Source organism: Enterobacter cloacae complex sp. 2024EL-00227 (assembly GCF_043945315.1).
GTDB lineage: Bacteria > Pseudomonadota > Gammaproteobacteria > Enterobacterales > Enterobacteriaceae > Enterobacter > Enterobacter roggenkampii.
The window spans coordinates 164,269-220,889 of sequence record NZ_JBIMQP010000004.1 but is presented as its reverse complement, the minus strand read 5'-3'; the positions used below and the strand labels follow the sequence as shown (position 1 = coordinate 220,889).

Below are 56,621 nucleotides of genomic sequence, written 5' to 3'. Positions count from 1 at the left end.
CGCCTTCTCGTGGGCCTACGTCATCGGGCAAATTCCTGGCGGCTGGCTGCTCGACCGCTTTGGCTCGAAACGGGTCTACTTCTGGTCCATCTTCATCTGGTCTGCCTTTACTCTGCTGCAGGGCTTCGTCGATATCTTCAGCGGCTTCGGCATTATCGTCGCGCTCTTCACGCTGCGCTTCCTGGTGGGCTTAGCGGAAGCGCCTTCCTTCCCGGGCAACAGCCGCATTGTGGCGGCCTGGTTCCCGGCTCAGGAGAGGGGAACGGCGGTGGCGATTTTCAACTCCGCACAGTACTTCGCGACGGTGATCTTTGCGCCCATTATGGGCTGGCTAACCCATGAGGTGGGCTGGTCGCACGTGTTCTTCTTTATGGGCGGACTCGGGATCGTCATTAGCTTTATCTGGCTGAAAGTGATCCACGAACCCAACCAGCACCCTGGCGTAAACAAAAAAGAGCTGGAGTACATCGCTGAAGGCGGCGCGCTGATCAACATGGATCAGAAATCCTCGACGGCGAAAGTCCCGTTCAGCCAGAAATGGGCGCAGATCAGGCAGCTTGTCGGATCGCGCATGATGATCGGGATCTATCTGGGCCAGTACTGTATCAACGCCTTGACCTACTTTTTCATCACCTGGTTCCCGGTGTACCTCGTGCAGGCACGCGGCATGTCGATTCTGAAAGCGGGGTTTGTTGCCTCGGTCCCGGCCATCTGTGGCTTCGTGGGGGGCGTGCTCGGCGGGGTGATTTCCGACTGGCTGATGCGCCGCACGGGTTCACTGAACATCGCGCGTAAAACGCCCATCGTGCTCGGCATGCTGCTCTCCATGACCATGGTGTTCTGTAACTACGTCAATGCCGAGTGGATGATTATCGGCTTTATGGCGATGGCCTTCTTCGGCAAAGGCATTGGCGCGCTGGGCTGGGCGGTGATGGCGGATACGGCCCCGAAAGAGATCAGCGGCCTGAGCGGCGGTCTGTTCAACATGTTCGGCAACATCTCCGGGATTGTGACGCCCATCGCTATCGGCTACATCGTCGGCACCACCGGATCGTTTAACGGTGCGCTAATCTACGTGGGTGTGCATGCGCTGGTGGCGGTGCTGAGTTACCTGGTGCTGGTGGGGGATATCAAACGCGTCGAACTTAAACCTGTTGCGGAGCGTGGCTGATGACAACGCAATCGAGCCCAACCATCACTGAGATGAAGGTCATCCCGGTGGCCGGGCAGGACAGCATGCTGCTCAATATTGGCGGTGCGCATAACGCCTGGTTTACCCGTAATATCGTCGTGCTGAAAGACAGCGCAGGAAATACCGGCGTGGGCGAGGCGCCAGGCGGAGAGGTGATTTACCAGACGCTGGTCGATGCCATTCCGCAGGTCGTGGGGCAGGAGATTGCCCGCCTGAACAAGGTGGTTCAGCGGGTGCATAAGGGCAATCAGTCGGCAGACTTTGAGACATTCGGAAAAGGTGCCTGGACGTTTGAACTGCGCGTCAACGCGGTCGCTGCCCTGGAAGCGGCTCTGCTTGATTTACTGGGGAAGGCGCTCAATGTCCCGGTCTGCGAACTGCTGGGGCCCGGCAAACAGCGCGATGCAGTCACCGTGCTGGGCTATCTGTTCTACGTTGGCGATCGCAATAAAACCGATCTCCCCTATCTGGCCCGAACCGCGGGCGACCACGACTGGTATCAGTTACGCCACCAGGAAGCGCTCTCCAGCGACGCGGTGGTGCGGCTGGCCGAGGCGGCGCAGGATCGCTACGGCTTTAAGGATTTCAAGCTGAAGGGCGGCGTGCTGCCCGGCGAGCAGGAGATTGAAACGGTCCGGGCGCTGAAAAAACGCTTTGCGGATGCTCGGATCACCGTCGATCCCAACGGCGCATGGCTGCTGGATGAAGCGATTAGCCTGTGCAAAGGGCTGGGCGATGTCCTGACCTATGCGGAAGACCCCTGCGGCGCGGAACAGGGCTTTTCGGGCCGCGAAGTGATGGCCGAGTTCCGTCGTGCTACCGGACTGCCGGTGGCGACCAATATGATCGCCACCAACTGGCGCGAAATGGGCCATGCGGTGATGCTCAACGCCGTCGACATTCCGCTGGCGGACCCGCACTTCTGGACGCTCTCAGGCGCGGTCCGCGTGGCGCAGCTGTGCGATGACTGGGGACTCACCTGGGGCTGTCATTCGAACAATCACTTTGATATTTCGCTGGCGATGTTTACCCACGTTGGCGCCGCTGCGCCGGGTAACCCGACCGCCATCGACACGCACTGGATTTGGCAGGAAGGCGAAGCCCGCCTGACGAAAAATCCGCTGGAAATCATCAATGGCAAGATTGCCGTACCGGATGCGCCGGGCCTGGGCGTGGAGCTGGACTGGGATCGGATCCATAAAGCCCATGAGGCGTATAAAAAATTGCCGGGCGGCGCGCGTAACGATGCGGGCCCGATGCAGTACCTTATTCCCGGCTGGACATTTGACCGTAAGCGCCCTGTTTTCGGACGTCACTGATAAAAGGATTACACGATGAGTACTTTTACGACCCCTGTCGTCACCGCCATGCAGATCGTTCCGGTTGCGGGCCATGACAGCATGCTGATGAATCTGAGCGGCGCGCACGCGCCGTTCTTCACGCGCAACATTGTCATTATCAAAGACAATGCCGGCCATACCGGCGTGGGTGAAATTCCGGGCGGGGAGAAGATCCGCAAAACGCTGGAGGACGCCATTCCGCTGGTGGTGGGCAAAACGCTGGGTGAGTACAAAAATGTCCTTAACACCGTGCGTAACACCTTTGCCGATCGCGATGCCGGGGGCCGGGGTCTGCAGACCTTCGATCTGCGCACCACTATCCACGTGGTGACAGGCATTGAAGCCGCGATGCTGGATCTGCTGGGCCAGCATCTGGGCGTTAACGTTGCGTCGCTGCTGGGCGAGGGGCAGCAGCGCAGCGAAGTGGAAATGCTGGGCTATCTGTTCTTTGTCGGCGACCGCAAGCTGACGCCACTGCCGTATCAGAGCCAGCCGGATGAACAATGCGACTGGTACCGGCTTCGCCACGACGAGGCAATGACCCCGGATGCGGTGGTGCGCCTGGCAGAAGCGGCATACGAAAAATATGGCTTCAACGATTTCAAACTGAAGGGCGGCGTGCTGGCCGGGGAAGAAGAGGCGGAAGCCGTCACCGCGCTGGCAAAACGTTTCCCGCAGGCGCGCGTGACGCTCGATCCGAACGGGGCCTGGTCCCTTGATGAAGCGATTGCGATCGGCAAGCAGCTGAAAGGCGTGCTGGCCTACGCGGAGGACCCGTGCGGGGCTGAGCAAGGCTTCTCTGGCCGTGAAGTGATGGCGGAATTCCGTCGCGCTACGGGGCTGCCGACCGCGACCAATATGATTGCGACCGACTGGCGTCAGATGGGACACACCTTATCCCTCCAGTCAGTCGATATTCCGCTGGCCGACCCGCACTTCTGGACGATGCAGGGTTCGGTGCGCGTGGCGCAGATGTGCCATGAGTTTGGCCTGACCTGGGGTTCGCACTCCAACAACCACTTCGATATCTCGCTGGCGATGTTCACGCACGTCGCCGCCGCTGCGCCGGGCTCGATCACTGCTATCGACACCCACTGGATCTGGCAGGAAGGTAATCAGCGTCTTACTAAGCAGCCGTTTGAGATCAAAGGTGGCATGGTGCAGGTGCCTTCCACGCCGGGGCTGGGGGTTGAGCTGGATATGGATCAGGTCATGAAGGCCCATGAGCTGTATCAGAAACACGGTCTGGGCGCGCGCGACGATGCGATGGCGATGCAGTATCTCATCCCTGACTGGACATTCGACAATAAACGCCCGTGCATGGTACGATAAACGCATTGGGACCGCTCCCATGAGCGGTCTTTTACGTGGTGTATGCTTAACGTAACGACTATGCGTAAGGATGGCTTATGAAAATTGTTATCGCACCGGACTCGTATAAGGAAAGTTTGAGTGCGCTTGAGGTTGCGACAGCGATAGAACGTGGTTTTCGCGAGATCTTTCCCGAGGCGGTTTACGTGAAGCTGCCGGTCGCGGACGGTGGCGAAGGGACGGTTGAGGCGATGATCGCGGCAACGCAGGGAAGCATGGTACATGTTCCGGTGACCGGCCCGCTGGGCGAGCGCGTGGAGGGGTTTTATGGCTTGTCCGGTGATAAGCAGAGCGCCTTTATTGAAATGGCGGCGGCAAGCGGCCTGGAGCGGGTTGCGCCTTCGCAGCGTAATCCGCTGAAAACCACCTCCTGGGGCACGGGCGAACTGATTCGTCACGCGCTGGATGCGGGCGTTAAGCATATTATTATTGGCATTGGCGGCAGCGCTACCAATGACGGCGGTGCAGGGATGGTGCAGGCGCTGGGGGCGAAGCTGCTGGACGACAATGAACAGCCTCTTGGGCAGGGCGGGGGCGAGCTGAGAAAACTCGCGCGTATCGACCTGAGCGGGCTGGACAAGCGTCTGGTGGAATGCCGGATTGAGGTGGCCTGCGATGTAACCAATCCGCTTACCGGGAAGGACGGCGCGTCAGCGGTATTCGGCCCGCAGAAGGGCGCCACACCCGAGATGATCGTCACCCTGGACAACGCGCTTGCGCACTATGCAAGCGTGATTGCCCGGGACCTGGATATCGACGTGCTGAACCTTGCTGGCGGCGGCGCGGCGGGGGGCATGGGCGCGGCGCTCTACGCCTTTTGCGGCGCGCAGCTGCGCCAGGGCATTGAGATCGTGACCGATGCGCTACACCTGGCCGATCAGGTGGCCGATGCGGATCTGGTGATCACGGGGGAAGGCCGCATTGACAGCCAGACGATCCACGGCAAAGTCCCGGTGGGGGTGGCGAAGGTGGCGAAACGCTTTAACAAACCCGTTATTGGCATTGCAGGCAGCCTGACGGCGGACGTTGGCGTGGTACACGATCACGGCATTGATGCCGTGTTTAGCGTGATCTACACCATCTGCACGCTGGAAGACGCGCTGGAAAATGCCGGCGAGAACGTCAGGATGGCCGCAAGGAATATCGCGGCGGTGCTGAAAGTGGGGCAGGCATTTTAACTGTGATTGCCGGGTGGCGGCTTCGCCTTACCCGGCCTACGTTAGTGCACCTGTAGGCCCGGCAAGCGGAGCGCCACCGGGCTTTTACCTCAGCTCCCCAACACCTTCATCGCTTCGCGCGTCACGTTATCCATTTCATCCAGCAGCTCCAGGAACTCCGGTTCAAGCTCCGATTCCGGCGTGCCCGCACGCAACTGCTGCTCCAGCAACTGGCAGAGGTTTTTCAGCCGCGGTACGCCGCTGTACCCGCAGCTGCCGTGCAGCTTGTGGATTGCGTCCAGCAGATCTTCCGGGTTTTCACCCACCAGTTGCTCTTCCACCTTGTTGCGAATTTCCGGCAGAAACGCGACCAGCATTTGCAGCATGTCGCGGGCCAAATCGGGTTTACCTGCCGCCTGGCGCAGCGCGAGCTGCCAGTCAAAGGTCGCGTTTTGATTGATGCTGATTTCAACCGGTTCGCTGGAAACCGTGTACGTTCCGCCAATATGACCCGGCTTGTAGCGCAACAGCAGGCTATGAAGTTTCTCTTCATCGATGGGCTTTGCCAGATAGTCATTCATCCCGGCGCTCAGCAGCTTCTCCTTCTGGCCCGCCATCGCGTGCGCGGTGACAGCAATAACCGGCGTTTGCTGCTGATGCGGCAGCTGGTGGATCAGCTCGCACGCCCGGATGCCGTCCATGCCCGGCATCTGAATATCCATCAGGATTAAATCGAACTGCATCTGCTTAGCCTGTTCAACCGCCTGCGCGCCGCTGGTGCACAGCTCCACATGCTGAACCTGGTCCTCAAGCAATGCGCCAATGAGCTTCAGGTTGGCCGGATTATCATCCACTGCCATCACGCTCATCGGCAATTTTTGCTCATCGTTAATCAGCGGAAGGGCATGCTGGCTAAGACGGCAATATTCCGTGAGGGCTGGCAGCAAACGGGTTGCGGTCAGTGGTTTCAAAAGGCACGCGGCCGCGCCGTCGTTTTTCAGTTCTTCCGCGTTGAGCTGCCCATGGCACGGCAGCGCCAGCAGCAGGTAGTCGGTCATCGACGCGGCTTTCGCCAGGCGCTCCTGCTGCATGGTCAACTCGCCGGTGAAGGTGACCGGAATGCCCATCAGCAGAATATCGTAATGCTCTACGGCAAGCGCCGAGAAGGTGGGGCTGTAGACCACCTCCAGCGGCGTGGTGCTTAAGATGTCGAGCGTACACTGCGCCGCCGCAGCGTTAGGCTCAACGTAGGCCAGACGCTTGCCTTTCAGGCAGTCCGTCACCGGGCCATCGGTCAGCACGTTCGGATTAAGGTCCAGATTAATGTGGAACCAGAAGGTTGAACCGCGGTTTGGCTGGCTGTGGAAAGAGATATCGCCGCCCATCTCGTTCACCAGGCGCTGGGTGATCACCAGCCCCAGACCGGTACCGCCATGACGGCGGGAGATGCTGGCGTCCGCCTGACGGAACGCCTGGAACAGACGCGACTGGTCGCGCTCCGGAATACCGATGCCGGTATCGCGGATCTGGACTTCAATCTGGACCTTATTGCTGCTGATCGAGCGTTTCTCTACCAGGATGTCGATATTACCGCTTTCGGTGAACTTAATGGCATTCCCGACAAGGTTGGTTATGACCTGCTGCAGGCGCAGCGGATCGCCAATAACGTTATCCGGCACGTCGTTTTTAATGTTAAGCGTCAGCTCCAGGCCTTTGTCGTGCGACGAGTGCGCGAGCAGCGTCACCACTTCATCCAGCGTGCTGCGCAGCGGGAAGGGGATACTCTCGAGGATCAGCTTGCCCGCCTCCAGCTTGGAGAAGTCCAACACGTCGTTAATGATCGCCAGCAGGTTGTTGGCCGAGCGTTCAATGGTATGCAGGTGATCCCGCTGAGTGGGGTTGAGCTCGCTTTTCAGGGTCAGACGGGTAAAGCCGATCACGCCATTGAGCGGCGTGCGCAGCTCGTGCGACATATTGGCAAGGAATTCCGATTTAATACGCGCCGCTTCCTGAGCGCGCTTTTTCGCCAGATCCAGCTCAACGTTCTGGATCTCCATCTGCTCCAGCGTTTCGCGCAGGTCGGACGTCGCCTGGTCAACGTTGTGCTGCATCTCTTCGTGATAGGCCGCCAGCGACATCGCCATCGAGTTGATGCCGTTTTTCAGCATGTCCAGCTCGCCCAGCATAAACCCTTCCACACGGCTGTCGAGCTGTCCCCGGCGGATGCGGTCAACCGTGTTAACCATGTTGCGGATGGGACCCGTCACGTCGCGCATCAGGCGCCAGCCGAAGATCAGCGCAATGCCGATGCAGAACAGCATCATCACGCCGGAAATGAAGATCTCTTTGTACTGCTGTAGCCGGACCGACTTGAGATCCAGCTCCAGCGCCACATATCCCAGCATATTATTGCTGGATTTGGCGTCGGACTGCGCAGACTCATCGGGGGAATAGCTTTCCGACACGATCGGCGTGCGCAGGATCATGATATCGCCGCGCCGCAATACGGTGAGGTGGCGCGGGAACGGCGTACCGTCCGGGATCTTCAGTGCTGCCGGATCGAGATGAAAGTTTGAGGTCACAAACAGGCGGTTATGTTCGTCGTAAACGGAAATGGCGCGTACGATATCCGAGTGACGACGGTGGAGTACGCTGATTAACTGCCCAATGGATTCGCGGTTTTGCAGGTTCATGCCGTACTCGCTGGAGACGGCAAGCGGTTCGATAATACTGGCACCTGCATCTTCCAGCTGTCGCTGCAAATCGTTATAGCGGTGCACCACAAAGAAGATACTCAGCAGCAAACCGATGAGAACGGTGGGGGCGAGGATCAAAATCATCATGCGCGCGCGCAGGCTGTAGTTGGTCATGGCGTTCCGTTATGGGACAATTAAGATAATTATGGTTATGTGAGAAAAATCTCGGCGATGGCGCAATTCTACTCTGCAAAGCGACGCGTGACGACGCGTCAAATCATCACTGTTGAGGCCACGGAACTCGATCCGTTTGGCCAGGGAGTGGCACGCCACAATGGTAAGGCTCTGTTTATAACAGGTTTACTGCCAGCAGAACGAGCAGAAATTACGCTAACCGAAGATAAACGCCAGTTTGCGCGCGGGCAGGTTAAGCGTCGCCTCAACGATAGCCCGGAGCGTGTGGCACCCCGCTGTCCCCATTTTGGCGTGTGCGGCGGCTGCCAGCAACAGCATGCGAGCACAGAATTACAGCAAAAAAGCAAAAGCAACGCGCTGGCGCGTCTGCTTAAACATGACGTTAACGAAATTGTTGCCGATGAGCCCTGGGGCTATCGTCGTCGCGCGCGCCTGAGCCTCAGCTATCAGCCAAAAACGGAGCGGCTGGAGATGGGGTTTCGCAAGGCCGGCTCCAGCGACATCGTTGACGTGAAGCAGTGCCCCATTTTGGTGCCCCATCTTGAGGTGTTGCTTCCGGAAGTGCGCATCTGCCTCTCCGGGCTGGACGGCGTACGCCATCTTGGGCACGTCGAACTGGTCATGGCAAACAATGGCCCGCTGATGGTGCTGCGCCATACCGCGCCGTTGTCGAAGAAAGATCGCGAAAAACTGGAACGCTTTTCGCATTCCCACGACCTGGCGCTTTTCCTTGCACCACAAAGCGAGATACTTGAACAGGTTACCGGTGAGGCGCCCTGGTATGCGTCAAACGGGCTACGCTTAACGTTCAGCCCGCGGGATTTCATTCAGGTTAATGATGGCGTTAATCAGCAGATGGTGGCGAAAGCGCTGGCGTGGCTGGACGTTCAGAAAAGCGACCGGGTGCTCGATCTGTTCTGCGGAATGGGCAACTTCACGCTGCCGCTGGCGCGAGAAGCGGCCAGCGTCGTCGGTGTGGAAGGCGTTGAGGCGCTGGTGGCGAAAGGGCAGGAGAACGCGCGGCAGAACGGCTTGCAAAATGTGACATTCTTTCATCAAAATCTTGAGGACGATGTCACCCAACAGCCGTGGGCAAAGCAGGGCTTCGATAAAATTTTGCTCGACCCGGCACGTGCCGGTGCCCCGGGCGTGATGGCACATATTATTAAACTCGCGCCAAAGCGTGTGGTCTATGTTTCCTGTAACCCGGCAACGCTTGCCCGGGACAGCGAGGCACTGCTCAGCGCGGGTTACCAGATTCAGCGTCTGGCAATGCTGGACATGTTCCCGCACACTGGGCATCTGGAATCGATGGTGTTGTTCGAGCACATCTAATTTGTTTGGCTTGTCGACTTCGACAGGCCCTGGTCCCTAAAGGAGAGGACAATGGTTGCGGTAAGAAGTGCACATCTCAATAAAGCTGGGGAGTTTGACCCACAAAAATGGATCGCAAGTCTGGGAATTTCCAGCCAGCAGTCGTGTGAACGCTTAACCGAAACCTGGGCCTATTGTCTGCGCACCACGCAGGGGCATCCCGACGCCGATCTTCTCCTGTGGCGCGGCGTGGAGATGGTTGAAATCCTGTCCATGCTGAACATGGACATCGAAACGCTGCAGGCCGCGCTGCTCTTCCCCCTCGCGGATGCGGACGTGGTCAGCGAAGACGTGCTGCGCGACAGCGTCGGAAAATCCGTCGTCGCGCTGATCCACGGCGTGCGCGATATGGCAGCCATTCGTCAGCTCAAAGCCGCGCATACGGATTCCGTCTCCTCAGAGCAGGTCGATAACGTTCGCCGGATGCTGCTGGCCATGGTGGATGATTTCCGCTGCGTGGTCATCAAGCTGGCCGAGCGTATTGCCCATCTGCGAGAGGTGAAGGATGCGCCGGAAGACGAGCGCGTGCTGGCTGCCAAAGAGTGTACAAACATCTATGCGCCGCTGGCGAACCGGCTGGGGATTGGTCAGCTGAAGTGGGAGCTGGAAGATTACTGCTTCCGCTATCTGCACCCGGCGGAATACAAACGGATTGCCAAACTCCTGCACGAGCGCCGTATCGACCGCGAGCACTATATCGAGGAGTTTGTCGGCGGCCTGCGCCAGGCGATGAAAGAAGAGAACGTACGCGCTGAAGTCTACGGTCGACCAAAGCACATCTACAGCATCTGGCGCAAAATGCAGAAGAAACACCTCGCCTTTGACGAGCTGTTTGACGTGCGCGCCGTGCGTATCGTGGCGGAGCGTCTGCAGGACTGCTACGCCGCGCTGGGGATAGTGCACACGCACTTCCGTCATCTGCCCGATGAGTTCGACGACTATGTCGCCAACCCCAAACCGAACGGCTATCAGTCAATCCATACCGTGGTGCTTGGCCCTGGCGGTAAAACGGTCGAGATTCAGATCCGCACCAAACAGATGCACGAGGACGCCGAGCTGGGCGTTGCCGCGCACTGGAAATACAAAGAAGGCACGTCCGGCGGGGCGCGTTCAGGCCACGAAGACCGCATTGCCTGGCTGCGTAAGCTGATTGCGTGGCAGGAAGAGATGGCCGATTCCGGCGAGATGCTCGACGAAGTGCGCAGCCAGGTCTTTGACGATCGCGTCTACGTCTTTACCCCGAAAGGGGACGTTGTCGACCTGCCGGCCGGCTCTACGCCGCTCGATTTTGCCTACCACATCCATAGCGATGTGGGGCACCGCTGCATCGGGGCGAAAATTGGCGGGCGTATCGTACCGTTCACCTATCAGCTGCAGATGGGCGACCAGATTGAAATCATTACCCAGAAGCAGCCGAACCCGAGCCGGGACTGGCTTAACCCGAACCTGGGGTATGTCACCACCAGCCGCGGGCGCTCGAAGATTCACGCCTGGTTCCGTAAACAGGATCGAGACAAGAATATCCTTGCCGGTCGCCAGATCCTTGACGACGAGCTGGAGCATATCGGGATCAGCCTGAAAGAGGCGGAGAAATTCCTGCTGCCGCGCTACAACTTCAACGAGCTTGATGAGCTGTTAGCGGCGATTGGCGGCGGTGATATTCGTCTGAATCAGATGGTGAACTTCCTGCAGGCGCAGTTCAATAAGCCAAGCGCGGAAGAGCAGGACGCGGCGGCGCTGAAGCAGCTGCAGCAGAAAACCTACGCGCCGCAGCAGCGCAGCAAAGACAACGGCCGCGTGGTGGTCGAAGGTGTCGGTAACCTGATGCACCACATTGCCCGCTGCTGTCAGCCAATTCCAGGCGACGATATCGTCGGCTTTATCACTCAGGGGCGCGGAATTTCGATTCACCGTTCCGACTGCGACCAGCTTGCCGAGCTGCAGTCCCATGCGCCGGAGCGCATCGTGGAAGCGGTCTGGGGCGAGAGCTACTCCGCCGGCTACTCGCTGGTGGTGCGCGTCACTGCCAACGACCGCAGCGGCCTGCTGCGCGACATCACGACCATTCTCGCCAACGAGAAGGTCAACGTGCTGGGCGTCGCCAGCCGCAGCGATACCCGCGAGCAGCTTGCCACCATCGATATGACCATTGAAATCTATAACCTGCAGGTGCTGGGCCGCGTGCTTGGCAAGCTGAACCAGGTGCCGGATGTGATTGACGCGCGTCGTCTGCACGGCGGCTAAACATCCTCTTCCGTAGGCCGGGTAAGGCAACGCCGCCACCCGGCATTTTTTCATCAGGACAGTATTATGACTCAAATCGACCGCCTGCTCGGCATCATGAAACGCCTGCGCGACCCGGAAAACGGCTGCCCGTGGGACAAAGAGCAGACTTTCGCCACCATCGCCCCGTACACCCTTGAAGAGACCTACGAGGTGCTGGACGCGATTTCCCGTGAAGATTTTGACGACCTGCGCGGCGAGCTGGGCGATCTGCTTTTCCAGGTTGTGTTCTACGCGCAGATGGCGCAGGAAGAGGGGCGCTTTAACTTTGACGATATCTGCGCTGCCATCAGCGACAAGCTTGAGCGCCGTCATCCCCATATTTTCGGTGACGCTACCGCAGGAACCAGCACCGAAGTCCTGGCCCGCTGGGAGCAGATCAAAAGCGCCGAGCGGGCAGAAAAATCCCAGCACTCCGCGCTGGACGACATTCCGCTGAGCCTGCCCGCGCTGATGCGCGCGCACAAAATCCAGAAACGCTGCTCCGCCGTGGGGTTTGACTGGACCTCCCTCGGCCCGGTGCTGGATAAAGTGCACGAAGAGATTGACGAGGTGATGCACGAAGCGCAGCAGGCGGTGGTGGATGAAGCAAAGCTTGAGGAAGAGATGGGCGATCTGCTGTTTGCGACCGTCAACCTTTCTCGCCACCTGGGTGTAAAAGCGGAAACGGCGCTGCAAAAAGCCAACCTTAAGTTCGAACGCCGCTTTCGCGAAGTGGAGCGGATTGTCGCCTCGCGAGGCCTGGAAATGAGCGGTATTGACCTCGACGCGATGGAAGAAGTCTGGCAGGAAGTAAAGCGCCAGGAATCTGATCTCTAACGAAATTTTGCGATCAAGCGCAATTTGTGTGATTTTTTAAATGACAAGCGCTTGATTTGCGTCAAAAACATTTACCCAAAAGGGGCTATTTTCTCACTCCTTATGTTTGTCATGGCCTGGAATGGAGACGGAGAATGAAAGTTTGTGGCGCTCGCCGTGTTCGGGTATACTACTTTCCCGTCCTGGTTATTCCATCGTTTCACCCTAACTTCTCAGGTTCAGCATGACAACGAACTATATTTTTGTGACCGGCGGGGTCGTATCCTCTCTGGGTAAAGGCATTGCCGCAGCCTCCCTCGCAGCCATTCTTGAAGCCCGTGGCCTCAATGTGACCATGATGAAACTGGATCCGTATATCAACGTCGATCCTGGCACCATGAGCCCAACCCAACACGGGGAAGTGTTCGTTACTGAAGACGGCGCTGAAACCGATCTGGATCTTGGCCACTACGAGCGTTTCATTCGTACCAAAATGACCCGTCGTAATAACTTCACGACTGGCCGCATCTACTCTGACGTTCTGCGTAAAGAGCGCCGTGGTGACTATCTGGGCGCGACCGTGCAGGTTATCCCACATATCACTAACGCCATCAAAGAGCGTGTCCTTGCCGGTGGCGAAGGGCATGACGTTGTGCTGGTTGAAATCGGCGGTACCGTGGGTGATATCGAATCCCTGCCGTTCCTCGAAGCGATTCGTCAGCTGGCGGTAGACATTGGTCGTGAACACGCGCTGTTCATGCACCTGACGCTGGTGCCTTACATGGCGGCGGCAGGTGAAGTGAAAACCAAACCGACCCAGCACTCTGTTAAAGAGCTGCTCTCTATCGGTATTCAGCCTGACATCCTGGTTTGCCGTTCCGATCGCGCCATTCCGGCGAACGAACGTGCGAAAATTGCATTGTTCTGTAACGTGCCTGAAAAAGCCGTTATTTCAATGAAAGATGTCGATTCCATTTATAAAATCCCGGGCCTGTTGAAATCACAGGGTCTCGACGATTATATTTGTAAACGATTCAGCTTGAACTGTCCGGAAGCTAACCTGTCTGAATGGGAACAGGTTATTTACGAAGAAGCCAACCCGGCAGGCGAAGTGACTATCGGTATGGTCGGCAAGTACATTGAGCTGCCGGATGCCTATAAGTCCGTGATCGAAGCGCTGAAACACGGTGGTCTGAAGAACCGTGTCTCCGTGAACATCAAGCTGATTGATTCGCAGGATGTTGAAACGCGTGGCGTTGAAATCCTGAAAGATCTGGATGCTATCCTTATCCCTGGCGGCTTCGGCTACCGTGGTGTAGAAGGCAAGATCGCCACCGCGCGTTATGCGCGTGAAAACAATATTCCATACCTCGGCATCTGTCTGGGTATGCAGGTTGCGCTGATCGAATTTGCGCGCAACGTAGCGGGAATGGAAAACGCGAACTCTACGGAATTTGTGCCAGACTGTAAGTACCCTGTTGTGGCGCTTATCACTGAATGGCGTGATGAAGACGGTAACGTCGAAGTCCGTACCGAGAAGAGCGATCTGGGTGGCACTATGCGTCTTGGCGCACAGGCCTGCCAGCTGACTGACGATAGCGTGGTTCGCAAGCTGTACGGCGAGCCGGTCATCACCGAGCGCCATCGTCACCGCTATGAAGTCAACAACATGCTGTTGAAACAAATTGAAGCTGCGGGTCTGCGTGTTGCGGGCCGCTCCGGGGATGATCAGTTAGTCGAGATCATCGAAGTGCCAAACCATCCGTGGTTTGTCGCCTGCCAGTTCCACCCGGAATTTACTTCAACGCCACGTGACGGGCATCCGCTGTTTGCAGGCTTTGTGAAGGCCGCCAGCGACTACCAGAAGCGTCAGGCGAAGTAAAAAAAGTTAGAACGGCAACGCGTACCTTTGGTACGCGTTGTTTGTCTGGAGTTTTAGTTTAACTTGTACTGAGGAAAATCTAATGTCCAAAATCGTTAAAGTCATCGGTCGTGAAATCATCGACTCCCGTGGTAACCCGACCGTTGAAGCCGAAGTTCATCTGGAAGGTGGTTTCGTCGGTATGGCAGCTGCTCCATCAGGTGCTTCTACCGGTTCCCGCGAAGCGCTGGAACTGCGTGATGGCGACAAATCCCGTTTCATGGGCAAAGGCGTACTGAAAGCGGTTGGCGCTGTTAACGGTCCTATTGCTCAGGCTATCGTTGGCAAAGATGCCAAAGATCAGGCTGGCATCGACAAGATCATGATCGATCTGGACGGTACTGAAAACAAATCTAACTTCGGTGCGAACGCAATCCTGGCCGTTTCCCTGGCGAACGCCAAAGCGGCTGCGGCGGCTAAAGGTATGCCACTGTTCGAGCACATCGCTGAACTGAACGGCACCCCAGGCAAATACTCCATGCCTGTACCAATGATGAACATCATCAACGGTGGTGAGCACGCAGACAACAACGTTGATATTCAGGAATTCATGATTCAGCCAGTTGGCGCGAAATCCCTGAAAGAAGCAGTACGTATGGGTTCTGAAGTGTTCCACAACCTGGCTAAAGTTCTGAAAGCTAAAGGTATGAACACGGCTGTGGGTGACGAAGGTGGCTACGCGCCAAACCTGGGTTCTAACGCAGAAGCACTGGCTGTTATCGCTGAAGCGGTTAAAGCAGCAGGCTACGAGCTGGGCAAAGACATCACCCTGGCGATGGACTGTGCAGCATCTGAATTCTACAAAGACGGTAAATACGTTCTGGCTGGCGAAGGCAACAAAGCGTTCACCTCCGAAGAGTTCACTCACTTCCTGGAAGACCTGACCAAACAGTACCCAATCGTGTCTATCGAAGACGGTCTGGACGAGTCTGACTGGGCTGGCTTCGCATACCAGACTAAAGTACTGGGCGACAAAATCCAGCTGGTGGGTGACGACCTGTTCGTAACCAACACCAAGATCCTGAAAGAAGGTATCGAGAAAGGCATCGTTAACTCCATCCTGATCAAATTCAACCAGATCGGTTCCCTGACCGAAACGCTGGCTGCGATCAAAATGGCGAAAGACGCTGGCTACACCGCGGTTATCTCTCACCGTTCTGGCGAAACTGAAGACGCGACCATTGCTGACCTGGCTGTGGGTACCGCTGCTGGCCAGATCAAAACGGGTTCTATGAGCCGTTCTGACCGTGTTGCTAAATACAACCAGCTGATTCGTATCGAAGAAGCGCTGGGCGAAAAAGCACCATACAACGGTCGTAAAGAGATCAAAGGCCAGGCATAATCGCTTAAGCCTTAACATGAAAATGCCAGTCGAATGACTGGCATTTTTTTTGGCTATTTAAAATCGACCGCCATTTGCTCCGGAATGGTCAGCCCCCGGGTGGTTTGCACGCAGCGGGCAATATAATCCGTAAACCGGGGTGGCTTCGGCATCCCCATGCTCAGCAGCTTATCGTTGCTGAATCGCACGTTAAGCGTGGCAAACGCACCGTATAACCGCATGGCCCTCAGCATCAGACGTTCGTTGCACGGGCCAAAAATCGTTTTCAGTTCACGGCGCATTCTGACCAGCGTTTCGTAGCTGACCTGCGCGTACTTATCGCCGACGGGTGCTTTCTCCAGCGCCTGCGCCATCGCATTATCAATATCCGCAAAGCGAACGCTGTTCTCTTCTCCGGCCGAAATGTGTACCACTTCCCCCGGACGCGCGTTGCTGTTGAGCAGCATTAACAGCGCGTCGGCACAATAATCCACCGGGACAACGTCGATCCGGTCCTCCATCGAGCACATAAACTTCTGCAGCATCAGGCCCATGCTGAAGACCCAGAAAATACTGCTCGAGGGCGTGCAGCCGTGGCGGGTATGGCCGACAACGATGGATGGACGCGCGATGAGCAGCGGCAGGTTCGGACATTCCTGGCGCATCAGCTGTTCGATGGTTGACTTCGAAAACGTGTATTCCACCAGGTGTTCAGCATTCTCTCTGAATTCGGCGCTTTCGGCGACCAGGGAATCCTGCTCCGGCGTACATGACATTGCCGTGCCCACGTGGAGGAAGCGTTGTAGCGTTGAAACCTGCTCCATGCGGCGCGCCAGTGCCAGCGTTCCTTCCACGTTGACCTTCCAGATGAGCGGGTTGTTACCAAATGAGGCAACAGCTGCACAGTTCACGACATGCGTGACCTGGTCCAGACGCGGATCGTTCAGGAAGGCTTCAGGCTGGCTGAGATCGCCAATGAGGATATTGTCCACGCTCAGAGTGGCCAGTTTGTTCTCAGGAACGTTGAACTTGCGCATGTTCTCCAGCACGCGCTCCAGCCCGCTCTGCGGATCGCTGGCACGCGCGAGCAAAAGCAGTTTTACGGATTGATCGCTGGTCAGAATTTTTTCCAGTACTGCACCGCCCAGAAACCCCGTCACGCCTGTAATCATTAACATCTTCATTAATACCGTCTCATTATGATTGATGAGGCGGATTGTAGGCGTGCAAAAGTAAACGGCATTTAAATAATAAAACGCCGAAATAGACAGCATCTTAAGCTTATTTTAAGGAAAGGAATTCAGGTGGAGATATTGGACATTACAGGCAGGGTGAAAATTCAATTTATTAAAATGAATATTTCAACATTATGATTTTAAAGTCATTTTGTGGTGCTTATCGGATGGTGAACTTAATTCGAAATGTAATAAATATAATACTTTGTTACACCAAACATTTACCGGATAAATGATTTAAACACCACTTAACTTAAATCAGGCGACATCAAGCGCAGGCTATTTTATTTAGCCTGCGAAGGGTTTTTAGAGTAACAGAGGAAGCGTGGCGCTGGCCGTTTGCTGGCTAACGTCGCTGTAACGGCCATCCAGCGCAATCATGGACGTGGTCAGCAGTTCGACCAGCAGCATGACCCCAACTTTGGCATTGAGCGCGCCCGCGCTAAGCGGCCCCTCTGGCTTGGCGGCCACCAGCTGCATGTCGCTCAGGGACGCCAGCGGGCTGCGGGGCGTATTGCTGAGTGCCAGAACCTTAGCGCCGCGCTTGCGGGCAAGCTTCACCACGTGGAGTAGATCTCGCGTTGAGCCGGAACTGGAGATTGCCACCACCAGGGTTTCTGACGAAAGCGTTGTCGCATTCATTGCCGCGCGGTGCATATCGCTAAACAGCTGTGCGGGTTTGCCCAGACGCAACAGCTTGTAGTGCAGATACTCCCCGAGGATCGCGCTGGCCGCAACGCCATAAATCTGCACCGACTGCGCCTGATGCAGCGCCAGCGCGGCCTTTTCAAGCAGCGTGCGGTCAAGGAGCCTGGCGGTGTCCTGCAAAGCCTGCACCGACTCATCCACGACGTTATCAATCTCATCCCCCGCCTGACGCGCGGGCTGGCCCTGCTGAATATCCAGTGCAAGCGCCATTTTAAATTCGTTATAGCCCTTGCAGCCCAGCGTGCGGCAAAGACGCGTCACGCTGGCCTCGCTGGTGTGGCTCTCGCGCGCCAGTTCGGTGATCGTCAGGTAGAGCACCCGGGCAGGATCGCTGAGAACAAACTCACCGAGTTTTTGTTGTGTTGGGCTGTACCCGGAAGCCTCCTGGCGTAGCTTCAGCAGCAGGTTTTCATGGTCTGACATGCTCGATCCTTAATGCGTTTCTCTGCGACTAGTGTGGCGGAAAGCGGGGGAAGGATGCCAGTCATTTCGAAAAAGTATGATCGTTGTCCTGGTTTTTGATGATAATTTTCACTATCTAAAATTAATATGGTAAAAATTTTCATCTATTAATGGGGGGATGAAAAAATGATGCAAATATTCAGTGGGGCTTCTTCAGGGGGATGGTTTGAAAAAGCGCAGCGCTTTGGCAAATCCTTTATGTTGCCGATTGCCGTGCTGCCTGCGGCAGGTCTGCTGCTGGGGATAGGCGGCGCGCTATCCAATCCCAACACGCTGGCGGCCTATCCGTTTTTAGACGTGAGCTGGCTGCAGGCCATTTTCACCATCATGAGCAGCGCAGGATCCATCGTGTTTGCGAACCTCTCGGTGCTGTTTGCGGTTGGGGTCGCCGTCGGGCTGGCAAAAAGCGATAAGGGCACGGCGGGGCTGGCGGCGCTTCTCGCGTTTCTGGTGATGAATGCCACCATCAACGCGCTGCTGATCCTCACCGGCAAACTGGCGCATGAGAACCCGGGCGCGGTGGGGCAGGGCATGACGCTGGGTATTCAGACGCTGGAAACCGGCGTCTTTGGCGGCGTGGTGATTGGGCTGGTAACCTGCGCGCTCCATCATCGGTTTAACAAGATTGCACTTCCGCAGTTCCTGGGCTTTTTTGGCGGCTCGCGCTTTGTTCCTATCATCAGCTCGCTGGCGGCGATACTCGTCGGTGCGCTCATGACCGTGGTCTGGCCGCATTTCCAGAAGCTGATTTTTGGTCTCGGCGGGCTGGTGGATGCGACCGGCTATCTGGGTACTTTGCTGTACGGCTTCATTTTACGCATGCTGGGCCCGTTCGGTCTGCACCACATCTTCTATCTGCCTTTCTGGACCACCGCGCTTGGCGGGAGTGAAATCGTCAACGGACACCTCGTGGAAGGCACGCAGCGGATCTTCTTCGCTCAGCTGGCTGACCCGAACACGCAACATTTCTATGAGGGCACGTCACGCTTCATGTCCGGGCGTTTTATCACGATGATGTTTGGCCTGCTCGGGGCGTGCCTGGCGATGTACCACACGGCAAAACCCGAGAACAAAAAACGCGTTGCCGGGCTGCTGCTTTCTGCGGCGTTAACCTCGTTCCTGACCGGGGTTACCGAGCCTATCGAATTCTCGTTCCTGTTTATTGCGCCGGTGCTCTACATCATCCATGCGCTGTTTGACGGGCTGGCATTCATGCTCGCGCACATGCTGCATATCACCATCGGGCAAACCTTCTCCGGCGGTTTCATCGACTTCGTGCTGTTCGGCATTTTGCAGGGAGAAGCCAAAACCAACTGGATGTTCGTTCCGCTGGTCGGCGTACCGTGGTTCTTCCTTTACTACTTTACCTTCCGCTATCTGATTAACCGCTTTGATTTCGCGACGCCAGGTCGGGAAAAGGAGGCGATGGCTGATGAGGTCAGTTTGCCGCAAAACGAACGCGCAGCCGCGGTGATCGCCGGATTAGGCGGAAAAGAGAATCTGGACGAGGTGGACTGCTGCGCCACGCGTCTTCGCGTCACGGTTAAAGACGGCAGCAAAGTGAATGAGTCGGCACTGAAAGCCACCGGGGCGCGCGGCGTTATCGTGCGCGGCAACGGCGTTCAGGTCATTTATGGCCCGCACGTCACGATTATCAAAAACGAAGTGGAAGAGATCTTATCGTAATGAAAACTGTACTGGATAACCTGAAGGGAAAACTGGTCGTCTCCTGTCAGGCGCTGGAAAATGAACCGCTGCACAGCCCGTTTATTATGTCGCGCATGGCGCTGGCTGCGGCACAGGGCGGGGCTGCAGCCATTCGCGCCAACAGCGTGGTGGATATCGAGGCCATCAGGCAGCAGGTGTCTTTGCCGGTCATCGGCATCATCAAACGGGATTATCCCGAAAGCGAGGTGTTTATCACCGCGACAATGAAAGAAGTGGATGAGCTCATGAGCGTCTCGCCGGACATCATTGCGCTTGATGCGACGGCGCGGTCACGTCCCGGCGGAGAATCTCTGGAAACGCTGGTCTCGCGCATCCGCGCACGTTATCCCGCGGTGCTGCTGATGGCGGATATCTCCTCCGTGGACGAAGCCGTGACGGCGCAGGCGCTGGGCTTTGACTGCGTCGGCACCACGCTTTACGGCTACACGGCGGAAACGGCGGGCCATTCACTTCCGGAAAACGACTGCGCGTTCCTGAAGGCGGTGCTGGCGGCCGTGACGGTGCCCGTGGTTGCCGAAGGCAACGTGGATACCCCCGAGCGTGCGGCCAGGTGTCTGGCGCTGGGCGCGCATACGGTGGTGGTCGGCGGCGCGATCACCCGTCCGCAGCAAATTACCGAACGGTTTATGGCGGCGATTGACGCGCAAAGCACCGATGGAGCATGACCATCCGGCGGGGATCTGCGATACTTATCGTTTATCCCCTTTACTGAGATGACTATGCAGTACCCGATTAACGAGATGTTCCAGACCCTGCAAGGCGAGGGTTACTTTACCGGCGTTCCCGCTATTTTCATTCGTTTACAGGGATGCCCGGTTGGCTGTGCCTGGTGTGATACCAAACATACGTGGGATAAGCTCGCAGATCGGGAAGTGTCGCTGTTTAGCATTCTGGCGAAAACCAAAGAGAGCGATAAGTGGGGCGCGGGCAGTGCCGAAGATCTGCTCGCCATCATTGGTCGTCAGGGCTGGACGGCGCGTCACGTGGTGATCACCGGCGGTGAACCCTGCATCCACGATCTGACGCCGCTGACCGAGCTGCTCGAAAAGAACGGCTACAGCTGCCAGATCGAGACCAGCGGCACCCATGAAGTGCGCTGCTCGCACACCACCTGGGTGACGGTATCGCCAAAAGTGAATATGCGCGGCGGGTATGACGTGCTGTCTCAGGCGCTGGAGCGCGCGGATGAGATTAAGCACCCGGTAGGACGCGTGCGTGATATCGAAGCGCTGGATGAACTGCTGGCCACGCTGACGGACGAAAAGCAGCGGGTCATTGCCCTGCAGCCTATCAGCCAGAAAGACGATGCAACGCGCCTGTGCATTGAAACCTGTATTGCGCGCAACTGGCGCCTGTCGATGCAGACGCACAAGTATCTGAATATCGCCTGAAAAAAAGCCCGGTGGCGCGAGCGCTTACCGGGCCTACGGTTCCAGGCGATTGTAGGCCGGGTAAGGCGAAGCCGCCACCCGGCAAGCATCACTCGCCGCGATACACGCAGCCTGCCGTACAGGTCTCTTTGATCATCACCGCGCTCAGCAGCGGTACCCGCGGTTTCATCTGATCCCAAATCCATTTTGCCAGCACTTCGCTGGTCGGGTTTTCAAGGCCCGGGATCTCATTCAGGTAGTAGTGATCCAGACGATCGTAGGTCGGCTTAAACGCCGCCTTCAGCTCGGCAAAATCCATGATCCAACCGGTATGCGGATCAACTTCACCGGTGATCTCAAGACGCACCATGAACGAATGCCCGTGCAGACGGCCACATTTATGCCCTTCAGGGACATGCGGAAGGTGGTGGGCGGCTTCGAAGGTGAAATCTTTAAACAGTGTGGTGGACATGATCGCTCTCAGTAATGCGGAAAAAACCGCCGCATAGTACCGGAAAGCACAATTTTTAGCATTAACTAAAACGGCTCTGAGCGGTAACCGCCTCGTATACGGGGTGTTTTTCGCTATTTGTTCTTATATTTCAAATAATTATTTAATCGGTTTTATCGCTAAGCATGACAACCAAAACAGGTTAGTCCATTTGGTTATTTATTATTTCCATCCCTTCTTTAATTGTTATTATCCTCGCCGTTAACCTTATCTTCAGTTTGGATTTATTCGCTTAAAGTCCGCTTGGCTACTGGAACATAACGACGCATGACAACACAGGCCCCACCTTCAAACTTGCTTCCCCTGAACCCGGAGCAGCTGGCGCGCCTTCAGGCTGCCACCTCTGATTTTTCTCCCACTCAGCTTGCCTGGGTCTCCGGTTATTTCTGGGGAATGCTTAATCAGCAGCCTGGCGCTGTGGCGGGTGCACCGGCCACGGCCGTAGAAATTCCGGCCATTACCCTGATTTCCGCCTCGCAGACGGGTAACGCCCGCCGCGTGGCCGAAGCGCTGCGTGACGACCTGCTGGCCGCCAGGCTGAACGTGAACCTGGTCAACGCCGGGGATTATAAATTTAAGCAAATCGCGTCAGAAAAACTGCTGGTGGTGGTGGCTTCTACGCAGGGTGAAGGTGAACCCGCAGAAGAAGCGGTGGCGCTGCATAAGTTCCTGTTCTCGAAAAAGGCGCCGAAGCTGGATGGCACGGCGTTTGCCGTCTTTGGCCTGGGCGATACCTCCTATGAATTCTTCTGCCAGTCCGGCAAAGACTTCGACAGCAGGCTGGCGGAGCTGGGCGCAGAGCGCCTGCTGGACCGCGTTGACGCAGATGTCGAATACCAGACCGCCGCCGCTGAATGGCGTGCCCGCATCGTCGATGTGCTAAAAGCGCGCGTGCCGAAAGAGACGTCAGCCCAGGCCGCGTTCACCGCGACGGGTGCTGTTAACGACATCCACACCAGCCCGTACACCAAAGAGGCGCCGCTGGCGGCGAGCCTGTCGGTGAACCAGAAAATTACCGGCCGCGATTCCGAAAAAGACGTTCGCCATATCGAAATCGATCTCGGCGACTCGGGCCTGCGCTATCAGCCTGGCGATGCGTTGGGCGTCTGGTATCAGAACGATCCGGCGCTGGTGAAAGAGCTGGTTGAGCTGCTGTGGCTGAAAGGCGACGAGCCCGTCACCGTTGACGGCAAAACGCAGCCGCTTTCTGAAGCGTTGCAGTGGCATTTTGAGCTGACGGTGAATACCCCGAATATCGTCGAAAATTATGCCACCTTAACGCGCAGCGAATCCCTGCTGCCGCTGGTGGGCGACAAGGCGAAGCTGCAGCATTACGCCGCGACGACGCCGATTGTCGATATGGTGCGCTTCTCTCCGGCTCAGCTGGATGCCGATGCGCTGATCGGCCTGCTGCGTCCGCTGACCCCACGCCTGTACTCCATTGCCTCGTCTCAGGCCGAGGTGGAGAGCGAAGTGCATATCACCGTCGGCGTGGTGCGCTACGACATCGAAGGTCGCGCCCGTACGGGTGGGGCATCGGGCTTCCTGGCAGACCGCGTGGAAGAAGAGGGCGAAGTGCGCGTCTTTATCGAGCACAACGATAACTTCCGCCTGCCGGCAAACCCGGAAACGCCGGTCATTATGATTGGCCCGGGCACCGGCATTGCGCCGTTCCGCGCCTTCATGCAGCAGCGCGCGGCAGACGGCGCGCCGGGTAAAAACTGGTTGTTCTTCGGCAATCCGCACTTTACCGAAGATTTCCTCTACCAGGTGGAGTGGCAGCGCTATGTGAAAGAAGGCGTACTGACCCGCATCGATCTGGCCTGGTCCCGCGACCAGAAAGAAAAAGTATACGTACAAGACAAACTGCGCGAACAGGGCGCAGAGCTGTGGCGCTGGATCAATGACGGTGCCCACATTTATGTCTGCGGCGACGCCAATCGCATGGCGAAAGACGTTGAGCAGACTTTGCTGGAAGTGATTGCCGAATTCGGCGGTATGGATGCCGAAGCGGCGGACGAATTTTTAAGTGAGCTGCGCGTTGAGCGCCGTTATCAGCGAGATGTCTACTAATGAGCGAAAAACATCCAGGGCCACTGGTGGTCGAAGGTAAACTGACAGACGCCGAGCGCATGAAGCTGGAAAGCAACTATCTGCGTGGCACCATTGCTGAAGATCTGAATGACGGTCTCACCGGCGGTTTCAAAGGCGACAACTTCCTGCTGATCCGTTTCCACGGCATGTACCAGCAGGACGACCGCGACATCCGCGCCGAGCGTGCAGAGCAGAAGCTGGAGCCGCGTCACGCGATGCTGCTGCGCTGCCGTCTGCCGGGTGGGGTGATTACCACCAAACAGTGGCAGGCGATCGACAAGTTTGCCGGTGAAAACACGATCTACGGCAGCATCCGTCTGACCAACCGTCAGACCTTCCAGTTCCACGGCATTCTGAAGAAGAACGTCAAGCCGGTGCACCAGATGCTGCACTCCGTTGGGCTGGACGCGCTGGCGACCGCCAACGACATGAACCGTAACGTGCTCTGCACCTCGAACCCGTATGAGTCCGAGCTGCACGCCGAAGCGTACGAGTGGGCGAAGAAGATCTCCGAGCACCTGCTGCCGCGCACGCGCGCCTATGCGGAGATCTGGCTCGATCAGGAAAAAGTCGCGACCACCGATGAAGAGCCGATCCTCGGCCAGACCTACCTGCCGCGTAAGTTTAAAACCACGGTAGTGATCCCGCCGCAGAACGATATCGACCTGCACGCCAACGACATGAACTTCGTGGCGATTGCCGAAAACGGCAAGCTGGTGGGCTTTAACCTGCTGGTGGGCGGCGGCCTGTCCATTGAGCACGGTAACAAGAAAACCTATGCCCGCACCGCGAGCGAGTTCGGCTTCCTGCCGCTGGAGCACACGCTGGCCGTGGCGGAAGCGGTGGTGACGACCCAGCGCGACTGGGGTAACCGTACCGACCGTAAAAACGCGAAAACCAAATACACCCTGGAGCGCGTGGGCGTCGAGACGTTCAAAGCGGAAGTGGAGCGTCGCGCGGGCATCAAGTTTGAGCCGATCCGCCCTTACGAATTCACCGGTCGCGGCGATCGCATTGGCTGGGTTAAGGGTATCGACAATAAATGGCACCTGACGCTGTTTATCGAAAACGGCCGTATTCTGGATTATCCGGGGCGTCCGCTGAAAACCGGTCTGCTGGAAATTGCGAAGATCCATAAGGGCGAGTTCCGCATCACCGCTAACCAGAACCTGATCATTGCCGGCGTGCCGGAAAGCCAGAAGGCGAAGATCGAGAAGCTGGCGCGCGAACATGGGTTGATGGATGCGGTGAAGCCGCAGCGTGAAAACTCAATGGCCTGCGTGTCGTTCCCGACCTGCCCGCTGGCGATGGCCGAAGCGGAACGTTTCCTGCCGTCATTCACTGACAAGGTAGAAGCGATTCTGGAAAAACACGGCATTCCGGACGAGCATATTGTTATGCGCGTGACGGGCTGCCCGAACGGTTGCGGTCGCGCGATGCTGGCCGAACTGGGGCTGGTGGGGAAAGCGCCGGGTCGCTACAACCTGCACCTGGGCGGTAACCGTATCGGCACGCGCATTCCGCGTATGTTCCGCGAGAACATCACCGAGCCGGAAATTCTTGATTCCATCGACGAGCTTGTCGGGCGCTGGGCGAAAGAGCGCGAAGCGGGTGAAGGCTTCGGCGACTTTACGGTGCGTGCGGGCATCATTCGCCCGGTGCTCGATCCCGCCAGGGATTTCTGGGAGTAACCACGAGAGGTAACTATGTCCGAACTCGATCTAAACGCCCTTAATGACCTGCCAAAAGTCGAACGCATTCTGGCGCTGGCAGAAACCAATGCCCACCTTGAAAAGCTGGACGCCGAAGGGCGCGTGGCGTGGGCCCTGGAAAACCTGCCGGGAGAGTATGTGCTCTCGTCGAGCTTTGGTATTCAGGCGGCGGTCAGCCTGCATCTGGTGAATCAGATCCGTCCGGACATTCCGGTGATCCTCACCGACACCGGCTACCTGTTCCCGGAGACCTACCAGTTCATTGACGATCTGACGGACAAGCTCAGGCTGAACCTCAAGGTTTACCGCGCGACGGAAAGCGCGGCCTGGCAGGAGGCGCGCTACGGCAAGCTGTGGGAGCAGGGCGTTGAGGGCATTGAGAAATACAATGAGATCAACAAGGTCGAGCCGATGAACCGGGCGCTGAAAGAGCTTAATGCCCAGACGTGGTTCGCGGGCCTGCGCCGTGAGCAGTCCGGCAGCCGGGCAACCTTACCGGTGCTGGCGGTGCAGCGCGGGGTGTTTAAAGTGCTGCCGATTATCGACTGGGATAACCGGACGGTGTACCAGTACCTGCAAAAGCACGGGCTGAAATACCATCCGCTGTGGGACCAGGGCTATCTGTCGGTGGGCGATACCCACACCACGCGTAAGTGGGAACCGGGCATGGCGGAAGAAGAGACGCGATTCTTCGGGCTGAAGCGCGAGTGCGGGTTGCACGAAGGGTGATAACCTTTTTGCCCGGTGGCGCTGCGCTTACCGGGCCTACAAAGGCTCGTTCCATATGTAGGCCCGGTAAGGCGTAGCCGCCACCGGGCTTAACGGCCTCAGGCTTTACCCGCTTTCGCCAGCTCCTTCACCAGCGGCAGCATCACCTTCACCACATCACGACTGCGGTGCTCAATCCGCTGCGGCAGCGCGCGATCGATGTGCTGCTGATTGTCCAGCATCACGTTGTGCCAGCTCGTCCCGTCCGGGAAGGCCTTCGATTTAGCCCGCTGCTGGTAGCCATCTTTTTTGCCCAGTGCCCAGTTTGTCGCTTCCACGTACAGCACCGGAATGCCCGCCTTATCGAACACTTCCCCGTCGTTGCAGCAGCCTGTGCCTCGCGGATAATCCGGGTTACCGCCGGGATTGCTGGTGGCATAAACACCATGGCTGCGGGCTATCGCCAGCGCCCGGTCGCGCGTCAGTTTCCGCACGGTACCCGGCGTACTCTGCCCACTGTTGAAATAGAGCTTATCGCCGACGATCAGGTTGTCGAGGTTGATCACCAGCAGCGTATTTTTCTTCTCCTCAGCGCTCATACGCTTAAGGAGATTCTCAGCGCCGAGTTTGCCCTCTTCCTCACCGCTGGTGGCAACAAAACGAATGCCATATTGGGTCGGAATATCTTTCATCCGCTCGGCCAGTTCGAGCATCACGCCCAGGCCTGCGGCATTGTCGTCCATGCCCTGCAGCGTCAGCCCGCCAAGATTGTTATCCGTATCGGCGTCACTCATCGGGGCGTAGGTATCAAGGTGCGCCATAATGATAATTTGCTCTTTTGCGCTGCCTTCGTGGGCCGCAATCACCGTACTGCCGGTCACGTTATGCCAGTTTTTCGTTTTATTGCGTGAGGTATAGACGTAGCGGCTGTGAAACGATCGGATATCGCTCTGGTAACCCATGTCGGCAAACTGCTGACGAAGATAGTCCGCGGAGAGCATTTCCGCAGGCGATCCGGTCATGCGGCCAGGGAAAACGGTGGCGATATGTCGCGCCTGCATAGTGGCGATTTCACCATAAGTTTGGTTTTTTGCCTGGGCAGGAAGAATAAAGCAAACGCCGAGCGCCAGGGCAGCAATACGGTGGCGCGTTGCGGAAAACATAGTGAGTCCTTAAAAACAGAGCAAAATAATAACCCGCCTAGTATGAAACTGTGATCGTCCATACACAATTTGAATCGTTCTTAAATGCCCGAAATTTCGCGCGTTAAGCACTTTTTGGTATTAGCTTTTTCACAGCGTTATTCCATTGAGTAACTACTCATTCCAATTCGTAATTTCATTCGGTCTAAGCCGCCCCCTATAGTCCCTCTATTCCTCGTTGTTAGTGAGTTGTTGCCTGTGGACTATCTGCCCTTATTTGCTGCGATTAAAGAGAAACCGGTGCTGGTGGTTGGCACGGGTGAAATCGCCGATCGCAAAATCGCGTTTCTGCAGCGCGCAGGGGCCCAGGTGAAAGTCATTGAAGAGGCGGATTTCGACGAGTCACAAATCGACAGCGTCGTGCTGGTAATTGCGGCGACCGAAGATCGTGAACTGAACCAGCGGATCTCCGACGCCGCTCAGGCCCGTTACCGCCTGGTGAACGTGGTGGACGACCAGCCTTTATGCTCGTTTATTTTCCCGTCGATCGTTGACCGCTCGCCGCTGCTGGTGGCGATCTCCTCCGGCGGTACCGCACCGGTGCTGGCGCGCGTGCTGCGGGAAAAAATCGAAGCGCTGCTGCCGACCAGCCTCGGGCGCATGGCGGAGAAAGCCAGCTACTGGCGCAACCATCTGAAAACCCGCCTGACCAGCGTGACGGAACGCCGTCGCTTCTGGGAACGCGTGTTTCGCGGCCGCTTTGCCAGCCTGATGCATGCCGGTAATGAGACAGCGGCGCAGAAAATCCTCGAGGACGAACTGGATAACCCCGGCAGTACGGGCGGGGAGATCATTCTGGTGGGCGCGGGGCCGGGCGATGCCGGGCTCCTGACGCTGCGCGGCCTGCAGGTGCTGCAGGATGCGGACGTGGTGTTCTACGACCACCTGGTCACCGACGGCGTGCGCGAGCTGATCCGTCGCGACGCGGAGCAAATCTGCGTCGGCAAACGGGCGGGCGAACACTCGGTGCCGCAGCACGACACCAACCAGATGCTAATTGACGCCGCGAAAGCGGGCAAAACCGTGGTGCGCCTGAAGGGGGGCGATCCGTTCATTTTCGGTCGCGGCGGCGAAGAGCTGCAGGCGGCAGCCGAAGCGGGCGTTCCGTTCCAGGTGGTGCCCGGCATCACGGCGGCTTCTGCGGTAACGGCCTACGCCGGTATCCCGTTGACCCACCGCGATTACGCCCAGAGCGTCACCTTTGTGACCGGCCACTACAAGGCGGACAGCACGCCGTTCGACTGGTCGCATCTCGCCCAGAGCCGCCAGACGCTGGCGATATACATGGGCACGATGAAAGCGGCGGACATCAGCGAACAGCTTATTCAGCACGGTCGCGAGGCGACGACCCCCGTCGCCGTCATTTCTCGCGGCACGCGCGTCGATCAGCATGTTGCTGTCGGCACACTTCAAGACCTTGCAACCCTGGCGAAAGACGCCCCGATGCCCGCCCTGATCGTGGTGGGGGAAGTGGTGCAGCTGCACAGCACGCTCGCCTGGTTTCAGCACACAACCGATACAGAAGGCTTTGGTTCTTCTGTTGTAAATTTGGCTTAAGGAACGGTTATGGACCAAAAACGTCTTACACACCTGCGGCAGCTCGAAGCGGAAAGTATCCATATTATCCGCGAAGTGGCCGCCGAGTTTTCTAACCCGGTGATGATGTACTCCATCGGTAAAGATTCCAGCGTCATGCTGCATCTGGCGCGTAAAGCGTTTTATCCGGGCACGCTGCCGTTCCCGCTGCTGCACGTGGACACCGGCTGGAAATTCCGCGAGATGTACGAGTTCCGCGACCGTACCGCGAAAGCCTACGGCTGCGAGCTGCTGGTGCATAAAAACCCGGAAGGGGTGGCGATGGGCATTAACCCGTTCGTGCACGGCAGCGCCAAACACACCGATATCATGAAGACCGAAGGGCTGAAGCAGGCGCTGAATAAATACGGTTTTGACGCGGCCTTCGGCGGCGCGCGGCGTGACGAAGAGAAATCCCGCGCCAAAGAGCGTATCTACTCCTTCCGCGATCGCTTCCACCGCTGGGACCCCAAAAACCAGCGTCCGGAGCTGTGGCACAACTACAACGGCCAGATTAACAAGGGCGAAAGCATCCGCGTCTTCCCGCTCTCCAACTGGACCGAGCTGGATATCTGGCAGTACATCTATCTGGAAAACATCGAGATCGTTCCGCTGTATCTGGCCGCCGAGCGCCCGGTGCTGGAGCGTGACGGCATGCTGATGATGATCGACGACGATCGCATCGACCTGCAGCCGGGTGAAGTGATCAAAAAACAGATGGTGCGTTTCCGCACCCTCGGCTGCTGGCCGCTGACCGGCGCGGTGGAATCCAACGCCCAGACGCTGCCGGAGATCATCGAAGAGATGCTGGTGTCGACCACCAGCGAGCGACAGGGGCGCGTGATTGACCGCGACCAGGCAGGCTCCATGGAGCTGAAGAAACGTCAGGGTTATTTCTAAGGAGCCGCCATGAATACCACTATTGCTCAACAAATTGCCAACGAAGGCGGCGTGGAAGCGTATCTGCACGCGCAACAACACAAAAGCCTGCTGCGTTTTCTGACCTGCGGCAGCGTGGATGACGGGAAAAGTACCCTGATTGGCCGTCTGCTGCACGATACGCGCCAGATTTATGAAGATCAGCTCTCCTCCCTGCATAACGACAGTAAGCGTCACGGTACCCAGGGCGAAAAGCTGGATCTGGCACTGCTGGTGGATGGCCTGCAGGCGGAGCGCGAGCAGGGCATCACGATTGACGTGGCCTACCGCTATTTCTCTACCGAGAAGCGCAAATTTATTATCGCCGACACCCCGGGGCACGAACAGTACACCCGCAATATGGCGACCGGCGCGTCGACCTGCGACCTGGCGATCCTGCTGATCGACGCCCGTAAAGGCGTGCTGGATCAGACCCGTCGCCACAGCTTTATCTCCACGCTGCTGGGGATCAAACACCTGGTGGTGGCGGTCAACAAGATGGATCTGGTGAACTTCAGCGAAGAGAAGTTCGAGGAGATCCGCCATAGCTACCTGACCTTTGCCGAACAGCTGCCGGGCAACCTGGATATCCGCTTTGTGCCGCTCTCGGCGCTGGAAGGGGATAACGTCGCCTCCCAGAGCGCGAACATGCCGTGGTACAGCGGCCCGACGCTGCTGGAGGTGCTGGAGACGGTTGAAATTCAGCGCGTGGTCGACACTCAGCCGATGCGCTTCCCGGTGCAGTACGTCAACCGTCCTAACCTCGATTTCCGCGGTTTCTCCGGCACCCTTGCGTCAGGCGCCGTAAAGGTCGGTCAGCGCGTCAAGGTGCTGCCATCCGGCGTGGAATCGACCATCGCACGCATCGTCACCTTCGACGGTGACCTGCAGGACGCAGGCGCCGGTGAAGCGGTTACGCTGGTGCTGAAAGACGAGATTGATATCAGCCGGGGCGATCTTCTGGTGGATGCCCGGGAAACGCTGGCCGCCGTGCAGGGGGCTTCCGTGGATGTGGTGTGGATGGCGGAGCAACCGCTGACGCCGGGCCAGAGCTACGACATCAAAATCGCCGGCAAGAAGACCCGCGCCCGCGTGGACGGTATTCAGTTCCAGGTGGACATCAACAACCTGACCCAGCGCGAGGTTACCGAGCTGCCGCTGAACGGTATTGGTCTGGTCGATCTGACCTTTGACGAACCGCTGGTGCTGGATCCGTATCAGCAAAATCCGGTGACGGGCGGGCTTATCTTTATTGATCGCCTGACGAACGTCACCGTCGGCGCGGGGATGGTCCGTGAGCCAAACGAACAGGCGTCCGCGGCTTCAGAATTCAGCGCCTTTGAGCTGGAGCTGAACGCGCTGGTGCGTAAGCACTTCCCGCACTGGGGCGCGCGCGATCTGCTGGGAGGCAAGTAATGGCTGCCCATGATGAGAACGTCGTCTGGCATCCTCATCCGGTCACCGTCGCCCAGCGCGAACAGCTCCACGGTCACCGTGGAGTTGTGCTGTGGTTTACCGGGCTGTCCGGCTCGGGTAAATCGACGGTGGCGGGCGCGCTGGAAGAGGCATTGCATCAGCAGGGCGTAAGCACGTACCTGCTGGATGGCGACAACGTGCGCCATGGCCTGTGCAGCGATTTAGGGTTCAGCGACGACGACCGCAAAGAGAACATCCGCCGGGTCGGGGAGGTCGCCAGCCTGATGGCCGACGCCGGGCTGGTGGTGCTGACCGCATTTATCTCTCCACACCGCGCCGAGCGCCAGATGGTGCGCGAACGGGTCGGTCAGGATCGCTTTATCGAAGTGTTTGTGGATACGCCGCTGGAGGTTTGCGAAGCGCGCGACCCGAAAGGGCTGTACAAAAAAGCGCGTGCCGGAGAATTGCGCAACTTCACCGGCATTGACGCGGTATACGAAGCGCCTGAATCGCCTGAAATTCACCTGGAGGGTCAACAATTGGTAACAAATTTAGTAAGCCAATTATTAGACCTGCTCAGACGGGACGATATTATCAGATCCTGAGACGGTATCGTTCGGGAGCTGTCTTCCCGAACGATGAGTCACGGTCACAGGACTAGCTATGCGCAACAGTGAACATTACATCACCACCACCGGGTCGGAGCCGCTTGCGACCGACGACGAAACGACCTGGTCATTTCCTGGGGCCATCATTGGCTTCGTCTCATGGTTGCTGGCGCTGGTTATCCCGTTTCTTATCTACGGCGGCAACACGCTGTTCTTCTTTCTCTACACCTGGCCTTTCTTTCTGGCGCTGATGCCCGTGGCGGTTGTCGTCGGCATTGCGCTTCACTCGCTGCTCAACGGCAAGCTCCTGTACAGTACCGTGGTCACGATTGTGACGGTGGTGCTGATGTTTGGTCTGTTATTTTTGTGGCTCATGGGCTAACTTCAGCCATAATTCAAACCGTAACCAACTGTGTAACGATATTGAGCAGGACGATTCTGCGGAAAAAATGTGGTACATTTGCCCGCGATGTTGCGGCATCTCTGTTACCCCGGCGTAGTGCTCTGGGGAAGTCTTGGGATGATGATGCCGTTTTTCAGGGGGCAGGATGGGTAAACTAACGCTGCTGTTGCTGGCTTTGCTAATCTGGCTGCAATATTCGCTGTGGTTCGGTAAGAACGGACTGCACGACTATAGCCGGGTGAGCGATGACGTCGCAGCTCAGCAGGCAACAAACGCCAAACTTAAGGCGCGAAACGATCAACTCTTCGCTGAAATTGATGACCTCAATGGCGGGCAAGAGGCGATTGAGGAACGCGCACGCAATGAACTCAGTATGACTAAGCCGGGCGAAACCTTTTATCGTCTGGTTCCGGATGCGTCTAAACGCAATCAGGGCTCAGCACAAAACAATCGATAATCAGGCCCAGGATTACGACATGGCAGTAACTTTTTCGGACGTATGCGCCGTGGTGCCGGCCGCAGGTTTTGGCCGGCGCATGCAGACAGAATGTCCCAAGCAATACCTCTCTATTGGCGATAAAACGATCCTCGAGCACGCCGTGGCGGCGCTGCTGGCGCACCCGCGGGTGACGCACGTGGTCATCGCCATCAGTTCCGGCGATGCCCGCTTTGCGCAGCTGCCGCTGGCAAACCACCCACAGATTACCGTTGTCGATGGCGGTGCCGAGCGCGCCGATTCCGTGCTGGCAGGCATTCAGGCGGCCGGTAACGCGCCGTGGGTGCTGGTGCATGACGCGGCGCGTCCGTGCCTGCATCAGGACGATCTCGCTCGCCTGCTGGCATTGAGCGAAACCAGCAAAGTGGGCGGCATTCTGGCCGCTCCCGTGCGCGACACCATGAAGCGTGCCGAGCCGGGCAAACGGGCTATCGCCCACACCGTCGATCGCGTCGATCTCTGGCACGCGCTGACGCCGCAATTTTTCCCCCGCGAACTGCTCCACGACTGCTTAACGCGCGCGCTTAACGAAGGTGCGACCATCACGGACGAAGCCTCTGCGCTGGAGTACTGCGGTTTCCACCCTGAGCTTGTTGAAGGACGTGCTGATAATATTAAAGTGACGCGTCCGGAAGATTTACAGCTCGCGGAATTTTATCTTACCCGTTCGACCCATCAGGAGAAGGCATAATGCGAATTGGACACGGTTTTGATGTACACGCCTTTGGCGGCGAAGGCCCAATTATCATTGGCGGCGTGCGCATTCCTTATGAAAAAGGGCTGCTGGCGCATTCTGATGGCGACGTGGCGCTGCATGCGCTGACCGACGCGCTGCTGGGCGCAGCCGCACTGGGTGATATCGGCAAGCTGTTCCCGGACACCGACCCGGCGTTTAAAGGGGCGGACAGCCGTGAACTGCTGCGCGAAGCGTGGCGCCGGATCCAGGCGAAAGGCTACACCCTTGGCAACGTCGACGTGACGATTATCGCACAGGCCCCTAAAATGCTGCCGCACATTCCGCAGATGCGCGTGTTTATTGCAGAAGATCTGGGCTGCCATATGGACGACGTGAACGTCAAAGCGACGACGACCGAGAAGCTGGGCTTTACCGGTCGCGGCGAAGGCATTGCCTGTGAAGCCGTGGCGCTGCTGGTGAAGGCGAGCAAATGACAGATTTCGACAACCTGACATACCTGCACGGTAAACCGCAGGGTAACGGGGTGCTGAAAGCCAGCCCTGAAGATTTCCTCGTGGTGGAGGATCTGGGCTTTGAGCCGGATGGCGAAGGCGAACATATCCTGGTGCGTATTCTGAAAAATGGCTGCAATACCCGCTTTGTGGCCGACGCGCTGGCAAAATTCCTCAAAATTCATGCCCGCGAGGTGAGCTTTGCCGGGCAGAAAGATAAACACGCCGTCACGGAACAGTGGCTCTGCGCGCGCGTTCCCGGCAATGCGATGCCTGATTTAAGCAAATTTGAGCTTGAGGGCTGTAAGGTACTGGAATATGCCCGCCACAAGCGCAAACTGCGTCTGGGCGCGTTAAAAGGCAACGCGTTTACGCTGGTGCTGCGCGACGTGACTGACCGTGAAGACGTTGAAAAACGCCTGAATGCCATCAGCGACCGCGGCGTACCGAACTACTTTGGCGCGCAGCGCTTTGGCATCGGCGGCAGCAACCTGCAGGGCGCACTGCGCTGGGCGCAAAGCGACGCGCCGGTGCGTGACAGGAATAAACGCAGTTTTTGGTTGTCGGCGGCCCGCAGTGCGTTGTTTAATCAGATTGTGAGCGAAAGGCTGAAAAAACCAGACGCGAATCAAGTTGTTGTTGGCGATGCGCTACAATTAGCGGGACGCGGAAGCTGGTTTGTGGCAACGGCCGAAGAGATGGCCGATGTCCAGTCGCGCGTGGACGCAAAAGGGCTGCTGATCACCGCCGCGTTGCCCGGTACGGGCGACTGGGGAACACAGGGCGACGCGCTGGCCGCCGAGCAGTCAGCCGTGGCGGATGCGCCAGAATTGCAGTCCTTGCTGGTGCGGGAAAAAGTCGACGCGGCACGCCGCGCGATGCTGCTCTATCCGCAGCAGTTAAGCTGGAACTGGTGGGATGACGTGACCGTCGAGTTACGTTTCTGGCTGCCGGCAGGCAGCTTTGCCACCAGTGTTGTCAGGGAACTTATCAACACCTCGGGTGATTATGCGAATATTGCTGAGTAACGATGACGGGATCCACGCGCCAGGCATTCAGACCCTGGCGAAACACCTCCGTGAGTTTGCGGATGTGCAGGTTGTGGCGCCCGATCGTAACCGCAGTGGAGCGTCTAACTCGCTGACGCTGGAGTCGTCGCTTCGCACCTTTACCTTTGAAAATGGCGATATTGCCGTACAGATGGGCACGCCAACCGACTGTGTTTTTCTGGGCGTGAACGCGCTGATGCGGCCGCGTCCGGATATCGTCGTCTCCGGCATTAACGCCGGGCCTAACCTCGGTGATGACGTGATTTACTCCGGCACCGTGGCGGCCGCAATGGAAGGCCGCCATCTGGGGTTCCCGGCGCTGGCGGTCTCGTTGAACGGCTACACGCACTACGACACCGCCGCCGCGGTGACCTGTTCGATCCTGCGGGCGCTCGGCCGCGAGCCGTTGCGTACCGGACGCATCCTCAACATCAACGTGCCGGATCTTCCTCTCGATGAAATTAAAGGCATCCGCGTCACCCGTTGCGGGAGTCGACATCCTGCCGATCAGGTGATCCCGCAGCAGGATCCGCGCGGCAACACGCTTTACTGGATCGGCCCTCCCGGCGATAAGTGCGATGCGGGTCCGGATACCGACTTTGCCGCCGTGGAGGAAGGCTATGTTTCGGTTACCCCGCTGCACGTAGATTTAACCGCGTATAGCGCGCATGATGTGGTGTCGGGCTGGCTGGATCGCGCAGGAGTGAACGCGCAATGGTAAACAAACGTGTACAAACTCTTCTGGAACAACTACGCGCGCAGGGGATCCGCGACGAGCACGTGCTTGAAGCGCTCGCCCTGGTTCCGCGTGAGAAATTTGTAGACGAGGCGTTTGAACACAAAGCGTGGGAAAACGTGGCGCTGCCCATCGGGCAGGGCCAGACGATTTCGCAGCCTTACATGGTAGCTCGCATGACGGAGCTGCTGGAGCTGACGCCCGACTCCCGCGTGCTGGAGATTGGCACCGGGTCGGGGTATCAGACCGCGATCCTGGCGCATCTCGTTCATCACGTATGCTCCGTTGAGCGGATCAAAGGTTTACAGTGGCAGGCGCGTCGTCGCCTGAAACAACTTGATTTACATAATGTTTCGACACGACACGGTGATGGATGGCAGGGTTGGAAGGCTCGTGCCCCGTTTGACGCGATCATCGTGACGGCGGCCCCGCCAGAAATTCCAGCAGCCCTGTTGTCGCAGCTGGATGAGGGGGGCATTCTGGTTCTGCCTGTCGGGGACGAGCAGCAGCTGTTGAAGCGCGTTCGTCGGCGCGGCGGCGAGTTTATTATCGACACCGTGGAAGCCGTGCGCTTTGTGCCTCTGGTGAAGGGGGAGTTGGCCTGAGACTCGGAATTATCCAGGGTTATTAAGGCAAATTCAGCGTATGGTGTGGCGCGAAAGATTCGTGCCATCACGGTAAATTTTAAGTCACTGGTAGTTAACACATTCCTGGGGGATAAATGAGCGCGGGAAGCCCTAAATTCACCATCAGCCGTGTTGCGGCATTATCACTGGTTTCGCTCTGGCTGGCAGGCTGTACAAGTTCTAACAACGCGCCTGCGCCCGTCAGTTCCGTCGGCGGAAACAGCGGTTCCGGTAACACGTCCAGCGGAATGTTAATCACGCCGCCACCTAAAATGGGGACGGCTGCGCCGCAGCAAACACCACAAATTCAGCCTGTGCAACATCCTGTTACACAGCCAGTGCAGGTTCAGCCAGTTGAACAGCCTGTTCAGACCCAAAACGGCCGCATAGTCTATAACCGTCAGTATGGGAACATTCCGAAAGGCAGCTACACCGGTGGCAGCACCTATACCGTGAAACGCGGCGATACGCTGTTCTACATTGCGTGGATCACCGGGAACGATTTCCGTGACCTCGCGCAGCGCAACAACGTCCAGGCCCCATATGGTCTGGAAGTCGGGCAAACGCTCCAGGTGGGCAACGCGACGGGTACGCCGCTTACGCCTGGCAACACGGTTTCAGCGGCCGATGTGACGGCTCAAAATAACAGCGTTAAGCCTGCACAAAAATCCACCACGGTGGTTGCTTCACAACCTGTAATTACGTATTCTGAGGATTCAGGTGATCAGACTGCTAACAAAATGTTGCCGAATAATAAAGGGACTGCGACTGCTGTCACAGCACCGGTTACGGCACCTGTGGTTAGCTCTACTGAACCGACTGCCAGCAGTATGACCTCCAGTTCGCCGATTTCTGCATGGCGCTGGCCGACTGACGGCAAGGTTATCGAGAACTTCTCTTCCTCCGAAGGGGGAAATAAAGGGATCGATATCGCAGGGAGTAAAGGACAGGCTATCATCGCGACCGCAGATGGACGCGTTGTGTATGCCGGTAACGCTCTGCGCGGTTACGGTAATCTTATCATCATCAAACACAACGATGATTACCTGAGTGCCTACGCCCATAACGACACAATGCTGGTCCGGGAACAACAAGAAGTTAAGGCGGGGCAAAAAATCGCTACCATGGGTAGCACCGGAACCAGTTCTACACGCTTGCATTTTGAAATTCGTTACAAGGGGAAATCCGTAAACCCGCTGCAGTACTTGCCGCAGCGATAATTTGACGGGGCATGCCAGCCAGGGTGTCTCGTTCAGGGATCACGGGTAGGAGCCACCTTATGAGTCAGAATACGCTGAAAGTTCATGATTTAAATGAAGACGCGGAATTTGATGAGAACGGAGTAGAGGCTTTTGACGAAAAAGCCTTAGTAGAAGAGGAACCCAGTGATAACGATTTGGCTGAAGAAGAGCTGTTATCGCAGGGCGCCACACAGCGTGTACTGGACGCGACTCAGCTTTACCTTGGGGAGATTGGTTACTCCCCACTGCTAACGGCCGAAGAAGAAGTCTATTTCGCACGTCGTGCTTTGCGTGGTGATGTGGCCTCGCGTCGTCGCATGATTGAAAGTAACCTGCGACTGGTCGTGAAAATTGCCCGCCGTTACGGCAATCGTGGTCTGGCTCTGCTGGATCTGATTGAAGAGGGCAACTTAGGTCTCATCCGCGCAGTTGAGAAGTTTGACCCGGAACGCGGGTTCCGTTTCTCAACCTACGCGACCTGGTGGATTCGTCAGACCATCGAACGGGCAATTATGAACCAGACCCGTACGATTCGCCTGCCGATTCACATCGTCAAAGAGTTGAACGTGTATCTGCGTACCGCGCGCGAGTTGTCCCATAAGCTGGACCACGAGCCAAGCGCAGAAGAAATTGCCGAACAACTCGATAAACCGGTTGATGACGTAAGCCGTATGCTGCGTCTCAACGAGCGCATTACCTCCGTTGACACCCCGCTGGGTGGCGACTCCGAAAAAGCGCTGCTGGACATCCTGGCCGATGAAAAAGATAACGGTCCGGAAGACACCACGCAGGACGATGACATGAAGCAGAGCATCGTCAAATGGCTGTTCGAACTGAACGCCAAACAGCGTGAAGTGCTGGCGCGTCGCTTCGGTTTACTGGGGTATGAAGCTGCGACACTGGAAGACGTCGGCCGCGAAATTGGCCTGACCCGTGAACGTGTTCGTCAGATTCAGGTTGAAGGTCTGCGTCGCCTGCGTGAAATCCTGCAGGGGCAAGGTCTGAATATCGAAGCGCTGTTCCGCGAATAAGCAACCTTTCGTCAAAAAAGGCCCGTCGTGAGACGGGCCTTTTTCTTTTGTGTTACGGCTGCGTCGCCGTCTCGTGCAGCAGACGCCAGGTTATTTTGTCACCTTCCTGATTAAGCACCGCGGTTGACCAGCGCACGTTAACGGGCAGGTCTGGCCGGGTTTGCGTCTCCCGGTAGTGAAGCACTGCACCCCGTTCGCCGCTCTGGATCGTGGTTAACTCGTCAATGACGATGTTCAGCCCGGGACGGCTTCCGCGCTGTTTTTCCAGAAAACTGGCCAGGCCGTTATAGTCGACCTGCACACCGCCCGGCGGGATCATCAGAAAATCGGGACGGAAACGGGCGAGCAGGGCGTCGGCCTCGCCTTCACCTTTGCCTAACCATGCTTCAAGCGCAATGTGGAGGTCGATAATGTCGTGTTCGAAAGGCGTCATGAATTCTCCTGTCGCAGCGGGTTTAGCACCTGCGTATTGTTAAGACGAAAAACGTACGGTACAGGCAGCAAGGTCATGCCTGCGGCAAAAATAAACATCCCGTGCCAGGCGGCGTGTGGCGTCAGCCACGCCTGCGCCAGGTTCAGCACCTGCGCCAGCAGCAGGGCACCGGCAAAAAAGCTCAATTGACGATTGAGATTCCACAGCGCGCTGGCATCCGGCATCTCGTCCCGGCGCGTTGTCAGAAACGCGCTGCTCTGAGCCGTGCTGCTGCACAGGCTTCCCCCGGCGCCCATCAGGGCAAACGCGACGGCAGGCAACAGCGTAGCCGAACTGACGTCAATCAAAAGCAGAATGCCCGTCGCCTGCAGCAGGCAGCCGATGACGATCAGGGGTCGGGGGCCGATACGGTTAAAATAACGTCCCGTCGCCGTGATGGCGATAAACGATGCCACGGACCACGGCAGCATGAGCATGCCCGTAGCGGCTGGGCTCATGTTCGCCACGTTCTGAAGATAAAACATGCCCGTGACGTTCACCCCAATAAATACGCCGGGTACGCAGATATACACAAGCATGGAAAAACGCAAAAGCGGGTCCGCGAGCAATGACAGGTTTAGCAGTCTGGCCGCGTTCATCGTGGGTTTTTCGTGTTTAAGCCACAGGCAGGCCAGAACAAAGGTCACGATAGCGACCGGTAGCGTGGCGAAAAAGATCCATCGCCAGCTTAGCGTCTGTACCAGCAGTCCCCCGATAGCCGGGGAGCAGGCCGGGGCAAGCAGCGCGACCAGCATCACCGCCGAGGAGAGTCTGGCACGCTCGTGAGGCTTATACTGTTGCCAGGTCAGCGCCTGTCCGACGGGGATCAGTAAGCCTCCTCCCACGCCCTGAAGCACTCGCCAGGCGATCAGACTTTCCAGCGTTGCAGACAGGCCCGCCGCTGCGGAGGCTGCGCTGAACAGAAAAAGCGAAAGCAGGATGACGCGCTTTGGCCCGATGCGGCGCGAGAGCAGGCTGCTGAACGGGATCGCCAGCGTCAGGCCGGCAATGTAACCGTTACTGACCCAGGCAAGGGCAGAAGGCGTGGTGTTAAAGGCGTGAGCCATCGCCGGAAAGGCGACGCTGGCAATAAACATGTTGATCAAATCAAGAAAAAAGCCCAGCAGATAGACAACGGCAACTTGGCTGCGATACGTCATGGTGGATCCTCCGGTGAGGTGGCGTATCGTATCGGCTCGGGCATCACGGATAAACCTGACAAAGCGCGATATACTGTCAAAAATATTTTGACAGTAAAGGGCGAGATGATGATTAACCTGCAGCGGACGCAGATGTTTATCGCGGTGGCCGACACCGGCAGTTTTACGGCCGCCGCCGAGGCGATGGGGCTGACAAAAGCGGTGGTCAGCTTCAATATTCGCCAGCTCGAAGCCGAGCTGGGGGTGACGCTGCTGCTGCGCTCCACCCGCCGCCTGACGCTAACCGAGGCGGGAGCGCTTTTTCATCAGCGCAGCGTGGCGCTTCTGAAGGACGCGGAACGGCTGCAGGATGACGTTCGCGCGAATCATGCAGGACTCACGGGGGAATTGCGGATCACCACCACGCCTGAGTATGGTTCGCGGGTCGTGGTGCCGCTGCTGGCCAGGTTTAGCCAGCAACACACAGATCTTCGCGTCCGACATGTTTCGTCGTCACTGCACGCAGACCTTATCTCGGAGCGCTTTGACGTGGCCATCCGGCTGGGGACGCTTGTTGATTCGCGCAACCACGCCGCACTGATTTCTCACTTTTCTATTCTCCCCGTCGCGACGCCCGAGTGGCTTGCGAGAAACCCGATCGAATCGCTTGCACAGCTGGCGCAGGCCGACTGGATTATCCACGAGCGCTTAGCCTCGCCGCTGCGCTGGCAGGTGAAAGATGCCCGCGGTGCGCCTGACATGCTGGAGATAAAAAAGGCGCCGCGTTTGTTTGCCGACAGCGCTCAGGCCCTTATGGCTTTTGCGCTCGCAGGCGGTGGGGTGGCGTTACTGCCGGAATGGCTGGTGCGCGATGCGCTTGATGCGGGAACGCTGGTGACGATTTTACCGGAGTATACCTTTGCGCGGCAGGGGATCTATGCGGTCTATCCTGATGCCCGGCATGTGCCCGCAAAAGTGCGCACCTTTATCGATTTTATGCGCACCAGCGTGAGTTAATCGTGCATCATCTTTTTGATGAGCGCAGAGAACTGCTCCCGCTCGGCCTTGTTAAGGCGTCCTAAAAAGGCCTCATCAACCTCATTGCCTACCGGCTTACAGTCTGCAAGCAGGGCCTCACCTTCTGGCGTGAGGAAGACAAAGCGACGGCGCTTATCCGCAGGGTCGTGCTCGCGTTTGACCAGCCCGCGCGCCTCCATGCGGCTCAGCATTTCCGCCAGGGTCGCTTTCGTGCTGACCGCGACTTCAGTCAATGCCACCTGTTCAATGCCCGGATGCTCGGCAATCGAGCGCATCACCGCATACTGCGGCTTGGTCAGTTCCGGCAGGGCATGTTGCCACTTCGCGGTATGCTGTTGAAAAAGCTGACGTAACAGGTGGAACGCCTCTTGTCTTAGTTCCATGAACACTCCGACAGAAAAAATCACCCCCTATGATAGCCGCTAAAGTCCAGGATGATAATGCGGCATTTTTTAGCATTTTGTGTGATCGTGTACGAACAATCTTGTCAGAAAAACAATCCGGGAGTAGTTTACCTCTAATGTTCGTACACGAACAAATTGATTGAGGTGATGAATGAGATTGATCGTGGGAATGACGGGGGCGACGGGTGCTCCGCTGGGCGTGGCGCTGCTGCAGGCGCTGCGGGAAATGCCGGAAGTAGAGACGCATCTGGTGATGTCGAAGTGGGCAAAAACCACCATTGAGCTGGAAACGCCTTACACCGCCCAGGACGTTGCTGCCCTGGCTGACGTCATCCACAGCCCGGCTGACCAGGCCGCCACCATCTCCTCCGGCTCGTTTCGTACCGACGGCATGATCGTCATTCCCTGCAGCATGAAAACGCTGGCCGGGATCCGCGCGGGCTATGCCGAAGGGCTGGTGGGCCGTGCGGCGGATGTGGTGCTGAAAGAGGGGCGCAAGCTGGTGCTGGTGCCCCGTGAAACGCCGCTCAGCACCATTCATCTGGAGAACATGCTGGCGCTCTCCCGCATGGGCGTGGCGATAGTGCCGCCCATGCCTGCGTATTACAACCACCCGCAAACCGCCGATGACATTACCCAGCATATTGTGACCCGCGTGCTCGACCAGTTTGGCCTGGAGCATAAAAAGGCGCGTCGCTGGAACGGGTTGCGGGAGGCGAAACATTTTTCACAGGAGAATAAAGATGGCATTTGATGATCTGAGAAGCTTCCTGTCGGCGCTCGATGAGCAAGGGCAACTGCTGAAAATTGAGGAAGAGGTAAACGCCGAGCCGGTTCTGGCGGCGGCAGCCAACGCGACCGGCCGCATCGGTGACGGCGCGCCCGCGCTGTGGTTCGACAATATTCGCGGCTTTACCGATGCCCGCGTGGTGATGAACACCATCGGCTCCTGGCAAAATCACGCTATTTCGATGGGGCTGCCTGCGAACACGCCGGTGAAAAAGCAGATCGACGAGTTTATACGCCGCTGGGATAAATTCCCGATTGCGCCAGAGCGCCGCGCCAACCCGGCCTGGGCGCAGAATACGGTGGACGGTGAAGACATTAACCTGTTCGACATCCTGCCGCTGTTCCGCCTGAACGACGGGGACGGTGGTTTTTATCTCGACAAAGCGTGCGTTGTCTCGCGCGATCCGCTCGACCCGGATAACTTCGGCAAGCAGAACGTTGGCATCTACCGCATGGAAGTGAAGGGCAAGCGCAAGCTCGGCCTGCAGCCGGTGCCGATGCACGATATCGCTCTGCATCTGCACAAAGCGGAAGAACGCGGCGAAGACCTGCCGATTGCGATTACGCTGGGCAACGACCCGATCATCACCCTGATGGGCGCGACGCCGCTGAAATACGATCAGTCGGAATATGAAATGGCCGGTGCGCTCCGTGAAAGCCCGTACCCGATTGCCACCGCGCCGCTGACCGGCTTTGACGTGCCGTGGGGTTCTGAAGTGATCCTGGAAGGGGTGATTGAAGGCCGTAAGCGCGAAATTGAAGGGCCGTTCGGCGAGTTTACCGGGCACTACTCCGGTGGCCGTAACATGACGGTTGTCCGTATCGACAAAGTTTCTTACCGCACCAAACCGATTTTCGAATCCCTTTACCTCGGCATGCCGTGGACCGAGATTGATTATCTGATGGGGCCAGCCACCTGCGTGCCGCTCTACCAGCAGCTGAAAGCGGAGTTCCCGGAAGTGCAGGCGGTAAACGCGATGTACACCCACGGTCTGCTGGCGATCATCTCCACCAAAAAGCGTTACGGCGGCTTCGCCCGCGCGGTTGGCTTGCGCGCCATGACCACGCCGCACGGCCTGGGCTACGTGAAGATGGTGATCATGGTGGATGAGGATGTCGACCCGTTCAACCTTCCGCAGGTGATGTGGGCGCTGTCATCGAAGGTCAACCCGGCAGGCGATCTGGTGCAGCTGCCGAACATGTCGGTGCTTGAACTCGATCCGGGATCCAGTCCGGCGGGCATTACTGACAAACTGATTATTGATGCGACCACGCCTGTCGCACCGGACACCCGGGGCCACTATAGCCAGCCGGTTCAGGATCTGCCTGAAACCAAAGCCTGGGCTGAAAAACTGACCGCGATGCTGGCTGCACGCCAATAAGGAGGAAAAGATGATTTGTCCACGTTGTGCCGATGAGCATATTGAAGTGATGGCGACGTCACCGGTGAAAGGGGTCTGGACCGTTTACCAGTGCCAGCATTGTCTGTATACCTGGCGCGATACCGAACCGCTGCGCCGTACCAGCCGCGAGCATTATCCGGAAGCGTTCCGCATGACGCAGAAGGATATTGACGAGGCGCCGCAGGTGCCGACAATCCCGCCGCTGCTCTAAAAAAAAGCCCGGTGGCGCTGCGCTTACCGGGCGATAATATTGTGCGGCCTTTTGCCCGGTGGCGCTGCGCTTACCGGGCCTACGGTTTTGTAGGTCGGGTAAGGCGAAGCCGCCACCCGACAAAACAGACCGCAGAAAACTAAACCAGACTCTTCAACCGATAAATCCACTCCAGCGCCTGACGCGGCGTCAGGGAATCAGGATCGAGATTCTCCAGCGCTTCCACTGCAGGCGATGTCTCTTCCGCTGGCACCAGCAGCGACATCTGCGTACCATCGATCTGCGTCGCCGCCGCATTCGGTGACAGGCTTTCCAGCTCACGCAGTTTCTGACGCGCGCGCTTGATCACCTCTTTCGGTACACCGGCCAGCGCCGCAACGGCCAGACCATAGCTCTTGCTTGCCGCGCCATCCTGCACCGTGTGCATAAAGGCGATGGTGTCGCCATGCTCCAGTGCATCAAGGTGGACGTTAGCCACGCCTTCCATTTTCTCCGGCAACTGCGTCAGCTCGAAGTAGTGGGTGGCGAACAGCGTCATGGCCTTGATTTTATTCGCGAGGCTTTCCGCACAGGCCCAGGCCAGCGACAGACCATCGTAGGTTGACGTTCCGCGTCCGACTTCGTCCATCAGCACCAGGCTGTGCTCCGTCGCGTTATGCAGAATGTTAGCCGTTTCAGTCATTTCGACCATGAAGGTTGAGCGACCGCTCGCCAGATCGTCCGCAGCCCCGACGCGGGTAAAGATACGGTCGATGGGGCCAATCTCCACGTTTTGCGCCGGAACGTAGCTGCCGATATAGGCAAGCAGGGCAATCAGCGCCGTCTGACGCATATAGGTACTCTTACCACCCATGTTCGGACCGGTAATGATCAGCATTCTTCGCTGCGGCGACAGGCTCAGCGGGTTGGCGATGAACGGTTCGTTCAGCACCCGCTCGACCACCGGGTGACGGCCTTCAGTGATGCGAATGCCAGGCTTGTCGGTAAAGGTCGGGCAGGTGTAGTTCAGCGTTTCCGCGCGCTCTGCCAGATTCACCAGCACGTCCAATTCCGCCAGCGCGCTGGCGCTCAGCTGCAGGTCGGCCAGGTGCGGCATCAGCATGTCAAACAGCTCTTCATAGAGCTGTTTTTCCAGCGCCAACGCTTTCCCTTTCGAGGTGAGAACTTTGTCCTCGTACTCTTTCAGCTCGGGAATGATGTAGCGTTCAGCGTTTTTCAACGTCTGGCGGCGCACGTAGTGAATCGGCGCCAGATGGCTCTGCCCGCGGCTGATTTGAATGTAGTAACCGTGAACCGCGTTATACCCCACTTTCAGGGTGTCGAGCCCAAGACGCTCGCGCTCGCGGATTTCCAGCTTATCAAGGTAGTCCGTCGCGCCGTCGGCCAGCGCGCGCCATTCGTCCAGCTCCTCGTTGTAGCCCGGGGCAATCACGCCGCCATCACGCACGAGAACCGGAGGCGCATCAATAATGGCGCGTTCAAGCAGCTCGCGGAGTTCGGTAAATTCGCCCATGGTTTCGCGGAGTTTCTTTACCGGCGCGCTGTCAACGTCGCTCAGCTGCGCACGCAGTTCCGGCAGCTGCTGGAAAGCATGACGCATCCGCGCCAGATCGCGCGGTCGCGCCGTGCGCAGCGCCAGACGGGCCAGGATACGTTCCAGATCGCCCACCTGACGCAGGACCGGCTGCAGCTCGGTATAGCGATCCTGCAGGGCGGCAATCGTCTGCTGACGGCAAACCAGCGTAGCGGTGTCGCGAATCGGCATATGCAGCCAGCGTTTCAGCATACGGCTGCCCATCGGCGTGACCGTACTGTCAAGGACCGACGCGAGCGTATTTTCTACGCCGCCCGCCAGGTTCTGCGTGATCTCCAGGTTGCGGCGCGTGGCGGCATCCATGATGATGCTGTCCTGCTGGCGCTCCATGGTAATAGAGCGAATGTGCGGCAGGGCGGTGCGCTGGGTATCTTTTACGTACTGCAGGAGGCAACCAGCCGCGCACAGCCCGCGCGGGGCATTTTCAACGCCAAAGCCAATCAGATCGCGGGTGCCGAACTGCAGATTCAGCTGCTGGCGCGCGGTATCAATTTCGAATTCCCACAGCGGACGGCGGCGCAGCCCGCGACGGCCTTCAATCAGCGACATTTCGGCGAAATCTTCGGCGTAGAGCAGTTCTGCCGGGTTGGTGCGCTGCAGTTCGGCTGCCATTGTTTCTCGGTCGGCCGGTTCACTCAGACGAAAACGCCCGGAGCTGATGTCCAGCGTCGCGTAGCCAAAGCCTTTGCTGTCCTGCCACAGCGCGGCCAGCAGGTTATCCTGGCGCTCCTGAAGCAGGGCTTCATCGCTGATGGTGCCCGGCGTGACGATGCGCACGACCTTGCGTTCCACCGGACCTTTTGAGGTCGCGGGGTCGCCGATCTGTTCACAGATGGCAACAGACTCACCCTGATTAACCAGTTTCGCCAGGTAGTTTTCTACCGCGTGGTGCGGAATACCGGCCATTGGAATGGGTTCACCAGCCGATGCGCCCCGTTTGGTCAGCGAGATGTCGAGCAGCTGCGATGCGCGTTTGGCATCGTCATAAAACAGCTCGTAAAAATCGCCCATACGATAGAACAGCAGGATTTCCGGATGCTGTGCCTTCAGCTTCAGATACTGCTGCATCATCGGCGTATGTGCGTCGAAATTGTCGAGTGTGCTCATGGAGTTATGATGTCCATTTCTTTGAATATAAACCGTTTTGAGCGGCTCAGTGGCCGTTTGTTCCTTCTATTGTCGCATGAAAAAAAGGTACGGCGCAGAAAAATGTCGCCGCTTTACGAGGCATCTTCCGACATGAGCTCAATGACGATTTTTCCATGCTCTACGCCCACTCGCACCCGGGAGTGGGTGGTAAACCCTGCCTTTTCAAGCCAGTCACCTTTTAAGCTCAGTGCCGCATGCACGCTGTAGCGCTTCGGTATCTTGGTATTGCGGTCTTCATGGCGCTTTCTGAAATATCCCACTGTTAAATGGCGATAGGGTTTGTTGATAGCGAGTTCTTGCATAGGGTCTCCCGACAATACGGATAAAAGTCATTACTGATGCCTGTATAAAATACCAGTGATGGTTGGGGCTTGCAGGGCTAAAACTGGAATCAGGCTTCAGAAAACGACATGCAATAACTGAAATCCCGCATTGAAAGGTGTAATATTTTTGCACTTTATTGTTCGGTAAGTCGCTATGTCCGGTAAACGAATTTCACGCGAAAAAGAGACCATCGCGAAAATGATCGCGCTGTATCAGAAGCAGTGTCCTCAGGCCGCTGTGGAAGAGGGGCACTATCAGGCGCTAAATGCCTATGCCGATAAGCGTCTGGATAAATGCGTTTTCGGGGAGGAAAAGCCCGCCTGTAAACAGTGTCCGGTCCACTGCTACCAGCCTGCAAAACGCGAAGAGATGAAGCAGATTATGCGCTGGGCAGGCCCGCGAATGCTCTGGCGTCACCCCATTCTGACCGTCCGCCATCTGATGGATGACCGTCGTCCCGTACCGGAACTGCCGGAAAAGTATCGTCCGAAAAAGTGACCGGTTCAGCTTCTGAGCGGGCGGCAAATCACGTTAAGGGCCAGCGCGCTGCAGAGCGGGAAGAGGGCCAGCAGCAGCCAGGGGAGCATCGCCTGCGTTGAGGGCACCAGCGCGCGATCCAGCAGGCTGCCAAACAGCAAATTTCCGGCCAGTACCGCAATGCCTCCGGCGGTGGCGAGTGCGCCGTAGTGCGCCCCCAGCGTGGACTCCTCGGCAAACCGGGGGACCAGGTCCTTAGCTGAGGGTACCAGCAGCATCTGTCCCAGCGTCAACAGCGTCACGAAACAGACCGACGGCAGCAGGCGCAGCCAGCCCTCAGGCGGTGCCGTCGGCGCAAACATTGCCACGCTTGCAAAGGCGGCGGAGAGGAATAAAAAGCCCACCGGCAGGATCCTCACCGCGCCCACGCGCCGGGCGAATCGCGCCAGCGGCAGCTGTAAAGCAACAATCAGTACAGAGGCCAGCATAAAAAGCGGGCCGAGATCTTTCTCGTTACCGCCGGCGCGCTGGATCTCTACCGGCAGCGCCAGATAGAGCTGGTTATAGCTCAAAAGCCACGAGCTATAGGCAATGATAAAGGCGATAAAGCGGGGCTGGCGAAAGGTCGTCCACCAGGGAACGAGCTTCAGCGTCCGCGCAGCGTGGCGTGACGCGGGCAGGCAAAAGTAGAGAACCACCAGCGCAACGAGAAAGACTCCAGCGCCCGCCAGCGCCACCTGGCGAAAGCCCAGGCCGGTGAGCAGGGCGCCGGCAACCGGGCCCAGTACCGCACCGAGTTCCCCGCAGACTGCAAAGAGCGCGAACCACTCCGCCCGGCTTCGTTTACCTTTCGCCTCGCTGTGCGTGCCCGCTTTCGCCAGCAATGCTTCAATAGAAGGAGAAAACAGCGCGCCGCCCACCCCCGTCAGGCACGCGCCCAGAATAATCGGCCACAGCGATTCACCAAGCGCCAGCAGCAGATACCCCGCGACGCGAATAATGCACCCGCTCAGGATAACGATTTTCGCGCCAAACCGGTCCGAGAGCGCGCCGCCGACGATAAACATCCCCTGCTGAGAGAACGTGCGCAGGCCGAGGATCAGCCCGATCAGCCCGCCGGAGAGCAGCATATCGTCGCGCAGGAATATCGCCAGGAAGGGGACAACGGCGTAAAAGCCGATGTTAAAAACAAACTGGCTACCCAGTAAAACGGGCGGCCAGAGCGTGGTGGCAGGGCGTAGGGGCATCGTTGGTCACTCGCCCCTAAACGATAAAGTGAATGTGTTTTTTGCCATGGAACGGCGAGATCTCGATTTTGGTTTTGACCCGGAAGACGTCCCAGAGCAACGACTCGGACAGGATGTCCTGCGGTGTCCCCGTCGCCACAATTTGCCCTTTCTGCATCACAATCAGCGAGTCGCAGAACATCGAGGCGTGGTTGAGATCGTGGATAGCGACAATGCTGGTGACCGGTAATTCGCTGATCAACTGCATCAGCTGCATCTGATGATGAATGTCCAGGTGGTTTGTTGGTTCATCCAGCAGGATTTCCGTCGGGGTCTGGGCCAGCGCGCGGGCAATGTGGACGCGCTGGCGCTCACCGCCGGAGAGGCTCAGCCACCCCTGGTCGCTTTTATCCAGCATATCCACGCGCTGCAGAGCGGCGGTGACGGTTTCGTCATCGTGCGTGCTCCAGTTGGAAAAGGCGGAGTGGTGCGGAATCCGCCCGAGTTTGACCACGTCGCGCACGCGCATGTTGGCGTCAGTCATGCCGTGCTGCTCCACGAAGGCGACCCGGCGGGCCAGCTGCTTTTTGGCAATACGAGAGATGTCCTGGCCGTCCAGCGTCACACAGCCCGCATCCGGGCGACGCAGCCCCGCGAGGATACGTAAAAGAGACGATTTACCGCAGCCGTTAGGGCCAAGCAGTCCTACCGTTTCGCCCCGGGAAACCTTCAGCGAGACGTCATTAACGATGACTTTTTTGCCGACCTTCCAGGTAATATTTTCAGCGCAGATGCTCATCACTTATTCCTTGAGCGGTAGATAATCACGGCAAAGAACGGAACGCCAACCAGCGCGGTGACCACGCCGACGGGCAGGCTTTGCGGCGCAATCAGCATGCGCGAGGCTATGTCTGCCAGCACCATCAGGATCGCGCCTGCCAGCGCGCTGGCAATCAGCAGCGTGCGGTGCAGCGGCCCGAACAGGAAACGCATCACGTGCGGCACCACCAGCCCGACAAAGCCGATTGAGCCCGCCATGCTGACGATGGTTGCGGTAATCAGCGCGGTGGTGGTAAAGAGCGCCAGGCGCACCCAGGGGACTGCAATGCCCAGCGACGCCGCGGCGTCATCACCGAACGTAAAGGCATCCAGCGCCCGGGAATAGTAGAGGCACACGGCTAACCCAATCAGCACCACGACCAGCGCCAGCTGGAATTCAGGCCAGCGTACGCCGCTGAAGCTGCCCAGCAGCCAGAACATCACGTCGCGCGCCTGCTGGGCACTGGCGGAGGTGCTAATGGTGTAGGCGGTAATGGCGTTAAAAAGCTGCGAGGCGGCGACGCCTGCCAGAATCGTACGTTCATTCCCGCCGCGCGCCCCGTTCGTCAGAAACGCGACAAACGCAAACGCGGCGAACGCCCCGGCAAAGGCCCCGGCAGAGAGCGACACCGCACCGGTGCCGATCCCCAACACGACGACAGAAACCGCCCCGGTCGATGCGCCCGCGGACACGCCGAGCACGTAGGGTTCCGCCAGCGCGTTCTTCAGCAGGCTCTGCAATACGGCCCCGCAGATGGCCAGACCTGCGCCGCAGCAGGCCGCCACCAGCGCGCGGCTCAGGCGGAAGTCCCAGATCACGCTCTCATAGATGCGAGTGAGCGGAACATCGGTGAGCCCCATTTTATTGCTGATGGCGTAAAACACGTTATCCAGCGGGATGGACAGCTCGCCGACGCTGACGCTCAGCGCGATAACCAGAAATAGCAGGACAAAGGCGAGCAAACACGAGGTCGTCAGAACCAGGCTCTGCCTGGCCTGAAGGACAGCGGTGGTCATCAGTTCAGCCCCAGTTTTCTGAGCTGTTCGCCAACCTGCTCAGCCCCGTAAATCGTGCGAATTGTCGGGTTCATGGCCTGACCGTCCATCACCACGATATGGCCTTTTTTCACCGCGTCCAGCTGGCTGACGGCCGGATCGCTTTTCAGGAATTTGATTTTCTCTTCCGCGTTATCCAGCGCCCAGCGGTTGCGATCCAGGCTGGAGACCACAATCACATCCGGATTGGCGGCAATAATGCTTTCCCAGCCCACGGTTGGCCATTCGGTCTCGGAGGTGATGGCGTTATGCCCGCCCATCAGGCTGGCGATAAACCCGGAGGGGCTATTTTTACCGCCTACGTAGGCGTCCGCAGAAGGGGAGGCGCTTGAGAACCAGAAAACAAAGGAGAGATCTTTTTTGTTTTTACTGAATTCCTGGCGCAGGTCAGCCTCACGTTTTTTGAAATCGGCAATCACGGCCTGACCGCGGTCTTCAACGTTAAAGATTTTGGCGAAATCCTCAATCTCCTGATAGAGATACGTCATATCCCACAGTTTCTGGCGGCTGCCGTACATATCGCCGGTGGCTTTTTTGGTCGCACACATGCCCGGGGACACGTAGCTGTTCACGCCCAGGGTCATCAGATCGTCGCGTTTTGCGACCTTGCTTTCTGGCCCCAGCAGCAGCGGTGACTGCGCGGGGACAAAGTCGGGATTTTGCGCAAGCACGGATTCAAGGGTAGGGATTTCGACCGTCAGGGTTTTGATTTTTGCGTTCTGTTCCGCCAGCTGCGGCAGCACTTTCGTCGGCCAGAAGGCGCTGGCCTTCACCTTATCTTCCAGCCCCAGCAGGAGCAGAATTTCGACGGTATTCTGACCCAGAGCCACGACGCGTTCCGGCGCTTTGGTGAATGTCTCTTTATAGCCACAGTTTTCAATCGTCAGAGGATATGTGGTTGCCAGAGCAGAACTGACCGACGCAACCGCCAGGCCTAACGCGCAGATGACCTTCTTCATGAAACGCTACCCTTGATTAATATTATTATTGATGCAAATGAAACTCATTATTAAGGCGGAATTTTATACAGAGGAAACGATTTTGTGTCAATGAGGGACAATTGCGCAGGGTAACGAAAGGCGGTGCCAGAAAAACACCGCCGGATTGGGGGCTTAAACCAGGCTCTCTTTATCGATCCCGAGACGCTTCATGCGCGACAGCAGGGTAGTGCGTTTTAACCCTAAACGCTGGGCGGCACCTTTTGGCCCGGCAACCACGCCGTTGGTCTCTTTGAGTACGCGCATAATGAGCTGATATTCATCTTCTCCCTCTTTTGCTGTCTCGGCGGCGGGCACGGTCACGTCAGGCAGCGTCACTTCAGGCAGGGAGAGCTGCAGCACATTGCCGCGCGTCAGCAGCACCGCACGCTCGATGACGTTTTCCAGTTCGCGCACGTTGCCGGGCCACTCCATTGATGAAAGGGTACGTAACGTCTCGGCAGGAATGCTGTCGATGTTTCGCCCCATCCGACGCGCGATCTTGGCGGTAAACGCTTTGACCAGCAGGGGAATATCTTCCGGGCGCTCGCGCAGCGGCGGCAGGAAGATCGGGAAGACGTTCAGGCGATAGTAGAGATCGCTGCGAAACTCGCGGTCGGCGACCATTTTTTTCAGGTCGCGGTTGGTGGCGGCAATCAGCCGCACGTCAGTCTGGATAAGCTTGTTGCTGCCAAGACGTTCAAACTCCTGCTCCTGCAGGACGCGCAGCAGTTTCGGCTGTAGCTCCAGCGGCATATCGCCCACTTCGTCGAGGAACAGCGAGCTCTTGTCCGCCAGCTCAAAACGGCCCAGCCGCTGGCTGCTGGCCCCGGTGAATGCACCGCGCTCGTGGCCGAACAGGTCGCTTTCCAGCAGGCCTGCGGGCATCGCCGCGCAGTTCATCTTCACCATCCGACGGCTGTTGCGGTTGCTCAGGTTGTGGATGGCGCGGGCAATCAGCTCTTTACCCGTACCGGTTTCGCCAAGGATCAGCACCGTGCTGTCGCTTTGCGCCACCATCTCAACCTGCTTGAGCACGCTGTACATGGCGTCGCTGCGCCCGATGATTTCACCAAACTCGCTGTCCACGTTGTTGAGCTGTTCGGTCAGGGCCAGGTTCTCATCCACCAGCCGCTCTTTCAGGCGGTGGATCTCCTGATAGGCGAGGGCGTTATCCAGCGCGATGGAGATACGCTCGGCGATCTGGCGCAGCAGCTTCAGGTTGGCGGTGGTAAACACGGCTTCATCACACTGCGCCAGCTTCAGCACCCCCAGCATGGTGCTGCCGGACATCAGGGGAAGCAGGCACAGGGTCTGAATCTTGTTGCCCCAGGTGTTAAACAGCATCCGCTCGTACGGTGCCACCGGGTCCTGCTCGCTCAGGTTGAGCAGCAGGATCTCTTTGCTTTTAAATACCCGCTCAGACAGGGTGCCCGCTTCGTCCACTTCGCTCTGCTCGTGCGCCGGGTTGGCTTCATCCAGATAATGCGTGGAGTAGATGTTCAGCTTGCCCTTGCGATGGCCGCGCAGCGCGATGCTGATGGCATCGATTTTGAAATAGTGGTGGATCTCTTTCGACACTTCGCTGACCAGTTCGTCCATATCAAGGCGCGACAGCACGGCGTTGGTGATGGCGACCAGAATGCGGAAGTTGTCGCGCTCGCGGCTCAGCAGGTCGTAATCCACGTTATTGGTCACGCGGCTTTGGATCTGCTCCGCGACGACGGCCACAATCTGGGTAAAGGTGTGCAGACGCTCGTATTCCGCCTCGCTCCAGGGCTGGTCGGTCGTGCGAATAAACTCGCAGCCACCAAAAATATGTCCCTCCGCCGCGAGCGGCAGCATGCTGTAGTGGCCGAACGGCTGGTAGAGGTTGCTCTCCGCGAGCCGCGGCCACGCCGTGCGGAACTCCTCAAAGTTGCAGTGCAGCGCTTCAGGCCGGGAGAGAATACGGCGCACCGGGCCATGCGCGAGATACGTTTCGTCTTCGTACTCAAACGTTTTGCCATTATCGCGCGTTGAGTAGTAGCTCGCGCGGTGCGTTCCGCTATGCCACAGTACAATCGCCGCGCTGTCGGCCAGCGCTGATTGCCTGACCAGCCGCGTCAGGGCATCGCTCAGCGCGCCGAGATCGGGCTGCTGTAAAAGTGTGCGCGTGATATCAAACAGGCCCTGCTGTCCAAGATCGCTCATCGGTGTATACGGCATTATTGCTTTCCAATAGAAACTGGCAAAAAAGAGACATTCAGTGCTGACCGCTTATGGCGCGGCTCTAGCAAATTCGGGGTAAGGGTTCCGCGTGCGGCAGGTCCAGCGTGCGCTTCACGCCGTAAAGTCCGGTCAGGCGCACCCCCTTGCGCTCAACCACTTCGCCGATGATGGCGGCCTCTTTCCCTAATGGATGCGCGCGCAGCTCTGCAAGAACGGCTTCCGCCGCCGCGCGTTCCACGCCGATCACCAGCTTGCCTTCGTTAGCAAAGTTCAGTGGGTCAAGTCCCAATAGTTCGCACAGCCCGCGCACGGCAGCTTTTACAGGCAGGACACGCTCGGTCAGTTCAATTCCGCACCCGCTGCTTGCGGCGAATTCGTGAACCACCGCATTCACCCCGCCGCGGGTGGCATCGCGCAAGGCCTTCACGCCGGGAATAGCACACAGCGTCTGAATCAGCGGGGTGAGCACCGCGCAGTCGCTGCGCAGTTCACCGTCCAGCCCTAAGCCTTCGCGCAGGTTAAGGATAGTCGCTCCGTGGCAGCCCAGCGTGCCGGTTACCATCAGCACGTCGCCCGCGCTAAGCCGCTGTGCGCCCCAGTGAATGTTGGCGGGGATAGCCCCCATTCCGGCGGTGTTGATAAACAGCTTATCGGCCGCACCGCGCTGGACCACTTTGGTGTCCCCGGTGACGATAGCGATACCCGCCTCGCGCGCGGTGTGTGCCATGCTGTTCACCACCGCCGAGAGCGTCTCCATCGGCAGACCCTCTTCAAGGATGAATCCGCAGGAGAGGTAGCGGGGAATGGCGCCGCTGACGGCCACGTCGTTGGCCGTGCCGCAGACGGCGAGCTTGCCGATATCGCCGCCGGGAAAGAACAGCGGATCGATGACATAGCTGTCGGTGGAGAAGGCCAGCCGGTCGCCCTGGGCGGTGAGGGTGGCGAGGTCAATGCGCGCCTGGTCTTCCTGCTCGGCGAGCCAGGGGTTGTTAAAGGCCTCCATGAACAGCCGGTTAATCAACTGCTGCATCGCCTGTCCACCGCTTCCGTGCGCCATTTCCACCGTGTTCATGCTTCACACTCCTGGTTGCGATATTGATACCACGCGGCGCATGCCCCTTCGGAGGAGACCATCAGCGCGCCAAACGCCGTTTGCGGGTTACAGGTATTGCCAAATAACGGGCACTGATGCGGTTTGCATTTGCCGGTGAGCACCTCGCCACAGCGGGCCCGGGGATCGTCGCAAACCTGCTGCGGCTGCGGGCGGAAATGCGCTTCGGCATCGAACGCGCGATAGGCTGGCGTCAGGCGCACGCCGGATTCGGCAATCAGCCCCAGTCCTCGCCACTCGCTGTCGCCTTCGACGCTGAACACCTCCGCAATGGCACGCTGAGCCCGTTCATTGCCGGCATCCGGCACCACGCGGCGGTACTGGTTTTCGACCGCGCTCAGGGCCGCTATTTTCTGCTCAACCAGCATGGTGACACCTTGCAGTAGATCAAGTGGTTCGAAACCAGCAACCACTAACGGACGATTGTACTGTTCAGCGATAAAACCGTAGGCGTCTGTGCCAATCACCATGCTGACGTGGCCCGGTGCCAGAAAGGCGTCAATGCCGTTGCCTGGCGCTTCCAGCAGGCTGCGCAGGGTAGGGATAAGCGTAATGTGCTGGCAGAAGAAGAAAAAGTTATCGACGCCGCGCGCTTTCGCCTGCTGCAGCGTGATGGCCGTCGCGGGCATGGTGGTTTCAAACCCCAGGCCAAAAAATACCACCTTGCGCGCGGGGTTATCCGCTGCCAGCGTCAGGGCATCCATCGGCGAATAGACGATCCGGATGTCCGCCCCGCGCGCTTTCGCCTGCAGCAGCGAGCCGTTTTTCCCCGGCACACGCATCGCGTCGCCAAAGGTGCAGAATATGACGTCGGGCCGGCTGGCAATCTCGATACAGCTGTCGATGCGGCCCATTGGCAGCACGCAGACCGGGCAGCCGGGGCCGTGGATAAACTCAATGTTCTCCGGCAGCAGCTGGTCGAGGCCAAATTTAAAGATCGCGTGCGTGTGCCCGCCGCACACCTCCATGATCCGCAGCGGCCTTTCTTTGGTGTAGTCCAGCCGCGCCGCGCGCGTTTTGAGGTGTCCGATAAGCTGCAGCACCTGCTCCGGCGCGCGGTATTCATCAACGTAACGCATGATTACCGCTCCTCGCCGTACAGCAGCGCGCCGACGTCCGGCTCCACGTCGAACATGTTTTGCAACGCATCCAGCGTGTCGCGGGCTTCCGCTTCGTTAATCACGCTCATGGCAAACCCCACGTGGACCAGCACCCACTGGCCGAGACGCGACGCGCCCGTTTCATCGGTGCTGCCCACCAGCGTCAGGTCGACGTCGCGCAGGATGCCGCAAACCTCGACTTTGGCCTGATTACCGTTGAGGGAATGGATTTGTCCCGGTACGCCTATGCACATCTTTCGTTCTCCAGCCAGCGTAACCAGCCGTCCATGCCGTCGCCGCGCGTGGCGGAGACCAGCAGGATCTCAATCTCCGGGTTCACTTCGCGGGCATACGCCAGGCACTTATCCACGTCGAAATTCAGGTACGGCAGCAGGTCGACTTTGTTCAGCAGCATCAGGGATGCCGCGGCGAACATATGCGGGTACTTCAGCGGCT

Annotated in this window: 52 protein-coding genes (2 of these 52 only partly in view); 33 read left to right on the top strand and 19 right to left on the bottom strand. The window is 58.0% G+C overall.

Going from position 1 to position 56,621, the window contains the following annotated elements:
• The 4 genes from gudP to ACHH0Z_RS09615 form a co-directional block, all read left to right on the top strand.
• Positions 1 to 1,171, top strand: partial view of a galactarate/glucarate/glycerate transporter GudP gene (gene gudP / locus ACHH0Z_RS09630; RefSeq protein WP_032675441.1) — the 3' portion only. Its footprint begins 185 nt before the window's first position; only the last 1,171 of its 1,356 coding nucleotides appear in the window; the start codon falls outside the window, past its left edge; it ends in the stop codon at positions 1,169 to 1,171.
• Entirely contained in the window at positions 1,171 to 2,511 is a 1,341-nt protein-coding gene (locus ACHH0Z_RS09625) for an enolase C-terminal domain-like protein (protein WP_045408497.1), read from the top strand. The genes gudP and ACHH0Z_RS09625 overlap by 1 nt, the downstream gene beginning before the upstream one ends.
• A gap of 15 nt (positions 2,512 to 2,526) precedes the next feature.
• Positions 2,527 to 3,864 (top strand): glucarate dehydratase, encoded by a 1,338-nt coding sequence (gene gudD / locus ACHH0Z_RS09620; protein ID WP_045408500.1) that lies wholly within the window; start codon positions 2,527 to 2,529, stop codon positions 3,862 to 3,864.
• A gap of 77 nt (positions 3,865 to 3,941) precedes the next feature.
• Positions 3,942 to 5,081, top strand: coding sequence for a glycerate kinase (locus tag ACHH0Z_RS09615; RefSeq protein WP_045408503.1), 1,140 nt, complete (start codon positions 3,942 to 3,944; stop codon positions 5,079 to 5,081).
• Between the two features lie 89 nt (positions 5,082 to 5,170).
• On the opposite strand, the gene barA is transcribed toward ACHH0Z_RS09615, so the two are convergent.
• Positions 5,171 to 7,930 carry a two-component sensor histidine kinase BarA gene (gene barA / locus ACHH0Z_RS09610; RefSeq protein ID WP_045408504.1) on the bottom strand — a complete coding sequence of 920 codons (2,760 nt, stop codon included), beginning with the start codon at positions 7,928 to 7,930 and terminating at the stop codon, positions 5,171 to 5,173.
• A gap of 57 nt (positions 7,931 to 7,987) precedes the next feature.
• On the opposite strand from barA, the gene rlmD reads away from it, so the two are divergent.
• From rlmD to eno, 5 genes are all read left to right on the top strand, one after another.
• The gene (rlmD, locus tag ACHH0Z_RS09605; protein WP_045408507.1) at positions 7,988 to 9,286 is read left to right on the top strand and encodes a 23S rRNA (uracil(1939)-C(5))-methyltransferase RlmD; all 1,299 of its coding nucleotides are present in this window, start codon (positions 7,988 to 7,990) and stop codon (positions 9,284 to 9,286) included.
• A 51-nt stretch (positions 9,287 to 9,337) separates the two neighbouring features.
• Positions 9,338 to 11,569: a GTP diphosphokinase gene (gene relA / locus ACHH0Z_RS09600; protein WP_008499628.1), complete on the top strand. Its 2,232-nt coding sequence runs from the start codon at positions 9,338 to 9,340 to the stop codon at positions 11,567 to 11,569.
• A gap of 66 nt (positions 11,570 to 11,635) precedes the next feature.
• A complete protein-coding gene (gene mazG, locus ACHH0Z_RS09595) occupies positions 11,636 to 12,427 on the top strand; it encodes a nucleoside triphosphate pyrophosphohydrolase (protein WP_008499627.1) in 792 nt (263 codons plus the stop codon).
• Positions 12,428 to 12,650: 223 nt separating this feature from the next.
• Positions 12,651 to 14,288, top strand: a complete 1,638-nt coding sequence (pyrG, locus tag ACHH0Z_RS09590) for a glutamine hydrolyzing CTP synthase (RefSeq protein ID WP_008499626.1) — start codon at positions 12,651 to 12,653, stop codon at positions 14,286 to 14,288.
• An 82-nt stretch (positions 14,289 to 14,370) separates the two neighbouring features.
• Positions 14,371 to 15,669: a phosphopyruvate hydratase gene (eno, locus tag ACHH0Z_RS09585; RefSeq protein WP_003862715.1), complete on the top strand. Its 1,299-nt coding sequence runs from the start codon at positions 14,371 to 14,373 to the stop codon at positions 15,667 to 15,669.
• Positions 15,670 to 15,722: 53 nt separating this feature from the next.
• Here the strand turns inward: eno and ACHH0Z_RS09580 are convergent, their stop codons facing one another.
• Positions 15,723 to 16,832, bottom strand: a complete 1,110-nt coding sequence (locus tag ACHH0Z_RS09580) for an SDR family oxidoreductase (RefSeq protein ID WP_032653198.1) — start codon at positions 16,830 to 16,832, stop codon at positions 15,723 to 15,725.
• Positions 16,833 to 17,189: 357 nt separating this feature from the next.
• Positions 17,190 to 18,014, bottom strand: coding sequence for a MurR/RpiR family transcriptional regulator (locus tag ACHH0Z_RS09575; protein ID WP_045408511.1), 825 nt, complete (start codon positions 18,012 to 18,014; stop codon positions 17,190 to 17,192).
• A gap of 165 nt (positions 18,015 to 18,179) precedes the next feature.
• Between ACHH0Z_RS09575 and ACHH0Z_RS09570 the strand changes: the two genes are divergently transcribed.
• From ACHH0Z_RS09570 to queE, 3 genes are read left to right on the top strand one after another with little or no spacing between them, the layout of a single operon-like run.
• On the top strand, positions 18,180 to 19,739 hold the full coding sequence (locus tag ACHH0Z_RS09570; RefSeq protein ID WP_395149530.1) for a PTS transporter subunit EIIC: 1,560 nt from the start codon (positions 18,180 to 18,182) through the stop codon (positions 19,737 to 19,739).
• Positions 19,739 to 20,446 carry an N-acetylmannosamine-6-phosphate 2-epimerase gene (locus ACHH0Z_RS09565; RefSeq protein WP_045408517.1) on the top strand — a complete coding sequence of 236 codons (708 nt, stop codon included), beginning with the start codon at positions 19,739 to 19,741 and terminating at the stop codon, positions 20,444 to 20,446. The genes ACHH0Z_RS09570 and ACHH0Z_RS09565 overlap by 1 nt, the downstream gene beginning before the upstream one ends.
• Before the next feature lie 54 nt (positions 20,447 to 20,500).
• On the top strand, positions 20,501 to 21,172 hold the full coding sequence (gene queE, locus ACHH0Z_RS09560) for a 7-carboxy-7-deazaguanine synthase QueE (RefSeq protein WP_021241905.1): 672 nt from the start codon (positions 20,501 to 20,503) through the stop codon (positions 21,170 to 21,172).
• Between the two features lie 88 nt (positions 21,173 to 21,260).
• On the opposite strand, the gene queD is transcribed toward queE, so the two are convergent.
• Positions 21,261 to 21,623, bottom strand: coding sequence for a 6-carboxytetrahydropterin synthase QueD (gene queD, locus ACHH0Z_RS09555; protein ID WP_008499619.1), 363 nt, complete (start codon positions 21,621 to 21,623; stop codon positions 21,261 to 21,263).
• Between the two features lie 306 nt (positions 21,624 to 21,929).
• Here queD and cysJ point away from each other — a divergent pair, with 306 nt between their 5' ends.
• Genes cysJ through cysH form a run of 3 tightly spaced genes read left to right on the top strand, consistent with a single transcriptional unit; the run spans position 21,930 to position 26,197 of the window.
• Complete coding sequence (gene cysJ / locus ACHH0Z_RS09550; RefSeq protein ID WP_023344814.1) at positions 21,930 to 23,735, top strand: NADPH-dependent assimilatory sulfite reductase flavoprotein subunit; 1,806 nt, start codon at positions 21,930 to 21,932, stop codon at positions 23,733 to 23,735.
• Positions 23,735 to 25,447, top strand: coding sequence for an assimilatory sulfite reductase (NADPH) hemoprotein subunit (cysI, locus tag ACHH0Z_RS09545; protein ID WP_008499617.1), 1,713 nt, complete (start codon positions 23,735 to 23,737; stop codon positions 25,445 to 25,447). Before cysJ ends, cysI begins: the two co-directional genes overlap by 1 nt.
• Before the next feature lie 15 nt (positions 25,448 to 25,462).
• The gene (gene cysH / locus ACHH0Z_RS09540) at positions 25,463 to 26,197 is read left to right on the top strand and encodes a phosphoadenosine phosphosulfate reductase (protein ID WP_045408520.1); all 735 of its coding nucleotides are present in this window, start codon (positions 25,463 to 25,465) and stop codon (positions 26,195 to 26,197) included.
• Positions 26,198 to 26,295: 98 nt separating this feature from the next.
• Here cysH and ACHH0Z_RS09535 read toward each other — a convergent pair whose 3' ends face one another.
• Positions 26,296 to 27,339: an aminopeptidase gene (locus ACHH0Z_RS09535; protein ID WP_045408523.1), complete on the bottom strand. Its 1,044-nt coding sequence runs from the start codon at positions 27,337 to 27,339 to the stop codon at positions 26,296 to 26,298.
• 246 nt (positions 27,340 to 27,585) lie between these two features.
• On the opposite strand from ACHH0Z_RS09535, the gene cysG reads away from it, so the two are divergent.
• The 13 genes from cysG to rpoS all read left to right on the top strand — a co-directional run bounded on the left by cysG (position 27,586) and on the right by rpoS (position 38,665).
• Entirely contained in the window at positions 27,586 to 28,935 is a 1,350-nt protein-coding gene (gene cysG, locus ACHH0Z_RS09530) for a siroheme synthase CysG (RefSeq protein ID WP_163291555.1), read from the top strand.
• Positions 28,936 to 28,944: 9 nt separating this feature from the next.
• The gene (gene cysD / locus ACHH0Z_RS09525; RefSeq protein ID WP_008499613.1) at positions 28,945 to 29,853 is read left to right on the top strand and encodes a sulfate adenylyltransferase subunit CysD; all 909 of its coding nucleotides are present in this window, start codon (positions 28,945 to 28,947) and stop codon (positions 29,851 to 29,853) included.
• 9 nt (positions 29,854 to 29,862) lie between these two features.
• A complete protein-coding gene (gene cysN, locus ACHH0Z_RS09520; RefSeq protein WP_045408529.1) occupies positions 29,863 to 31,287 on the top strand; it encodes a sulfate adenylyltransferase subunit CysN in 1,425 nt (474 codons plus the stop codon).
• Complete coding sequence (cysC, locus tag ACHH0Z_RS09515) at positions 31,287 to 31,892, top strand: adenylyl-sulfate kinase (RefSeq protein ID WP_021241908.1); 606 nt, start codon at positions 31,287 to 31,289, stop codon at positions 31,890 to 31,892. The genes cysN and cysC overlap by 1 nt, the downstream gene beginning before the upstream one ends.
• Before the next feature lie 58 nt (positions 31,893 to 31,950).
• Positions 31,951 to 32,277 carry a DUF3561 family protein gene (locus ACHH0Z_RS09510; protein ID WP_395149529.1) on the top strand — a complete coding sequence of 109 codons (327 nt, stop codon included), beginning with the start codon at positions 31,951 to 31,953 and terminating at the stop codon, positions 32,275 to 32,277.
• A gap of 166 nt (positions 32,278 to 32,443) precedes the next feature.
• Complete coding sequence (ftsB, locus tag ACHH0Z_RS09505; protein WP_008499609.1) at positions 32,444 to 32,755, top strand: cell division protein FtsB; 312 nt, start codon at positions 32,444 to 32,446, stop codon at positions 32,753 to 32,755.
• 19 nt (positions 32,756 to 32,774) lie between these two features.
• Positions 32,775 to 33,485 (top strand): 2-C-methyl-D-erythritol 4-phosphate cytidylyltransferase, encoded by a 711-nt coding sequence (gene ispD / locus ACHH0Z_RS09500; RefSeq protein WP_025912397.1) that lies wholly within the window; start codon positions 32,775 to 32,777, stop codon positions 33,483 to 33,485.
• Complete coding sequence (gene ispF, locus ACHH0Z_RS09495; RefSeq protein ID WP_008499607.1) at positions 33,485 to 33,964, top strand: 2-C-methyl-D-erythritol 2,4-cyclodiphosphate synthase; 480 nt, start codon at positions 33,485 to 33,487, stop codon at positions 33,962 to 33,964. The genes ispD and ispF overlap by 1 nt, the downstream gene beginning before the upstream one ends.
• Positions 33,961 to 35,010, top strand: a complete 1,050-nt coding sequence (truD, locus tag ACHH0Z_RS09490; RefSeq protein ID WP_045408532.1) for a tRNA pseudouridine(13) synthase TruD — start codon at positions 33,961 to 33,963, stop codon at positions 35,008 to 35,010. The genes ispF and truD overlap by 4 nt, the downstream gene beginning before the upstream one ends.
• Positions 34,991 to 35,752 (top strand): 5'/3'-nucleotidase SurE, encoded by a 762-nt coding sequence (surE, locus tag ACHH0Z_RS09485; RefSeq protein ID WP_021241911.1) that lies wholly within the window; start codon positions 34,991 to 34,993, stop codon positions 35,750 to 35,752. The genes truD and surE overlap by 20 nt, the downstream gene beginning before the upstream one ends.
• Positions 35,746 to 36,372: a protein-L-isoaspartate(D-aspartate) O-methyltransferase gene (locus ACHH0Z_RS09480; protein ID WP_008499604.1), complete on the top strand. Its 627-nt coding sequence runs from the start codon at positions 35,746 to 35,748 to the stop codon at positions 36,370 to 36,372. The genes surE and ACHH0Z_RS09480 overlap by 7 nt, the downstream gene beginning before the upstream one ends.
• A 116-nt stretch (positions 36,373 to 36,488) precedes the next feature.
• Positions 36,489 to 37,613, top strand: a complete 1,125-nt coding sequence (gene nlpD / locus ACHH0Z_RS09475) for a murein hydrolase activator NlpD (RefSeq protein ID WP_039024138.1) — start codon at positions 36,489 to 36,491, stop codon at positions 37,611 to 37,613.
• A gap of 59 nt (positions 37,614 to 37,672) precedes the next feature.
• On the top strand, positions 37,673 to 38,665 hold the full coding sequence (gene rpoS / locus ACHH0Z_RS09470; RefSeq protein ID WP_008499600.1) for an RNA polymerase sigma factor RpoS: 993 nt from the start codon (positions 37,673 to 37,675) through the stop codon (positions 38,663 to 38,665).
• 52 nt (positions 38,666 to 38,717) lie between these two features.
• Here rpoS and ACHH0Z_RS09465 read toward each other — a convergent pair whose 3' ends face one another.
• Entirely contained in the window at positions 38,718 to 39,098 is a 381-nt protein-coding gene (locus ACHH0Z_RS09465; protein WP_045408535.1) for a DUF4440 domain-containing protein, read from the bottom strand.
• Positions 39,095 to 40,297, bottom strand: a complete 1,203-nt coding sequence (locus ACHH0Z_RS09460; protein WP_045408538.1) for an MFS transporter — start codon at positions 40,295 to 40,297, stop codon at positions 39,095 to 39,097. The genes ACHH0Z_RS09465 and ACHH0Z_RS09460 overlap by 4 nt, the downstream gene beginning before the upstream one ends.
• A 108-nt stretch (positions 40,298 to 40,405) precedes the next feature.
• On the opposite strand from ACHH0Z_RS09460, the gene ACHH0Z_RS09455 reads away from it, so the two are divergent.
• A complete protein-coding gene (locus ACHH0Z_RS09455; RefSeq protein WP_045408589.1) occupies positions 40,406 to 41,293 on the top strand; it encodes a LysR family transcriptional regulator in 888 nt (295 codons plus the stop codon).
• On the opposite strand, the gene ACHH0Z_RS09450 is transcribed toward ACHH0Z_RS09455, so the two are convergent.
• Positions 41,290 to 41,697, bottom strand: a complete 408-nt coding sequence (locus ACHH0Z_RS09450; RefSeq protein WP_008499596.1) for a MarR family winged helix-turn-helix transcriptional regulator — start codon at positions 41,695 to 41,697, stop codon at positions 41,290 to 41,292. The genes ACHH0Z_RS09455 and ACHH0Z_RS09450 overlap by 4 nt on opposite strands.
• Before the next feature lie 172 nt (positions 41,698 to 41,869).
• Between ACHH0Z_RS09450 and ACHH0Z_RS09445 the strand changes: the two genes are divergently transcribed.
• From ACHH0Z_RS09445 to ACHH0Z_RS09435, 3 genes are read left to right on the top strand one after another with little or no spacing between them, the layout of a single operon-like run.
• Positions 41,870 to 42,472 (top strand): non-oxidative hydroxyarylic acid decarboxylases subunit B, encoded by a 603-nt coding sequence (locus tag ACHH0Z_RS09445; RefSeq protein WP_045408541.1) that lies wholly within the window; start codon positions 41,870 to 41,872, stop codon positions 42,470 to 42,472.
• Positions 42,462 to 43,889: a non-oxidative hydroxyarylic acid decarboxylases subunit C gene (locus ACHH0Z_RS09440; RefSeq protein WP_395149528.1), complete on the top strand. Its 1,428-nt coding sequence runs from the start codon at positions 42,462 to 42,464 to the stop codon at positions 43,887 to 43,889. Before ACHH0Z_RS09445 ends, ACHH0Z_RS09440 begins: the two co-directional genes overlap by 11 nt.
• A 10-nt stretch (positions 43,890 to 43,899) precedes the next feature.
• A complete protein-coding gene (locus ACHH0Z_RS09435; RefSeq protein WP_003862116.1) occupies positions 43,900 to 44,121 on the top strand; it encodes a non-oxidative hydroxyarylic acid decarboxylases subunit D in 222 nt (73 codons plus the stop codon).
• 139 nt (positions 44,122 to 44,260) lie between these two features.
• Here the strand turns inward: ACHH0Z_RS09435 and mutS are convergent, their stop codons facing one another.
• Together mutS and ACHH0Z_RS09425 are read right to left on the bottom strand one after the other, a co-directional pair.
• The gene (gene mutS / locus ACHH0Z_RS09430) at positions 44,261 to 46,822 is read right to left on the bottom strand and encodes a DNA mismatch repair protein MutS (RefSeq protein ID WP_045408546.1); all 2,562 of its coding nucleotides are present in this window, start codon (positions 46,820 to 46,822) and stop codon (positions 44,261 to 44,263) included.
• A gap of 113 nt (positions 46,823 to 46,935) precedes the next feature.
• A complete protein-coding gene (locus tag ACHH0Z_RS09425) occupies positions 46,936 to 47,166 on the bottom strand; it encodes a SymE family type I addiction module toxin (protein WP_008499591.1) in 231 nt (76 codons plus the stop codon).
• 175 nt (positions 47,167 to 47,341) lie between these two features.
• On the opposite strand from ACHH0Z_RS09425, the gene ACHH0Z_RS09420 reads away from it, so the two are divergent.
• Entirely contained in the window at positions 47,342 to 47,686 is a 345-nt protein-coding gene (locus ACHH0Z_RS09420; protein WP_045408548.1) for a nitrous oxide-stimulated promoter family protein, read from the top strand.
• A 5-nt stretch (positions 47,687 to 47,691) separates the two neighbouring features.
• Here ACHH0Z_RS09420 and ACHH0Z_RS09415 read toward each other — a convergent pair whose 3' ends face one another.
• The 9 genes from ACHH0Z_RS09415 to hypB all read right to left on the bottom strand — a co-directional run.
• Positions 47,692 to 48,912 carry an MFS transporter gene (locus ACHH0Z_RS09415; RefSeq protein ID WP_045408551.1) on the bottom strand — a complete coding sequence of 407 codons (1,221 nt, stop codon included), beginning with the start codon at positions 48,910 to 48,912 and terminating at the stop codon, positions 47,692 to 47,694.
• Positions 48,913 to 48,928: 16 nt separating this feature from the next.
• Positions 48,929 to 49,690, bottom strand: coding sequence for an ABC transporter ATP-binding protein (locus tag ACHH0Z_RS09410; protein WP_008499588.1), 762 nt, complete (start codon positions 49,688 to 49,690; stop codon positions 48,929 to 48,931).
• A complete protein-coding gene (locus ACHH0Z_RS09405) occupies positions 49,690 to 50,727 on the bottom strand; it encodes an iron ABC transporter permease (RefSeq protein ID WP_008499587.1) in 1,038 nt (345 codons plus the stop codon). Before ACHH0Z_RS09405 ends, ACHH0Z_RS09410 begins: the two co-directional genes overlap by 1 nt.
• Complete coding sequence (locus ACHH0Z_RS09400; RefSeq protein ID WP_045408553.1) at positions 50,727 to 51,725, bottom strand: ABC transporter substrate-binding protein; 999 nt, start codon at positions 51,723 to 51,725, stop codon at positions 50,727 to 50,729. Before ACHH0Z_RS09400 ends, ACHH0Z_RS09405 begins: the two co-directional genes overlap by 1 nt.
• Positions 51,726 to 51,878: 153 nt before the next feature.
• Positions 51,879 to 53,951, bottom strand: a complete 2,073-nt coding sequence (flhA, locus tag ACHH0Z_RS09395; protein WP_045408555.1) for a formate hydrogenlyase transcriptional activator FlhA — start codon at positions 53,949 to 53,951, stop codon at positions 51,879 to 51,881.
• A gap of 64 nt (positions 53,952 to 54,015) precedes the next feature.
• Positions 54,016 to 55,026: a hydrogenase expression/formation protein HypE gene (gene hypE / locus ACHH0Z_RS09390; RefSeq protein WP_045408557.1), complete on the bottom strand. Its 1,011-nt coding sequence runs from the start codon at positions 55,024 to 55,026 to the stop codon at positions 54,016 to 54,018.
• Positions 55,023 to 56,144: a hydrogenase formation protein HypD gene (gene hypD, locus ACHH0Z_RS09385; RefSeq protein ID WP_025912389.1), complete on the bottom strand. Its 1,122-nt coding sequence runs from the start codon at positions 56,142 to 56,144 to the stop codon at positions 55,023 to 55,025. Before hypD ends, hypE begins: the two co-directional genes overlap by 4 nt.
• A 2-nt stretch (positions 56,145 to 56,146) precedes the next feature.
• Entirely contained in the window at positions 56,147 to 56,419 is a 273-nt protein-coding gene (locus tag ACHH0Z_RS09380; protein ID WP_008499582.1) for a HypC/HybG/HupF family hydrogenase formation chaperone, read from the bottom strand.
• Positions 56,410 to 56,621, bottom strand: partial view of a hydrogenase nickel incorporation protein HypB gene (hypB, locus tag ACHH0Z_RS09375; RefSeq protein ID WP_045408559.1) — the 3' portion only. It continues 652 nt past the right edge of the window; the window shows 212 of its 864 coding nt (coding positions 653–864); its start codon lies beyond the right edge, outside the window — the gene reads right to left on this strand; the stop codon is at positions 56,410 to 56,412. Before hypB ends, ACHH0Z_RS09380 begins: the two co-directional genes overlap by 10 nt.

Bases quoted from the DNA above. Each gene is read 5' to 3' on its own strand.
- ACHH0Z_RS09625 (WP_045408497.1), top strand. From the start codon at position 1,171: ATGACAACGCAATCGAGCCCAACCATCACTGAGATGAAGGTCATCCCG.
- gudD (WP_045408500.1), top strand. From the start codon at position 2,527: ATGAGTACTTTTACGACCCCTGTCGTCACCGCCATGCAGATCGTTCCG.
- ACHH0Z_RS09615 (WP_045408503.1), top strand. From the start codon at position 3,942: ATGAAAATTGTTATCGCACCGGACTCGTATAAGGAAAGTTTGAGTGCG.
- barA (WP_045408504.1), bottom strand. From the start codon at position 7,930: ATGACCAACTACAGCCTGCGCGCGCGCATGATGATTTTGATCCTCGCC.
- rlmD (WP_045408507.1), top strand. From the start codon at position 7,988: ATGGCGCAATTCTACTCTGCAAAGCGACGCGTGACGACGCGTCAAATC.
- relA (WP_008499628.1), top strand. From the start codon at position 9,338: ATGGTTGCGGTAAGAAGTGCACATCTCAATAAAGCTGGGGAGTTTGAC.
- mazG (WP_008499627.1), top strand. From the start codon at position 11,636: ATGACTCAAATCGACCGCCTGCTCGGCATCATGAAACGCCTGCGCGAC.
- pyrG (WP_008499626.1), top strand. From the start codon at position 12,651: ATGACAACGAACTATATTTTTGTGACCGGCGGGGTCGTATCCTCTCTG.
- eno (WP_003862715.1), top strand. From the start codon at position 14,371: ATGTCCAAAATCGTTAAAGTCATCGGTCGTGAAATCATCGACTCCCGT.
- ACHH0Z_RS09580 (WP_032653198.1), bottom strand. From the start codon at position 16,832: ATGAAGATGTTAATGATTACAGGCGTGACGGGGTTTCTGGGCGGTGCA.
- ACHH0Z_RS09575 (WP_045408511.1), bottom strand. From the start codon at position 18,014: ATGTCAGACCATGAAAACCTGCTGCTGAAGCTACGCCAGGAGGCTTCC.
- ACHH0Z_RS09570 (WP_395149530.1), top strand. From the start codon at position 18,180: ATGATGCAAATATTCAGTGGGGCTTCTTCAGGGGGATGGTTTGAAAAA.
- ACHH0Z_RS09565 (WP_045408517.1), top strand. From the start codon at position 19,739: ATGAAAACTGTACTGGATAACCTGAAGGGAAAACTGGTCGTCTCCTGT.
- queE (WP_021241905.1), top strand. From the start codon at position 20,501: ATGCAGTACCCGATTAACGAGATGTTCCAGACCCTGCAAGGCGAGGGT.
- queD (WP_008499619.1), bottom strand. From the start codon at position 21,623: ATGTCCACCACACTGTTTAAAGATTTCACCTTCGAAGCCGCCCACCAC.
- cysJ (WP_023344814.1), top strand. From the start codon at position 21,930: ATGACAACACAGGCCCCACCTTCAAACTTGCTTCCCCTGAACCCGGAG.
- cysI (WP_008499617.1), top strand. From the start codon at position 23,735: ATGAGCGAAAAACATCCAGGGCCACTGGTGGTCGAAGGTAAACTGACA.
- cysH (WP_045408520.1), top strand. From the start codon at position 25,463: ATGTCCGAACTCGATCTAAACGCCCTTAATGACCTGCCAAAAGTCGAA.
- ACHH0Z_RS09535 (WP_045408523.1), bottom strand. From the start codon at position 27,339: ATGTTTTCCGCAACGCGCCACCGTATTGCTGCCCTGGCGCTCGGCGTT.
- cysD (WP_008499613.1), top strand. From the start codon at position 28,945: ATGGACCAAAAACGTCTTACACACCTGCGGCAGCTCGAAGCGGAAAGT.
- cysN (WP_045408529.1), top strand. From the start codon at position 29,863: ATGAATACCACTATTGCTCAACAAATTGCCAACGAAGGCGGCGTGGAA.
- cysC (WP_021241908.1), top strand. From the start codon at position 31,287: ATGGCTGCCCATGATGAGAACGTCGTCTGGCATCCTCATCCGGTCACC.
- ACHH0Z_RS09510 (WP_395149529.1), top strand. From the start codon at position 31,951: ATGCGCAACAGTGAACATTACATCACCACCACCGGGTCGGAGCCGCTT.
- ftsB (WP_008499609.1), top strand. From the start codon at position 32,444: ATGGGTAAACTAACGCTGCTGTTGCTGGCTTTGCTAATCTGGCTGCAA.
- ispD (WP_025912397.1), top strand. From the start codon at position 32,775: ATGGCAGTAACTTTTTCGGACGTATGCGCCGTGGTGCCGGCCGCAGGT.
- ispF (WP_008499607.1), top strand. From the start codon at position 33,485: ATGCGAATTGGACACGGTTTTGATGTACACGCCTTTGGCGGCGAAGGC.
- truD (WP_045408532.1), top strand. From the start codon at position 33,961: ATGACAGATTTCGACAACCTGACATACCTGCACGGTAAACCGCAGGGT.
- surE (WP_021241911.1), top strand. From the start codon at position 34,991: ATGCGAATATTGCTGAGTAACGATGACGGGATCCACGCGCCAGGCATT.
- ACHH0Z_RS09480 (WP_008499604.1), top strand. From the start codon at position 35,746: ATGGTAAACAAACGTGTACAAACTCTTCTGGAACAACTACGCGCGCAG.
- nlpD (WP_039024138.1), top strand. From the start codon at position 36,489: ATGAGCGCGGGAAGCCCTAAATTCACCATCAGCCGTGTTGCGGCATTA.
- rpoS (WP_008499600.1), top strand. From the start codon at position 37,673: ATGAGTCAGAATACGCTGAAAGTTCATGATTTAAATGAAGACGCGGAA.
- ACHH0Z_RS09465 (WP_045408535.1), bottom strand. From the start codon at position 39,098: ATGACGCCTTTCGAACACGACATTATCGACCTCCACATTGCGCTTGAA.
- ACHH0Z_RS09460 (WP_045408538.1), bottom strand. From the start codon at position 40,297: ATGACGTATCGCAGCCAAGTTGCCGTTGTCTATCTGCTGGGCTTTTTT.
- ACHH0Z_RS09455 (WP_045408589.1), top strand. From the start codon at position 40,406: ATGATTAACCTGCAGCGGACGCAGATGTTTATCGCGGTGGCCGACACC.
- ACHH0Z_RS09450 (WP_008499596.1), bottom strand. From the start codon at position 41,697: ATGGAACTAAGACAAGAGGCGTTCCACCTGTTACGTCAGCTTTTTCAA.
- ACHH0Z_RS09445 (WP_045408541.1), top strand. From the start codon at position 41,870: ATGAGATTGATCGTGGGAATGACGGGGGCGACGGGTGCTCCGCTGGGC.
- ACHH0Z_RS09440 (WP_395149528.1), top strand. From the start codon at position 42,462: ATGGCATTTGATGATCTGAGAAGCTTCCTGTCGGCGCTCGATGAGCAA.
- ACHH0Z_RS09435 (WP_003862116.1), top strand. From the start codon at position 43,900: ATGATTTGTCCACGTTGTGCCGATGAGCATATTGAAGTGATGGCGACG.
- mutS (WP_045408546.1), bottom strand. From the start codon at position 46,822: ATGAGCACACTCGACAATTTCGACGCACATACGCCGATGATGCAGCAG.
- ACHH0Z_RS09425 (WP_008499591.1), bottom strand. From the start codon at position 47,166: ATGCAAGAACTCGCTATCAACAAACCCTATCGCCATTTAACAGTGGGA.
- ACHH0Z_RS09420 (WP_045408548.1), top strand. From the start codon at position 47,342: ATGTCCGGTAAACGAATTTCACGCGAAAAAGAGACCATCGCGAAAATG.
- ACHH0Z_RS09415 (WP_045408551.1), bottom strand. From the start codon at position 48,912: ATGCCCCTACGCCCTGCCACCACGCTCTGGCCGCCCGTTTTACTGGGT.
- ACHH0Z_RS09410 (WP_008499588.1), bottom strand. From the start codon at position 49,690: ATGAGCATCTGCGCTGAAAATATTACCTGGAAGGTCGGCAAAAAAGTC.
- ACHH0Z_RS09405 (WP_008499587.1), bottom strand. From the start codon at position 50,727: ATGACCACCGCTGTCCTTCAGGCCAGGCAGAGCCTGGTTCTGACGACC.
- ACHH0Z_RS09400 (WP_045408553.1), bottom strand. From the start codon at position 51,725: ATGAAGAAGGTCATCTGCGCGTTAGGCCTGGCGGTTGCGTCGGTCAGT.
- flhA (WP_045408555.1), bottom strand. From the start codon at position 53,951: ATGCCGTATACACCGATGAGCGATCTTGGACAGCAGGGCCTGTTTGAT.
- hypE (WP_045408557.1), bottom strand. From the start codon at position 55,026: ATGAACACGGTGGAAATGGCGCACGGAAGCGGTGGACAGGCGATGCAG.
- hypD (WP_025912389.1), bottom strand. From the start codon at position 56,144: ATGCGTTACGTTGATGAATACCGCGCGCCGGAGCAGGTGCTGCAGCTT.
- ACHH0Z_RS09380 (WP_008499582.1), bottom strand. From the start codon at position 56,419: ATGTGCATAGGCGTACCGGGACAAATCCATTCCCTCAACGGTAATCAG.